Annotated in this window: 56 protein-coding genes, 2 tRNA genes, 3 rRNA genes and 1 pseudogene (1 of these 62 cut by a window edge); 42 read left to right on the forward strand and 20 right to left on the reverse strand. The window is 35.1% G+C overall.

Going from position 1 to position 57671, the window contains the following annotated elements; genetic code table 11:
- The 17 genes from JMUB898_RS04350 to rrf form a co-directional block, all read left to right on the forward strand.
- Positions 1–1040 carry the 3' portion of a PH domain-containing protein gene (locus tag JMUB898_RS04350; RefSeq protein WP_044466353.1) on the forward strand. 460 nt of this gene lie to the left of the window's left edge, so only the last 1040 of its 1500 coding nucleotides appear in the window; its start codon lies off the left edge, out of view; its stop codon occupies positions 1038–1040.
- A complete protein-coding gene (locus tag JMUB898_RS04355) occupies positions 1027–1569 on the forward strand; it encodes a PH domain-containing protein (RefSeq protein ID WP_044466352.1) in 543 nt (180 codons plus the stop codon). Before JMUB898_RS04350 ends, JMUB898_RS04355 begins: the two co-directional genes overlap by 14 nt.
- Positions 1570–1583: 14 nt before the next feature.
- Positions 1584–1940 carry a holo-ACP synthase gene (acpS, locus tag JMUB898_RS04360; protein WP_044466351.1) on the forward strand — a complete coding sequence of 119 codons (357 nt, stop codon included), beginning with the start codon at positions 1584–1586 and terminating at the stop codon, positions 1938–1940.
- Positions 1941–2017: 77 nt separating this feature from the next.
- Positions 2018–3166: an alanine racemase gene (alr, locus tag JMUB898_RS04365; RefSeq protein ID WP_002445529.1), complete on the forward strand. Its 1149-nt coding sequence runs from the start codon at positions 2018–2020 to the stop codon at positions 3164–3166.
- An 87-nt stretch (positions 3167–3253) separates the two neighbouring features.
- On the forward strand, positions 3254–3424 hold the full coding sequence (mazE, locus tag JMUB898_RS04370) for a type II toxin-antitoxin system antitoxin MazE (RefSeq protein ID WP_037541853.1): 171 nt from the start codon (positions 3254–3256) through the stop codon (positions 3422–3424).
- Positions 3421–3783 carry a type II toxin-antitoxin system PemK/MazF family toxin gene (locus JMUB898_RS04375; RefSeq protein ID WP_002445525.1) on the forward strand — a complete coding sequence of 121 codons (363 nt, stop codon included), beginning with the start codon at positions 3421–3423 and terminating at the stop codon, positions 3781–3783. Before mazE ends, JMUB898_RS04375 begins: the two co-directional genes overlap by 4 nt.
- Before the next feature lie 371 nt (positions 3784–4154).
- Complete coding sequence (locus JMUB898_RS04380; RefSeq protein WP_044466350.1) at positions 4155–5156, forward strand: SpoIIE family protein phosphatase; 1002 nt, start codon at positions 4155–4157, stop codon at positions 5154–5156.
- A gap of 102 nt (positions 5157–5258) precedes the next feature.
- On the forward strand, positions 5259–5585 hold the full coding sequence (locus tag JMUB898_RS04385; RefSeq protein WP_037541852.1) for an anti-sigma factor antagonist: 327 nt from the start codon (positions 5259–5261) through the stop codon (positions 5583–5585).
- Position 5586: 1 nt separating this feature from the next.
- Positions 5587–6066, forward strand: a complete 480-nt coding sequence (rsbW, locus tag JMUB898_RS04390; protein ID WP_002445522.1) for an anti-sigma B factor RsbW — start codon at positions 5587–5589, stop codon at positions 6064–6066.
- Positions 6041–6811: an RNA polymerase sigma factor SigB gene (gene sigB / locus JMUB898_RS04395; protein WP_002445521.1), complete on the forward strand. Its 771-nt coding sequence runs from the start codon at positions 6041–6043 to the stop codon at positions 6809–6811. Before rsbW ends, sigB begins: the two co-directional genes overlap by 26 nt.
- Positions 6812–6971: 160 nt before the next feature.
- A complete protein-coding gene (locus tag JMUB898_RS04400) occupies positions 6972–9122 on the forward strand; it encodes a Tex family protein (RefSeq protein WP_126501918.1) in 2151 nt (716 codons plus the stop codon).
- Positions 9115–9573 (forward strand): SprT family protein, encoded by a 459-nt coding sequence (locus JMUB898_RS04405; protein WP_044466348.1) that lies wholly within the window; start codon positions 9115–9117, stop codon positions 9571–9573. The genes JMUB898_RS04400 and JMUB898_RS04405 overlap by 8 nt, the downstream gene beginning before the upstream one ends.
- Positions 9574–10037: 464 nt before the next feature.
- A tRNA-Leu gene (locus tag JMUB898_RS04410) sits at positions 10038–10124 on the forward strand.
- A 24-nt stretch (positions 10125–10148) separates the two neighbouring features.
- A tRNA-Gly gene (locus JMUB898_RS04415) sits at positions 10149–10222 on the forward strand.
- Positions 10223–10340: 118 nt separating this feature from the next.
- Positions 10341–11891: ribosomal RNA gene (locus tag JMUB898_RS04420) — 16S ribosomal RNA — on the forward strand.
- A 266-nt stretch (positions 11892–12157) separates the two neighbouring features.
- Positions 12158–15079: ribosomal RNA gene (locus JMUB898_RS04425) — 23S ribosomal RNA — on the forward strand.
- Positions 15080–15148: 69 nt separating this feature from the next.
- Positions 15149–15263, forward strand: a 5S ribosomal RNA gene (gene rrf / locus JMUB898_RS04430).
- Together the 16S, 23S and 5S rRNA genes with 2 tRNA genes alongside form the textbook arrangement of a ribosomal RNA operon.
- A 487-nt stretch (positions 15264–15750) precedes the next feature.
- On the opposite strand, the gene ilvA is transcribed toward rrf, so the two are convergent.
- From ilvA to ilvD, 9 genes are all read right to left on the reverse strand, one after another.
- On the reverse strand, positions 15751–17019 hold the full coding sequence (ilvA, locus tag JMUB898_RS04435; protein ID WP_095323442.1) for a threonine ammonia-lyase IlvA: 1269 nt from the start codon (positions 17017–17019) through the stop codon (positions 15751–15753).
- 15 nt (positions 17020–17034) lie between these two features.
- Entirely contained in the window at positions 17035–17604 is a 570-nt protein-coding gene (gene leuD / locus JMUB898_RS04440; RefSeq protein ID WP_044466889.1) for a 3-isopropylmalate dehydratase small subunit, read from the reverse strand.
- Entirely contained in the window at positions 17605–18975 is a 1371-nt protein-coding gene (gene leuC, locus JMUB898_RS04445; protein WP_044466888.1) for a 3-isopropylmalate dehydratase large subunit, read from the reverse strand.
- Positions 18976–18992: 17 nt separating this feature from the next.
- Positions 18993–20036, reverse strand: coding sequence for a 3-isopropylmalate dehydrogenase (leuB, locus tag JMUB898_RS04450; protein WP_044466887.1), 1044 nt, complete (start codon positions 20034–20036; stop codon positions 18993–18995).
- Complete coding sequence (locus JMUB898_RS04455) at positions 20036–21568, reverse strand: 2-isopropylmalate synthase (RefSeq protein WP_044466886.1); 1533 nt, start codon at positions 21566–21568, stop codon at positions 20036–20038. Before JMUB898_RS04455 ends, leuB begins: the two co-directional genes overlap by 1 nt.
- 26 nt (positions 21569–21594) lie before the next feature.
- Positions 21595–22599: a ketol-acid reductoisomerase gene (ilvC, locus tag JMUB898_RS04460; protein WP_002445299.1), complete on the reverse strand. Its 1005-nt coding sequence runs from the start codon at positions 22597–22599 to the stop codon at positions 21595–21597.
- A 126-nt stretch (positions 22600–22725) separates the two neighbouring features.
- Positions 22726–22959, reverse strand: coding sequence for an ACT domain-containing protein (locus tag JMUB898_RS04465; RefSeq protein WP_044466885.1), 234 nt, complete (start codon positions 22957–22959; stop codon positions 22726–22728).
- On the reverse strand, positions 22959–24746 hold the full coding sequence (gene ilvB, locus JMUB898_RS04470) for a biosynthetic-type acetolactate synthase large subunit (protein ID WP_044466884.1): 1788 nt from the start codon (positions 24744–24746) through the stop codon (positions 22959–22961). The genes JMUB898_RS04465 and ilvB overlap by 1 nt, the downstream gene beginning before the upstream one ends.
- Positions 24747–24762: 16 nt before the next feature.
- Positions 24763–26451 (reverse strand): dihydroxy-acid dehydratase, encoded by a 1689-nt coding sequence (ilvD, locus tag JMUB898_RS04475; RefSeq protein ID WP_126514785.1) that lies wholly within the window; start codon positions 26449–26451, stop codon positions 24763–24765.
- Positions 26452–27163: 712 nt separating this feature from the next.
- On the opposite strand from ilvD, the gene tsaE reads away from it, so the two are divergent.
- The 4 genes from tsaE to tsaD are packed head-to-tail and all read left to right on the forward strand — an operon-like array spanning position 27164 to position 29724.
- Complete coding sequence (tsaE, locus tag JMUB898_RS04480) at positions 27164–27625, forward strand: tRNA (adenosine(37)-N6)-threonylcarbamoyltransferase complex ATPase subunit type 1 TsaE (RefSeq protein WP_170080828.1); 462 nt, start codon at positions 27164–27166, stop codon at positions 27623–27625.
- On the forward strand, positions 27606–28268 hold the full coding sequence (gene tsaB, locus JMUB898_RS04485; RefSeq protein ID WP_044466882.1) for a tRNA (adenosine(37)-N6)-threonylcarbamoyltransferase complex dimerization subunit type 1 TsaB: 663 nt from the start codon (positions 27606–27608) through the stop codon (positions 28266–28268). Before tsaE ends, tsaB begins: the two co-directional genes overlap by 20 nt.
- The gene (gene rimI / locus JMUB898_RS04490; RefSeq protein ID WP_044466881.1) at positions 28241–28702 is read left to right on the forward strand and encodes a ribosomal protein S18-alanine N-acetyltransferase; all 462 of its coding nucleotides are present in this window, start codon (positions 28241–28243) and stop codon (positions 28700–28702) included. Before tsaB ends, rimI begins: the two co-directional genes overlap by 28 nt.
- Entirely contained in the window at positions 28699–29724 is a 1026-nt protein-coding gene (gene tsaD / locus JMUB898_RS04495; RefSeq protein WP_044466880.1) for a tRNA (adenosine(37)-N6)-threonylcarbamoyltransferase complex transferase subunit TsaD, read from the forward strand. The genes rimI and tsaD overlap by 4 nt, the downstream gene beginning before the upstream one ends.
- 98 nt (positions 29725–29822) lie before the next feature.
- Here the strand turns inward: tsaD and JMUB898_RS04500 are convergent, their stop codons facing one another.
- Both JMUB898_RS04500 and JMUB898_RS04505 read right to left on the reverse strand, forming a co-directional pair.
- Positions 29823–31439 (reverse strand): MutS-related protein, encoded by a 1617-nt coding sequence (locus tag JMUB898_RS04500; protein WP_044466879.1) that lies wholly within the window; start codon positions 31437–31439, stop codon positions 29823–29825.
- Between the two features lie 341 nt (positions 31440–31780).
- Positions 31781–33712: an ABC-F family ATP-binding cassette domain-containing protein gene (locus JMUB898_RS04505; protein WP_044466878.1), complete on the reverse strand. Its 1932-nt coding sequence runs from the start codon at positions 33710–33712 to the stop codon at positions 31781–31783.
- 358 nt (positions 33713–34070) lie between these two features.
- Here JMUB898_RS04505 and JMUB898_RS04510 point away from each other — a divergent pair, with 358 nt between their 5' ends.
- The 7 genes and pseudogenes from JMUB898_RS04510 to JMUB898_RS04535 all read left to right on the forward strand — a co-directional run bounded on the left by JMUB898_RS04510 (position 34071) and on the right by JMUB898_RS04535 (position 39923).
- Positions 34071–34712 (forward strand): redox-sensing transcriptional repressor Rex, encoded by a 642-nt coding sequence (locus JMUB898_RS04510; protein WP_044466877.1) that lies wholly within the window; start codon positions 34071–34073, stop codon positions 34710–34712.
- Positions 34713–34801: 89 nt separating this feature from the next.
- Positions 34802–35089, forward strand: a complete 288-nt coding sequence (locus JMUB898_RS04515; RefSeq protein WP_044466876.1) for a hypothetical protein — start codon at positions 34802–34804, stop codon at positions 35087–35089.
- 273 nt (positions 35090–35362) lie between these two features.
- A complete protein-coding gene (locus tag JMUB898_RS04520) occupies positions 35363–36457 on the forward strand; it encodes a YeeE/YedE family protein (protein ID WP_044466875.1) in 1095 nt (364 codons plus the stop codon).
- Between the two features lie 12 nt (positions 36458–36469).
- Entirely contained in the window at positions 36470–36694 is a 225-nt protein-coding gene (locus tag JMUB898_RS04525; RefSeq protein ID WP_002445323.1) for a sulfurtransferase TusA family protein, read from the forward strand.
- A gap of 178 nt (positions 36695–36872) precedes the next feature.
- The gene (locus JMUB898_RS04530; RefSeq protein ID WP_044466874.1) at positions 36873–38123 is read left to right on the forward strand and encodes an ammonium transporter; all 1251 of its coding nucleotides are present in this window, start codon (positions 36873–36875) and stop codon (positions 38121–38123) included.
- Between the two features lie 130 nt (positions 38124–38253).
- Positions 38254–38349: pseudogene (locus JMUB898_RS12855) on the forward strand (LacI family DNA-binding transcriptional regulator); the annotation flags it as partial.
- A gap of 98 nt (positions 38350–38447) precedes the next feature.
- Positions 38448–39923, forward strand: coding sequence for a sucrose-6-phosphate hydrolase (locus tag JMUB898_RS04535; RefSeq protein ID WP_044466873.1), 1476 nt, complete (start codon positions 38448–38450; stop codon positions 39921–39923).
- A 72-nt stretch (positions 39924–39995) separates the two neighbouring features.
- Here the strand turns inward: JMUB898_RS04535 and agrA are convergent, their stop codons facing one another.
- The 4 genes from agrA to JMUB898_RS04555 are packed head-to-tail and all read right to left on the reverse strand — an operon-like array spanning position 39996 to position 42769.
- Positions 39996–40712: a quorum-sensing response regulator AgrA gene (agrA, locus tag JMUB898_RS04540; RefSeq protein ID WP_002445329.1), complete on the reverse strand. Its 717-nt coding sequence runs from the start codon at positions 40710–40712 to the stop codon at positions 39996–39998.
- A 14-nt stretch (positions 40713–40726) separates the two neighbouring features.
- Positions 40727–42022: a quorum-sensing sensor histidine kinase AgrC gene (gene agrC, locus JMUB898_RS04545; protein WP_049402089.1), complete on the reverse strand. Its 1296-nt coding sequence runs from the start codon at positions 42020–42022 to the stop codon at positions 40727–40729.
- 34 nt (positions 42023–42056) lie between these two features.
- Positions 42057–42200, reverse strand: coding sequence for a cyclic lactone autoinducer peptide AgrD (agrD, locus tag JMUB898_RS04550; protein ID WP_121909995.1), 144 nt, complete (start codon positions 42198–42200; stop codon positions 42057–42059).
- Between the two features lie 2 nt (positions 42201–42202).
- Positions 42203–42769, reverse strand: coding sequence for an accessory gene regulator AgrB (locus tag JMUB898_RS04555; protein ID WP_044466871.1), 567 nt, complete (start codon positions 42767–42769; stop codon positions 42203–42205).
- 317 nt (positions 42770–43086) lie between these two features.
- Here JMUB898_RS04555 and JMUB898_RS04560 point away from each other — a divergent pair, with 317 nt between their 5' ends.
- A complete protein-coding gene (locus tag JMUB898_RS04560; protein ID WP_080981464.1) occupies positions 43087–43164 on the forward strand; it encodes a delta-lysin family phenol-soluble modulin in 78 nt (25 codons plus the stop codon).
- Between the two features lie 370 nt (positions 43165–43534).
- On the opposite strand, the gene JMUB898_RS04565 is transcribed toward JMUB898_RS04560, so the two are convergent.
- Together JMUB898_RS04565 and JMUB898_RS04570 are read right to left on the reverse strand one after the other, a co-directional pair.
- Positions 43535–44320, reverse strand: a complete 786-nt coding sequence (locus tag JMUB898_RS04565; protein WP_044466870.1) for a carbon-nitrogen family hydrolase — start codon at positions 44318–44320, stop codon at positions 43535–43537.
- A gap of 101 nt (positions 44321–44421) precedes the next feature.
- Entirely contained in the window at positions 44422–45048 is a 627-nt protein-coding gene (locus JMUB898_RS04570; RefSeq protein WP_044466869.1) for a nitroreductase family protein, read from the reverse strand.
- Positions 45049–45237: 189 nt separating this feature from the next.
- On the opposite strand from JMUB898_RS04570, the gene JMUB898_RS04575 reads away from it, so the two are divergent.
- Positions 45238–46806 (forward strand): SdrH family protein, encoded by a 1569-nt coding sequence (locus JMUB898_RS04575; RefSeq protein WP_126501919.1) that lies wholly within the window; start codon positions 45238–45240, stop codon positions 46804–46806.
- Between the two features lie 56 nt (positions 46807–46862).
- Here the strand turns inward: JMUB898_RS04575 and mroQ are convergent, their stop codons facing one another.
- Positions 46863–47606 carry an intramembrane glutamic endopeptidase MroQ gene (gene mroQ / locus JMUB898_RS04580; RefSeq protein ID WP_044466867.1) on the reverse strand — a complete coding sequence of 248 codons (744 nt, stop codon included), beginning with the start codon at positions 47604–47606 and terminating at the stop codon, positions 46863–46865.
- Positions 47607–47784: 178 nt separating this feature from the next.
- On the opposite strand from mroQ, the gene groES reads away from it, so the two are divergent.
- Both groES and groL read left to right on the forward strand, forming a co-directional pair.
- Positions 47785–48069 carry a co-chaperone GroES gene (gene groES, locus JMUB898_RS04585; protein WP_044466866.1) on the forward strand — a complete coding sequence of 95 codons (285 nt, stop codon included), beginning with the start codon at positions 47785–47787 and terminating at the stop codon, positions 48067–48069.
- A 69-nt stretch (positions 48070–48138) separates the two neighbouring features.
- Positions 48139–49758 (forward strand): chaperonin GroEL, encoded by a 1620-nt coding sequence (groL, locus tag JMUB898_RS04590; protein ID WP_002445341.1) that lies wholly within the window; start codon positions 48139–48141, stop codon positions 49756–49758.
- 68 nt (positions 49759–49826) lie between these two features.
- Here the strand turns inward: groL and JMUB898_RS04595 are convergent, their stop codons facing one another.
- Both JMUB898_RS04595 and JMUB898_RS04600 read right to left on the reverse strand, forming a co-directional pair.
- The gene (locus JMUB898_RS04595; RefSeq protein WP_126501920.1) at positions 49827–51002 is read right to left on the reverse strand and encodes a tyrosine-type recombinase/integrase; all 1176 of its coding nucleotides are present in this window, start codon (positions 51000–51002) and stop codon (positions 49827–49829) included.
- A gap of 8 nt (positions 51003–51010) precedes the next feature.
- A complete protein-coding gene (locus JMUB898_RS04600; RefSeq protein WP_172594633.1) occupies positions 51011–51595 on the reverse strand; it encodes a helix-turn-helix domain-containing protein in 585 nt (194 codons plus the stop codon).
- A 96-nt stretch (positions 51596–51691) separates the two neighbouring features.
- Between JMUB898_RS04600 and JMUB898_RS04605 the strand changes: the two genes are divergently transcribed.
- The 10 genes from JMUB898_RS04605 to JMUB898_RS04650 all read left to right on the forward strand — a co-directional run bounded on the left by JMUB898_RS04605 (position 51692) and on the right by JMUB898_RS04650 (position 57542).
- Complete coding sequence (locus JMUB898_RS04605; protein WP_046026412.1) at positions 51692–51910, forward strand: helix-turn-helix transcriptional regulator; 219 nt, start codon at positions 51692–51694, stop codon at positions 51908–51910.
- 3 nt (positions 51911–51913) lie between these two features.
- On the forward strand, positions 51914–52228 hold the full coding sequence (locus tag JMUB898_RS04610; RefSeq protein WP_126501922.1) for a helix-turn-helix domain-containing protein: 315 nt from the start codon (positions 51914–51916) through the stop codon (positions 52226–52228).
- A 12-nt stretch (positions 52229–52240) separates the two neighbouring features.
- Positions 52241–52441: a pathogenicity island protein gene (locus JMUB898_RS04615; protein WP_126501923.1), complete on the forward strand. Its 201-nt coding sequence runs from the start codon at positions 52241–52243 to the stop codon at positions 52439–52441.
- A gap of 3 nt (positions 52442–52444) precedes the next feature.
- On the forward strand, positions 52445–52849 hold the full coding sequence (locus tag JMUB898_RS04620) for a pathogenicity island protein (RefSeq protein ID WP_126501924.1): 405 nt from the start codon (positions 52445–52447) through the stop codon (positions 52847–52849).
- 4 nt (positions 52850–52853) lie between these two features.
- Positions 52854–53060, forward strand: coding sequence for a hypothetical protein (locus tag JMUB898_RS04625; RefSeq protein WP_053036593.1), 207 nt, complete (start codon positions 52854–52856; stop codon positions 53058–53060).
- Between the two features lie 14 nt (positions 53061–53074).
- Complete coding sequence (gene tscT, locus JMUB898_RS04630; protein WP_126501925.1) at positions 53075–53383, forward strand: type II toxin-antitoxin system toxin TscT; 309 nt, start codon at positions 53075–53077, stop codon at positions 53381–53383.
- Between the two features lie 92 nt (positions 53384–53475).
- On the forward strand, positions 53476–54348 hold the full coding sequence (locus tag JMUB898_RS04635) for a primase alpha helix C-terminal domain-containing protein (protein WP_126501926.1): 873 nt from the start codon (positions 53476–53478) through the stop codon (positions 54346–54348).
- Between the two features lie 36 nt (positions 54349–54384).
- Positions 54385–56064 carry a DUF927 domain-containing protein gene (locus JMUB898_RS04640; RefSeq protein ID WP_232019013.1) on the forward strand — a complete coding sequence of 560 codons (1680 nt, stop codon included), beginning with the start codon at positions 54385–54387 and terminating at the stop codon, positions 56062–56064.
- A 310-nt stretch (positions 56065–56374) separates the two neighbouring features.
- Complete coding sequence (locus JMUB898_RS04645; RefSeq protein WP_044466923.1) at positions 56375–56893, forward strand: GNAT family N-acetyltransferase; 519 nt, start codon at positions 56375–56377, stop codon at positions 56891–56893.
- Between the two features lie 4 nt (positions 56894–56897).
- Positions 56898–57542 (forward strand): pathogenicity island protein, encoded by a 645-nt coding sequence (locus JMUB898_RS04650; RefSeq protein ID WP_126501928.1) that lies wholly within the window; start codon positions 56898–56900, stop codon positions 57540–57542.
- The last annotated feature ends 129 nt before the right edge of the window (positions 57543–57671 follow it).

Below are 57671 nucleotides of genomic sequence, written 5' to 3' on the forward strand. Positions count from 1 at the left end.
AAGAAGTGGCGAGTGAAAATAATGCAGGTGATAATGAAACAACGCCTCAAAATCTACCTTCTCAATCTATATTTAAAATGCCATTCAAACAATTATTATTGATGGCTATGACGAGTGGTGCAATTGGGATTGCTCTATTTACAATTTCGCCGATTGTAGGGAGCTTCTCGAGTATTATTCCGTGGGAAAAGCTAGGAGATGAACTATCATACATTTTTAAAACGATCTATCTCTTAGTGACTGCCATTGTAGTTTTCGTATTAATAGCCAGTTATATTATTGGAACATGTCTGGCATTCATTAAATATTATGGGTACAAAGTCACACAACAAGGCCATCAACTAAAAATTCAATATGGTTTATTTACAAAAAAGAATATAACTGTACCTACTGATCGCCTTCAAGGTGTACTAGAACATCAATCTTATATTAGGAAGTTGTTTGGTTACACATCCATTCATTTTTATATCACAAGTGATATTGATGCCACTTCTGGTGAACCGAGTGATGATAATGGACGCATCATGATTCTTCCTTTTATTAAGCGTTCTCAAGCGTATGAGATCATTCGGTCATTAGTGCCCGAGATGCAATTTAACACTGCGCATGCTGGCATGCCTATGAGAGGATTTCACCGTCATTTTCTTATACCGACTATAATCCTAGTTATAGCTGGAATAGTTGGATGGTATTTCTGGTCAGCATGGTCATTCGTCATTATGGCAGTACTAATTATTTTATTTGTCATTGCAGCAATACTATACGTTTGTTTCGGTGGCTATAATTTGGAAAATGATGAACTCGTGATACAAAAAGCATCATTACTCAATATTAAAAGATATTACTTTAAACTTAATAAAGTAATTGGTTTAGAGATTAAACAGCATCCACTATTAGAAAGAAGCCATCTAGCAAATTTTGAGTTTATTATAGCTAAAGGTGACTTAAATCAATATATTGGACTAAAATTTAATGATGTATCTAACGTGAATCAACTGAAGAAATGGTACATGAGAGGTGATACTCATGAAAGCATATAAATATATGAATGAAAAAGGATTAAAAGTGATGAGGATAAGTGCTTCAATATGGGCACTTGTCATTACTGTTGTGTTATTAATATTCATTGGCTTAAATATGTTTAAACTACATTGGGTAGGTAACGTTTCAGTTATTATAGGCGCACTAGTTATTATTATCTTTTTCTTGTTGATGTTTTTACTTATTATGCCTCTTTATAGGTATAAAAACTTCAGATATTTCATAGGTGAAGACGAAGTACATGTGAGAAGAGGCGTCATTTTTATTGATACCAACATTATTCCATACTTCCGAATCCAAAATATCGATATAAATGAGGGATTCATTATGAGAAAATATCAACTCGCGACATTGACATTATCAACAGCTGGCGGAAATTCTGAAATTGAACTCATTGATAGAGATGAAGCTCAAAAATTAAAAACACTCATTAAGCAATGTAAAGAAAGCGATGCTCATTTATCCACTTCAATAGATAATGAAGAAAAGGTAAACGGTATGGCTAAATCTATAGATGAAAATGAATAAAGAGGCGAAGCGGAATGATATATGGAATAGGCATAGATTTAATAGAAATCGAACGTATTGAAAAAGTGCTTCACAAACAAAGTAAAATCATTGAACGAGTTCTGACTCCAGATGAAAAAGCTAAATTTGAGAATTTTACTCATGAGAAGCGTAAAATAGAATTTTTAGCAGGTCGTTTTGCAGTAAAAGAAGCATTTAGTAAAGCGTTAGGTACGGGATTAGGCCAATCTGTAACTTTTCAAGATATTAACTGTTACAACAATCGATTAGGTCAACCATGTATTGATTATCCAGGCTTTAAAGTGCATGTGAGCATCACTCACACAGCTCATTATGCCATGAGCCAAGTCATATTAGAAAAAGAAGAATAAATCTGCTGAACTCTTAAAAGTTAAATAAAATTATATTAATGAAGTAATAAGTATGTCGTTTCAAGGAGGGCATTCATATGACAGAAAAGTTCTATAGACCAACCTATTTAAATGTTAATTTAGATGCGATATTAGCAAATTATCAAATTTTTGATCAATTACATCACAATAAAACTGTAATATCTGTGATCAAGGCAAATAGTTATGGTTTAGGCAGTGTAAGAATCGCGCAACACCTAATGGAACACGGTGCCTCATTTTTTGCAGTGGCAACATTAGATGAAGCAATAGAATTACGAATGCACGGTATTAAAGCTAAAATTTTAATATTAGGCGTCATTCGAACTGAAGATATAAGTAAAGCGATTCAACATCGCGTCGCGCTTACTGTTCCATCTAAGGCGTGGTTGAAAGAAGCGATTAAAAATATTCCTGAAGATAACGAGAAAAAGTTATGGTTACATGCAAAACTAGATACAGGTATGGGTCGCTTGGGTATGAAAGATGTCGAAGAATATCGTGAAGTTGTGGACCTGATAGATAAAAGAGAACACCTTGTTTTCGAAGGTGTTTATACGCATTTTGCGAGCGCAGATGAACCAGGAGATTCAATGAATGAACAATTTGAATTCTTCAAAACCGTCGTAAATCAAGTTGAAAAACCGACCTACATTCATACACAAAATTCTGCCGCATCGTTATTAATGGATGGACAATTCTGCAATGCCATACGATTAGGTATATCTTTATATGGATACTATCCTTCACAATACGTTAAAGATCATGTCAAAGTACACTTGCGTCCGAGTGCACAACTTGTATCTGAAATCGTACAAGTCAAGACTCTCAAAGCTGGTGAAACGGTAAGTTATGGTCGAACATTTAAAGCAACAGAAGAAATGAGAATTGCAATTCTACCAATTGGCTATGCTGATGGCTACTTAAGAGCAATGCAGGGAGCTTATGTTAATGTGAATGGTCACCAATGTGAAGTGGTTGGTCGCGTATGTATGGACCAAACCATTTTAAGAGTTCCTGAAGATGTGAAGGTAGGGGACAAAGTCATATTGATGGACAACCATATTGATTCGCCACAATCTGCTGAAGCTTTAGCTGAAAAGCAACAAACGATCAATTATGAAGTATTGTGCAACATCTCCAGACGTTTACCTAGAATTTACCATCACAGTGATGAATATGAGGTTACTAATGAATTATTAAAATAGTATAGTCACTGTACTTAAAATTTGTTATTATTAAGTTAAATTAAAGGTTAAATAACAACTTTTTGGAATCAGATGGAGGTTCTTCACATGTTATCTTTTAATCAAAATAGAAGTCACAGTCTTGAACAATCCTTAAAAGAAGGTTATGCACAAATGGCTGATCTAAACCTCTCCCTAGCGACGGAAGCTTTCCCGATTGAGTGTGAAGCTTGCGATTGTAATGAAACATATCTTACTTCTAACTCAAAGAATGAATGATTAGAAGAGGAGATGTTTATTTAGCGGATTTATCACCAGTGCAAGGGTCTGAACAAGGGGGAGTAAGACCTGTCGTTATTATTCAAAACGATACTGGTAATAAATATAGTCCTACAGTCATTGTGGCTGCTATTACAGGTAGGATTAATAAAGCGAAAATACCAACCCATGTAGAAATTGAAAAGAAAAAGTACAAGTTAGATAAAGATTCCGTTATCCTACTTGAACAAATTAGAACACTTGATAAAAAACGATTAAAAGAAAAATTGACCTATTTATCTGAAAGTAAGATGAAAGAGGTCGACAACGCCCTAGACATTAGTCTAGGCTTACATAACTTTGATCATCCAAAATCATAATGTTTTATATGTAGTAAACATAAATAAAATAATGAATTAGAAGACAATAACTTTATAATAATTATAACTCTTAATCAAACAGGTAACTTTAGACCGATTGCTTTCATTAAGATTTTTTGCAAATCTATACTAGTGCTACCTCTCATTAGTTTAATAGCATATAATTATAGTTATTAAGTAATTGCATTTATTATAAAAGAATGTCTTGAGTTTTTTCGGCTTTAGGTATTCCACTCCTAAAGTCTTTTTTAGCTAGTTAAGAATTGAGGTTTATCAGTGATTTGCTGTTCATTTTAAAAAATAAATAAAATTCCAAAAACGATAGATAGTAAACGAATGGAATGTGAAATGGAAGTAAGGAGGCACGTGTCGTGGAAGAATTTAAAAAAAGTTATAAAGCGCTTGTAAAAGAAAGTTTAACTACTGATAATCGGGCTCAACTTATAAAAAAGTGCGAAGCATTTACGGATGAAGTAATTAAAAAGGATGTATTGCCAGAAGATATTGTGGAAATTCATCAATCTTATATTAGCCAATTAGAATTAAATGAGGAAGAAATTTTGGGAACATTAGATGTTCTTCAAGAGGTTGTTAAAGGCTTTGGTTATAGTTATAGAGATTATCAAAGGTTAGTAAGTAAAATGCAAGTCCACGATAAGGAAATAGATTTGGCCTCTCGACTTCAACAAACGATGTTAAAGACAGATATACCTCAATTCGATAGTATACAAATAGGTGTGATTTCTGTAGCTGCACAAAAAGTAAGCGGCGACTATTTCAACTTAATCGATCATAAAGATGGTACGATGAGCTTTGCAGTGGCTGATGTCATTGGTAAAGGGATTCCTGCAGCATTAGCCATGAGTATGATCAAATTCGGCATGGATTCATATGGTCATTCACAGTTGCCGAGCGATGGTTTGAAACGATTAAATCGTGTTGTCGAAAAAAACGTTAACCAAAATATGTTTGTAACGATGTTTTATGGATTATATGAAGAGATGAACCATCTTCTTTATTGTAGTTCAGCCGGTCATGAACCTGGTTATGTTTACCGTGCTGAAACAGAGGAATTTGAGGAAATTGACGTAAGAGGACGTGTCCTTGGTGTCAGTCAGAAGACACGTTATAACCAACAAGAAATTCCTATTTACTTAGAAGATTTGATTATTATTTTTACTGATGGTGTAACGGAAGCACGTGATAATACAGGAGAATTTATTGATAAAGATAAGTTGTTAAATTTAATTCGAAAAAATAAACACATGCATCCTCAAGATATCGTTCAAATTATTTATGAATCAATTTTAAAAGTTCAAAACCCTAGTAGAAAAGACGATATGACAATTTTAATTATAAAAAGAGTAAATTAAATTGACTAAATTAGATTAAAGTTTAATGTCTAAGGGTATACATAATTTTGAACAGGAACGTAAAAAAATGAACTAGATATGAAAAGACTAGGAGTGTATCAAATGAATCTTAATATAGAAACTATAACTCATGATGACTATTATGAAGTTAAAGTTGGTGGAGAATTAGATGTTTATACAGTACCAGAATTAGAAGAAGTTTTAGTACCAATGCGACAAGAAGGAACACATGATATTCACGTTAACTTAGCTAACGTGAGTTACATGGATTCTACTGGATTAGGTTTATTTGTAGGAACTTTAAAAGCATTAAACCAAAATGATAAAGATTTATATATCTTAGGTGTTTCAGATCGAATTAATAGATTGTTTGATATTACCGGTTTGAAAGATTTAATGCATGTTAATGAAGGAACGGAGGTAGAGTAACATGCAATCAAGACAAGATTATATCGAAATGCGGTTACCAGCCTCTGCAGAATACGTAAGTTTAATACGTTTAACATTATCTGGCGTATTTTCAAGAGCGGGTGCCTCTTATGACGATATTGAAGATTCTAAAATCGCTGTAAGTGAAGCTGTAACGAACGCTGTTAAACATGCTTATAAAGAAAATCCTGAAACCGGTATGATAAATTTATGTTTTGAGATATTTGATGATAAAATAAAAATAGTTATTTCCGATCAAGGGGAAAGTTTTGATTATGAAACAACTAAATCAAAACTAGGTCCATATGATGATAACGAGAACATTGATTTCTTAAGAGAAGGCGGATTGGGATTATTCCTTATTGAGTCATTAATGGACGAAGTAACTGTTTATAAAGAATCTGGTGTGACAATCAGTATGATTAAGTATATTAAAAAAGAGCAGGTGCGAAATAATGGCGAAAGAGTCGAAATCAGCTAATGATGTATCACCTGAACAAATTAACCAATGGATTAAAGAACACCAAGAAAATGAAAATAGCCAAGCTCAAGATAAATTAGTAACGCATTATCGCAAACTAATAGAATCTTTAGCATATAAATATTCGAAAGGGCAATCACATCATGAAGATTTAGTTCAAGTGGGTATGGTTGGATTAATAGGTGCCATCAATAGATTTGATTTGTCATTTGATCGAAAATTTGAAGCATTTCTAGTGCCAACCGTGATTGGTGAAATAAAAAGGTATTTACGAGATAAAACATGGAGTGTTCACGTACCTAGACGCATTAAAGAGATTGGTCCTAGAATTAAAAAGGTAAGCGATGAACTAACAAATGAACTTGAACGTTCACCATCTATCAATGAAATAGCGGAACGTCTTGAAGTCACAGACGAAGAAGTTTTAGAAGCAATGGAGATGGGACAAAGTTATAATGCGCTAAGTGTGGATCATTCTATTGAAGCGGATAAGGATGGATCAACAGTAACGCTATTAGATATTATGGGGCAACAAGATGATAATTATGATTTAACTGAAAAACGCATGATTTTAGAACGCATTTTGCCTATTTTATCTGATAGAGAAAGACAAATTATACAATGTACATTTATAGAGGGATTAAGTCAGAAAGAAACTGGTGAAAGAATTGGACTTAGTCAAATGCATGTCTCACGCTTGCAACGTACTGCAATTAAAAAGTTGCAAGAAGCAGCTAAACAATAAATATTTAAAGAAGTTCATTGATAACAATCATGAGCTTCTTTTTGTTTGTCATCATTTTGGTGATTAAAAGTGGGCATAGTTTGTTAACGTAAATCGAGAATGTATTTATAGAACTATGTTAAAATAGGGAAGTAATTTTATAGAAAAGCGTGGTAGAAGAATGGACAAAAATTTAATTCAAACAATCGTAGAGAAATATAATTTTTCAGAAAAACAAATAAAATCAGTGCTTGAACTATTAGAAGATAATAATACTGTTCCATTTATCGCAAGATATCGTAAAGAAGCTACTGGCGGCCTAGATGAAGTTGAAATTAAACAAATTGACGATGAATATCGTTACATGGAGAATCTTCAAAAGAGAAAAGAAGAAGTTATACATAGTATTGAACAACAAGGAATGCTCACTGACGAACTTAAGAGCGACATCCTTAAACAAACGAAATTGCAAAGAGTTGAAGATTTATATCGACCATACAAACAGAAAAAGAAAACGCGTGCAACTGAAGCTAAAAGAAAAGGACTTGAACCTTTAGCGCAGTGGTTAGTTCAAGGAAAATTAGATAAAAAAATTGAAGACAAAGCAGAAGAATTTCTCAATGAAGAAATATCTAATATTGAAGAAGCACTGGAAGGCGCTCAAGATATTATCGCTGAACATATTTCAGATAACCCTAAATATCGTTCTAGAATATTAAAAGAAGTGTATCATCAAGGGCAAATTACTACTTTTAAAAAGAAAAATGCTGAAGATGAAAAAGAAATCTTCGCTATGTATTATGATTATTCAGAACCTGTGAAACGTGTAGCTAATCATAGAATTTTAGCTATGAATCGTGGTGAAAAGGAAAAAGTATTATCCGTTAAAATAGAATTTGATACCACAAGAATTCAAAAAGATATTGAAAGACAAGTTATTAAAGCGAACAATGAAGGTGCGATATACATTGAAGCGGCTATAAAAGATAGTCTTAAACGTTTAATTATGCCTTCAATAGAAAGAGAAATACGTGGTGATTTAACTCAGAAAGCTGAAACACATGCAATTGATGTCTTTAGTGAGAATCTTAGAAACTTATTATTACAACCACCTATGAAAGGTAAACAAATTCTTGGTGTAGATCCAGCCTTTAGAACAGGCTGTAAACTTGCAGTGATTAATCCATTTGGAACATTTATTGCGAAGAGTGTCATCTATCCACACCCACCTAAATCTAAGACTGAAGCTGCTGAAAAAGAATTGGTCAATATGATTAAAGATTATCAAATTGAATTATTAGCTATAGGAAATGGAACAGCGAGTCGAGAAACAGAGCAATTTGTTGCAAATGTAATTAAAAAGTATAGCTTAGACGCTCAATTTATCATAGTTAATGAAGCGGGAGCATCAGTTTACTCAGCTTCAGAAATTGCTAGACAGGAGTTTCCTAATTTTCAAGTAGAAGAAAGAAGTGCAGTTTCAATAGGCAGAAGAGTTCAAGACCCACTAAGTGAATTGGTTAAAATAGATCCTAAATCAATCGGTGTTGGTCAATATCAACACGATGTAAACCAAAAAGAATTAAGTAATGCATTAACATTCGTTGTAGAGACTGCTGTAAACCAGGTCGGAGTGGATGTTAATACTGCTTCTAAATCTTTACTTCAATATGTATCGGGATTATCTTCTACAATTGCACAAAACATTATTGATTACAGAGAAGAAAATGGCCCAATTAAACACAATAAAGAAATTAGCAAAATTAAAAGATTAGGTGCCAAAACATTTGAACAATGTATCGGATTTTTACGTATTGTCGATGGTGAAGAACCATTAGATAACACAGCAATTCATCCTGAAAGTTATAAAGTGACATATGAAGTGTTAGAACAATTAGGACTAGGGGCTAAAGATATTGGTACAACGCATCTCAAATCTACTTTAACTAACGTTAATGTGAAAGAACTTGCAACACAATTAAATGTAGGGGAACCAACATTAGAAGATATTATTCAATCCTTAATTGCACCAAACAGAGATCCTAGGGATGAATTTGAAACACCAATTCTGAAATCTGATGTATTATCTATTGAAGATTTACATCAAGGTATGAAGTTGAGTGGTACAGTGAGAAATGTTGTTGACTTTGGCGCATTTGTCGATATAGGTGTGAAACAAGATGGGTTAGTTCACGTTTCTAAGTTATCTAAGAAGTTTGTTAAGAATCCTATGGAGATTGTAAGTGTAGGCGATATTGTAGACGTTTGGATTCTTGATATTGATGAAAATAAAGGAAAAGTATCGCTAACAATGATTGACCCAAATGAATAATATTGAATTACAACGCTTAACCGAACAATTAGCTATTGATTATTTTGGAGTAGAATTTAAACATAAAGCATACTTTAATCATAGACTTAGAACTACTGGTGGTAGGTATTTATTGCGGTCTCATCATATAGAGATTAACCCTAAGCAGTTAGAAAATTTTGGAGAACAGGCAATTATAGATATCATTAAACATGAACTGTGTCACTATTTTCTTCATCTTGCAGGTAGAGGTTATCAGCATCGTGATCGAGATTTCAAAGTTTTAAGCAGTAAGGTAGGTGCACCTAGATTTTGTACACCTACTGAAACGTACCAAAGTCGTGCTAATTACAAGTATCAATGTGCGAATTGTTTGGAGAATTATTTACGTATTAGAAAAGTGAACACCCATAAAATGAGATGCGGTCATTGTGGAGGCAAACTTAATTTAGTAGAAGTATATAAGCATTAATGTTGAAGAGCGTTTTGGAGTGAGACAGAAATGTCATTTAGGAAAATTATTTTCGTTGTCTTATACCCAACGTGCATTATTTGCAGAAATTTTTTTAGTTGGAGCGTTGCCGGTAGGGAAGTCTCGGATAGAAACAAAATTGATATAAGCACGTTTTCAATTTAGACGTACATTGCCAATATGTTAAGTGAAGCAGGGATAATTATTTTAGTCTCTGCTTCATTTTTTTATGAAAAATAATATGGAATTTTGATGTTTCAATAAGATGAAAATTTTTGCTCAAATATATTGACATTTAATGTTGTGTGATATATTATAGATATCGTTGTCTTAACAAGAGAAACAAGTTTTAAAAGCTAATTAACATTATTAATCTTAAGTTAAATTATTGTTGACAAAATGTAATGAAAGATTTAAAATATTTATTGTTCTCGATAATTAAAGTTTAATTATGCGTTTTGCCAGCGGTCGTGGCGGAATGGCAGACGCGCTAGGTTGAGGGCCTAGTGGGAGTTAATCCCGTGGAGGTTCAAGTCCTCTCGGCCGCACCAATTTCATATAATTCTATTCTACATGCGGGTGTAGTTTAATGGCAAAACCTCAGCCTTCCAAGCTGATGTTGTGGGTTCGATTCCCATCACCCGCTCCATTCTAACTTAAATGAACATTGAAAACTGAATGACAATATGTCAACGTTAATTCCAAACAAACAGTAACGAGAGTTACAAACTATTTAGTATTTATGAGCTAATCAAACATCATAATTTTTTATGGAGAGTTTGATCCTGGCTCAGGATGAACGCTGGCGGCGTGCCTAATACATGCAAGTCGAGCGAACAGACGAGGAGCTTGCTCCTCTGACGTTAGCGGCGGACGGGTGAGTAACACGTGGATAACCTACCTATAAGACTGGGATAACTTCGGGAAACCGGAGCTAATACCGGATAACATGTTGAACCGCATGGTTCAACAGTGAAAGACGGTCTTGCTGTCACTTATAGATGGATCCGCGCCGCATTAGCTAGTTGGTAAGGTAACGGCTTACCAAGGCAACGATGCGTAGCCGACCTGAGAGGGTGATCGGCCACACTGGAACTGAGACACGGTCCAGACTCCTACGGGAGGCAGCAGTAGGGAATCTTCCGCAATGGGCGAAAGCCTGACGGAGCAACGCCGCGTGAGTGATGAAGGTCTTCGGATCGTAAAACTCTGTTATTAGGGAAGAACAAATGTGTAAGTAACTATGCACGTCTTGACGGTACCTAATCAGAAAGCCACGGCTAACTACGTGCCAGCAGCCGCGGTAATACGTAGGTGGCAAGCGTTATCCGGAATTATTGGGCGTAAAGCGCGCGTAGGCGGTTTTTTAAGTCTGATGTGAAAGCCCACGGCTCAACCGTGGAGGGTCATTGGAAACTGGAAAACTTGAGTGCAGAAGAGGAAAGTGGAATTCCATGTGTAGCGGTGAAATGCGCAGAGATATGGAGGAACACCAGTGGCGAAGGCGACTTTCTGGTCTGTAACTGACGCTGATGTGCGAAAGCGTGGGGATCAAACAGGATTAGATACCCTGGTAGTCCACGCCGTAAACGATGAGTGCTAAGTGTTAGGGGGTTTCCGCCCCTTAGTGCTGCAGCTAACGCATTAAGCACTCCGCCTGGGGAGTACGACCGCAAGGTTGAAACTCAAAGGAATTGACGGGGACCCGCACAAGCGGTGGAGCATGTGGTTTAATTCGAAGCAACGCGAAGAACCTTACCAAATCTTGACATCCTCTGACCCCTCTAGAGATAGAGTTTTCCCCTTCGGGGGACAGAGTGACAGGTGGTGCATGGTTGTCGTCAGCTCGTGTCGTGAGATGTTGGGTTAAGTCCCGCAACGAGCGCAACCCTTAAGCTTAGTTGCCATCATTAAGTTGGGCACTCTAAGTTGACTGCCGGTGACAAACCGGAGGAAGGTGGGGATGACGTCAAATCATCATGCCCCTTATGATTTGGGCTACACACGTGCTACAATGGACAATACAAAGGGTGGCGAAACCGCGAGGTCAAGCAAATCCCATAAAGTTGTTCTCAGTTCGGATTGTAGTCTGCAACTCGACTACATGAAGCTGGAATCGCTAGTAATCGTGGATCAGCATGCCACGGTGAATACGTTCCCGGGTCTTGTACACACCGCCCGTCACACCACGAGAGTTTGTAACACCCGAAGCCGGTGGAGTAACCTTTTGGAGCTAGCCGTCGAAGGTGGGACAAATGATTGGGGTGAAGTCGTAACAAGGTAGCCGTATCGGAAGGTGCGGCTGGATCACCTCCTTTCTAAGGATATATTCGGAACATCTTCTACGAAGATGAAAAGGAATAACGTGACATATTGTATTCAGTTTTGAATGTTTATTAACATTCAAACAAAATTATTTAAAGAATTGACTAAATAATTCATATTGTACATTGAAAACTAGATAAGTAAGTAAATTAGATTTTACCAAGCAAAACCGAGTGAATAGAGTTTTAAATAAGCTTGAATTCATAAAATAATCGCTAGTGTTCGAAAGAACACTCACAGATTAATAACATATCTTAAAGATTAAGTTATTAAGGGCGCACGGTGGATGCCTTGGCACTAGAAGCCGAAGAAGGACGTTACTAACGACGATATGCTTTGGGTAGCTGTAAGTAAGCGTTGATCCAGAGATTTCCGAATGGGGGAACCCAACATGAGTGATGTCATGTTATCGACATGTGAATTCATAGCATGTCAGAAGGCAGACCCGGAGAACTGAAACATCTTAGTACCCGGAGGAAGAGAAAGAAAAATCGATTCCCTGAGTAGCGGCGAGCGAAACGGGAAGAGCCCAAACCAACAAGCTTGCTTGTTGGGGTTGTAGGACACTCTATACGGAGTTACAAAAGAACATGTTAGACGAATCATCTGGAAAGATGAATCAAAGAAGGTAAAAATCCTGTAGTCGAAAACATATTCTCTCTTGAGTGGATCCTGAGTACGACGGAGCACGTGAAATTCCGTCGGAATCTAGGAGGACCATCTCCTAAGGCTAAATACTCTCTAGTGACCGATAGTGAACCAGTACCGTGAGGGAAAGGTGAAAAGTACCCCGGAAGGGGAGTGAAAGAGAACTTGAAACCGTGTGCTTACAAGTAGTCAGAGCCCGTTAATGGGTGATGGCGTGCCTTTTGTAGAATGAACCGGCGAGTTACGATCTGATGCAAGGTTAAGCAGCAAATGTGGAGCCGTAGCGAAAGCGAGTCTGAATAGGGCGTTGAGTATTTGGTCGTAGACCCGAAACCAGGTGATCTACCCTTGGTCAGGTTGAAGTTCAGGTAACACTGAATGGAGGACCGAACCGACTTACGTTGAAAAGTGAGCGGATGAACTGAGGGTAGCGGAGAAATTCCAATCGAACTTGGAGATAGCTGGTTCTCTCCGAAATAGCTTTAGGGCTAGCCTCAAGTGATGATTATTGGAGGTAGAGCACTGTTTGGACGAGGGGCCCCTCTCGGGTTACCGAATTCAGACAAACTCCGAATGCCAATCAATTTAACTTGGGAGTCAGAACATGGGTGATAAGGTCCGTGTTCGAAAGGGAAACAGCCCAGACCACCAGCTAAGGTCCCAAAATATATGTTAAGTGGAAAAGGATGTGGCGTTGCCCAGACAACTAGGATGTTGGCTTAGAAGCAGCCATCATTTAAAGAGTGCGTAATAGCTCACTAGTCGAGTGACACTGCGCCGAAAATGTACCGGGGCTAAACATATTACCGAAGCTGTGGATTGTCCGTAGGACAATGGTAGGAGAGCGTTCTAAGGGCGTTGAAGCATGATCGCAAGGACATGTGGAGCGCTTAGAAGTGAGAATGCCGGTGTGAGTAGCGAAAGACGGGTGAGAATCCCGTCCACCGATTGACTAAGGTTTCCAGAGGAAGGCTCGTCCGCTCTGGGTTAGTCGGGTCCTAAGCTGAGGCCGACAGGCGTAGGCGATGGATAACAGGTTGATATTCCTGTACCACCTAGTATCGTTTTAATCGATGGGGGGACGCAGTAGGATAGGCGAAGCGTGCTGTTGGAGTGCACGTCCAAGCAGTAAGGCTGAGTGTTAGGCAAATCCGGCACTCGTAAGGCTGAGCTGTGATGGGGAGAGGAAATTGTTTCCTCGAGTCGTTGATTTCACACTGCCGAGAAAAGCCTCTAGATAGATAACAGGTGCCCGTACCGCAAACCGACACAGGTAGTCAAGATGAGAATTCTAAGGTGAGCGAGCGAACTCTCGTTAAGGAACTCGGCAAAATGACCCCGTAACTTCGGGAGAAGGGGTGCTCTTTAGGGTTCACGCCCAGAAGAGCCGCAGTGAATAGGCCCAAGCGACTGTTTATCAAAAACACAGGTCTCTGCTAAACCGTAAGGTGATGTATAGGGGCTGACGCCTGCCCGGTGCTGGAAGGTTAAGAGGAGTGGTTAGCTTCTGCGAAGCTACGAATCGAAGCCCCAGTAAACGGCGGCCGTAACTATAACGGTCCTAAGGTAGCGAAATTCCTTGTCGGGTAAGTTCCGACCCGCACGAAAGGCGTAACGATTTGGGCACTGTCTCAACGAGAGACTCGGTGAAATCATAGTACCTGTGAAGATGCAGGTTACCCGCGACAGGACGGAAAGACCCCGTGGAGCTTTACTGTAGCCTGATATTGAAATTCGGCACAGCTTGTACAGGATAGGTAGGAGCCATTGAAACGTGAGCGCTAGCTTACGTGGAGGCGTTGGTGGGATACTACCCTAGCTGTGTTGGCTTTCTAACCCGCACCACTTATCGTGGTGGGAGACAGTGTCAGGCGGGCAGTTTGACTGGGGCGGTCGCCTCCTAAAAGGTAACGGAGGCGCTCAAAGGTTCCCTCAGAATGGTTGGAAATCATTCACAGAGTGTAAAGGCATAAGGGAGCTTGACTGCGAGACCTACAAGTCGAGCAGGGTCGAAAGACGGACTTAGTGATCCGGTGGTTCCGCATGGAAGGGCCATCGCTCAACGGATAAAAGCTACCCCGGGGATAACAGGCTTATCTCCCCCAAGAGTTCACATCGACGGGGAGGTTTGGCACCTCGATGTCGGCTCATCGCATCCTGGGGCTGTAGTCGGTCCCAAGGGTTGGGCTGTTCGCCCATTAAAGCGGTACGCGAGCTGGGTTCAGAACGTCGTGAGACAGTTCGGTCCCTATCCGTCGTGGGCGTAGGAAATTTGAGAGGAGCTGTCCTTAGTACGAGAGGACCGGGATGGACATACCTCTGGTGTACCAGTTGTCGTGCCAACGGCATAGCTGGGTAGCTATGTATGGACGGGATAAGTGCTGAAAGCATCTAAGCATGAAGCCCCCCTCAAGATGAGATTTCCCAACTTCGGTTATAAGATCCCTCGAAGATGACGAGGTTAATAGGTTCGAGGTGGAAGCGTGGCGACACGTGGAGCTGACGAATACTAATCGATCGAAGACTTAATCAATTTTAAAATGTTTTGCGTCGCAAAATCATTACTTACTATCTAGTTTTGAATGTACAATTCATTCACTTGTCTGGTGACAATGGCAAGGAGGTCACACCTGTTCCCATGCCGAACACAGAAGTTAAGCTCCTTAGCGCCGATGGTAGTCGGACTTACGTTCCGCTAGAGTAGGACGTTGCCAGGCAAGTCAGAGACCGAAAAGTCTCTTTTTTTATGCCTAAAAATCAATCGGCGCCCCGAAGGTACGTAGTCTATTAGCTATGGAGAAAGATTGATTCTCTGCGAAGAGAAAGCGATTGAAGCTGATGAATTAAGGAAAGAGCGCAACGAGTTTAGTCGAGCTAAATGAGTCAGCGAGGGACGCGAATGAAGAAAGATGCGAACGTTTGACTCAAGCAGAGGAAGCACCTTAGCGCCAGATGGTAGCCCGGCTTACGTCCTAAAGAAAAATAAGGGTGTTAATCCTTAATTTTTCTTACTTAATGGCATAAAGCCATTAAGAACCACTGAAATAATTGCCAGGCAAGTCAGAGACCGAAAGGTCTCTTTTTTTATATCCAATAGTAAAATTATAATTACACAATTCATTTCAAATAAAAAACTCGAAAATGATTACCTGCACGTCACAGAATCATTTTCGAGCAACATTAATTAAAGCATATATTATTAGCTTAAATAAGTAAGGAATATAGCATTTTATTTTCATTAATATAGATATTGGAAGGATCAAAATGGTTCACACGTTCTTTTAATTGAATAAGGTCACTATGATGCTTAAGTTGAATACCAATAATGACTGTACCCGTAGTTTGAGATGTTTTCTTTAGATATTCAAATTTAGTAATATCATCTTGTGAACCTAACACGTCATTTACAAACTCTCTTAAAGCACCAGGTCTTTGAGGGAAGTTTAATATAAAATAGTGTTTCATTTCTTCAAATAAAAGTGAGCGTTCTTCTATTTCTTTCATACGATTGATATCGTTATTACCACCACTTACGACACAAACGACTGTTTTACCTTTAATCTGTGTTCTATAATTTTCAAGGGCAGCTACACTTAGTGCACCTGCAGGTTCAGCTACAATAGCTTGCTTAGAATACATATCTAAGATAGTAGAACATACAGCGCCTTCATCTACTTGAACGTAATCGTCTACGTTATCTTTAGCAATTTCAAATGTAATATCTCCAACTCTTGCAACTGACGCACCATCTACAAACTTATCTATATGATCTAAAGTAACGACACGTTGATTCACAACGACTGATTCATACATACTACTAGCACCAGCAGGTTCCACTCCAATAATTTGAGTATGTGGGGAGTACGCTTTAAAATATGTGCTAATACCTGAAATTAGGCCTCCACCGCCAATAGCAGCGAATAAATAATCGAATTTCACGCCATCTTCTTTAGATTGTTCAATGATTTCTTTCGCAAGTGTACCTTGGCCAGAAATTGTATAAACATTGTTAAATGGATCAATGAAGTTCATTTCGTGTTCTTTAGTATAAGTGAGCGCTTCCTCTAAACAATGATCAAACGTATCACCAGTTAATACAACTTCGACATTGTCACTACCAAAAAATTGTACTTGGTTGATTTTTTGAAGTGGTGTGGTTACCGGCATGAAAATAACGGCTTTTAAATTTAATTTTTTAGCAGTGTAAGCCACACCTTGTGCATGATTACCTGCACTTGCGCATGTAATGCCTTTATTTTTAGCCTCATCAGATAATACTGAAATTGCATTGTAGGCACCTCTTAACTTGAACGAACGTACCCATTGAAGGTCTTCTCTCTTTAAATAAACCTTGCAATCATACTTTTGGGAAAGGTAGTGATCAAGTTGTAATGGTGTTTCTTTGGCGATATCTTTAAGACGTAAAAAGGCTTCATCGATATCTTGAGTTGAAACGGTCGTTTTTACTGTCATAATATTCCACACCCTTTAAAATGTTTTTTCATATTTTTCTATTAAATCTTCATATTGTAAAGTAATGGCAATATCATCAAGTCCATTTACTAATTTATTCTTCCATGTTTCATCTATTTTAAAGTTAAAAGTTTGTTCAGGAGATGAAACAGTTTGAGTAGGTAAATCAATGGTTACCTCTTCGAATTGAGCTAAATGTTCACGAGCTTCCTTTTCAAGAGCAATAGGTAACATTGCATTCTTAGTACAGTTCATATAAAAAATATCACTAAAACTGCCAGCAATAATAATATTAAAGCCGTAATCTTTTAATGCCCATGCAGCATGTTCACGACTAGAGCCACATCCGAAATTATCTCCTGTAATTAAAATAGATGCCCCTTTGTATTGTGGCTTATTAGGATTAAATTCTGGATTATCTGAGCCATCAGGTAAATAACGCCACTCATCAAAAGCAAATGGGCCAAAGCCTGTCTTTGAGATTCGTTTTAGGTGGACTTTAGGGATTATTTGATCTGTATCAATATTGTCATAGAAAAGGGGGACAACCTTACCTGTATATGTTGATATAGGTTGAATATCCATTTATACGACCACCTTTCTTACATCTACAAATCTTCCATTAATAGCTGCAGCAGCTGCCATTGCAGGGGAGACAAGATGTGTTCGTGCACCTTTACCTTGGCGTCCTTCAAAGTTTCGATTACTTGTTGAAGCACAGTGAACACCTTCAGGAACTTGGTCAGGATTCATCCCTAAACACATTGAACATCCAGGCTCTCTCCATTCAAATCCAGCTTCTTTAAAAATAACATCGAGACCGAGAGCTTCAGCTTCTTTCTTAACTGTTCTTGAACCAGGAACAACGATAGCAGTGATATTAGGATGAACTTTATTTCCTTTAACGATACGACTTGCTTCTAATAAATCAGATAATCTTGCATTGGTACATGATCCAAGAAAAACATATCCTAATTCAATATCTTCGGCTTTTTGACCAGGTTTGAGGCCCATATAATGATATGCGCGTTCATCGTTTGAATCTTTGATTTCAGGAAATGGACTACTGAAATTGACACCCATTTCAGGATTTGTTCCCCAAGTTACTTGAGGTTCAAGGTTAGAAACATCTAATTCAATGACTTTATCAAAATATGCATCCTCATCTGAATAAAGCGTTCTCCACCAATCAATAGATTGATTAAAGTTACTTGCATAAGGACGTCCTTTAACATATTCAAATGTAATTTCATCTGGTTGCATCATTCCATACTTTGCTCCGGCTTCAATAGCCATATTACAGATTGTCATACGTGCTTCCATAGACAAACTTTTTATTGTTTCTCCTGTAAATTCAAGGGCATATCCAGTACCAAAATCTACACCATATTGGTTAATTAAATAGAGTATAATATCTTTAGCATAAACACCTGTAGGTAATTGGCCATTAATATCTATCTTTAAATTTTTAGGTTTTGTTTGCCATAAAGTTTGAGTTGCAAAGACATGCTCAACTTCACTAGTACCAATACCGAACGCAATTGCACCAAATGCACCATGTGTAGCTGTATGTGAGTCACCGCATACAATTGTTTTACCTGGTTGTGTCAATCCAGTTTCCGGTCCAACCATATGAACAATACCTTGCTCATCAGATCCCATATCAAAGATGTGTACCCCAAAATCTTTAGCATTTTTCTGTAATGTCGTAATTTGTTTATTAGCAATCTCGTCTTTAATATTGAAAATATCAATAGTAGGAACGTTATGGTCTAATGTAGCGAAGGTAAGATCTGGTCTTCTAAGTTTTCGATTTTGAATTCTGAGTCCCTCAAATGCTTGAGGAGAAGTAACTTCATGTATGAGATGCAAATCTATATATAATAATTGAGGTTCACCTTCGTTTCCGTGTAGAACATGTTTATTCCATACTTTATCGAATAGTGTTAGTCCCATCATACTTCTCCTCCCTTTTATGAATATTGATTCTTTAGTAGTTTAAATATTTCTGAAGTTTTGTATTGACCACCTAAATCAGCAGTCGTTTTACCAGATTTAATTAAAGCAAAGACATGGTCTTCAAGTTCTTTGGCAGCTTTAGGTTGGTTCAAACTTTCCCTTAAACAAAGTGCTAATGACAGAATCATGCCAAATGGATTTGCAATGTCTTGATTTGCAATATCTGGCGCAGATCCATGGATGGGTTCATACAAGCGAGTTCCTTGATTACTGAAACTTGCTGAAGGTGATAATCCAAGAGAACCAGGAATCACTGATGCTTCGTCACTTAGAATATCCCCAAATAAATTTTCGGTGACGATGACATCAAATTGCGTAGGTCGAGTGATTAAATGCATACTGCAGGCATCTACTAAAAGATGATTGACTTCTACATCTGGGTAATCTGCTTTAACTTCTTCAACAGTTTGACGCCATAGTTTACTAGAAGATAAAACATTCTCTTTGTCTACAGAAGTTAATTTTTTTCTTCTATTTTGTGCTAAGTCGAAAGCGACTCTTACAATTCTTTCAATTTCCTCACGCGTATAAGTTAAAGAGTCTAAAGCAGAAGTAGCATCATAGTGACTCGGTTCACCAAAATAAATACCACTAGTTAACTCTCTAACAATAACTAAATCAGTTCCTTTGACACGTTCCTCTTTTAAAGGAGAAAGGTGACTTGTCCCCTCAGTGACAATGGTAGGACGGATATTTGCGTATAAATTTAATGATTTTCTTAATTTCAGTAACCCATGCTCTGGTCGATTGTTTGGATTAGTCCATTTCGGACCGCCTATAGCACCTAATAAGATTGCATCAGCATTTTTACATGCTTCTAATGTTTTATCAGATAGGGGAGTGCCATAGTTGTCTATGGCCGCCCCTCCAAAATGATGTTCTTCAAGTTGATATTCAAAATCATATTGTTCACTAATTAACTTGAGAAGTTCTAAAGTACCATTTAAGATTTCTGGACCAATCCCATCTCCCGGAAGTGCAACGATGTGATAACGCATTATTGAATACCTTCCTTTTCTTGATTTTCAGATACATATTTAGCATGGGCTTCAATATAAGCTTTGCATGATGCTTGTAAAATATCGTGATCGAAACCAATACCATTGACAGATTTTCCTTCGATAATTAAGCTCACATGTACTTCAGCTTGCGCATCTGTACCTTCTGTAACGGAGTCAATTCTATAATCAATGAGCTCTGTTTGACGTTTGAAAATGCGATCAACAGCATTATAAATGGCAACAATTGAACCAGTACCAATACTTGAATCTTGATAAGTTTGTCCGTTGTTATCTTTAATAACTACAACAGCACTTTGTAATCCTTTGGATACATATTGAAGTTGTAAATTCTCAAGTTGATAGATTGCATTTTGTTCATGTTCAGAACCTTGAATAATTGCGTGGATGTCACGATCTGATACTGCTTTCTTCTTATCAGCAACTTCTTTAAATTGCTTGAATAGCGCAATTTGATCTTCAGGACTAATGTCGTATCCTAGTACTTTTAATTTTTCTGCAAAAGCGTGTTTACCAGAAAGTTTACCAAGTGGTAATTCAGTAGTACTGACACCGACTAATTGAGGTGTCATGATTTCATACGTTTCACGATGTTTCAGTACACCATCTTGGTGAATACCAGATTCATGACTAAACGCATTTTGTCCTACGATGGCTTTGTTTCTAGGTACTCGTATGCCCGCATAACGTGAAATAAGATCAGATGTTTTTTTCGTTTCACCGAGTTTAATTTGAGATTCTATACCATAATGATCACGTCTGACATATAGTGCTAGCGCTACCTCTTCGAGTGCAGCATTTCCTGCACGCTCACCGATACCATTGACTGTGCCTTCAATACGTCTTGCACCACCTTCAATAGCTGCTAAACTATTTGAAATCGCCATTCCTAAATCATCATGACAATGTGCACTAAATACGATTGGATTATCTGAATGAATGGATTCAGTTAATGTTTTAAAAATTTGACCATATTCAGTAGGATAGCTAAATCCTACTGTGTCTGGGATATTGATGATTGTTGCACCAGCATCCACAGCAGTTTGAACACAATCAATTAAGAACGGAATTTCAGTTCTCGTCGCATCTTCAGGAGAGAATTGTACGACTTCGAAATATTGCTTAGCATATGATACATGTTCTTTGATAGATTCTAATACTTCCGCTTGAGTCATTTTTAATTTATGTTCTAAATGGATAGGTGAGGTAGCTATAAAGACATGAACTTGAGGTTTAGCTGCTAACTTTGTAGCTTCATATACTGCATCTATATCTGCTTTTTTACATCTAGCTAATCCACAAACAGCAGTTGTAGTTAATGCCTTTGCAATCGATTCAACAGATTTGAAACTACCTGTACTTGAAGCGGGGAATCCAGCTTCAATCACATCTACACCCCATTTTTCTAATTGCTTTGCAATTTTTAATCTTTCATCAAATGTAAAGTTGACACCTGGCGTTTGTTCTCCATCTCTAAGTGTTGTATCAAAAATTTGAATATGGTCTTCCATTTTAAAACACCTCTTGAATTTAATAATTATTTTTCAATGCTTTTAGATTTAATAAATGGCATCATTTCACGAAGCTCACGACCCACCGCTTCAATTTCATGACCATGTTGTTGTTCACGTAATTGATAGAATTCTTTAAAGCCATTTTCATTATCTTTAACAAAACGATTAGCAAAGTTACCGTTTTGGATATCTTCTAATACAGTTTTCATGTTGTTTTTAACTTCTGGAGTGATGACACGTGGTCCAGATACATAATCACCAAATTCGGCAGTATTTGAAATAGAATAGCGAACGTTTTCCATACCGCCTTCATACATTAAATCAACGATTAATTTCATTTCATGTAATACTTCGAAGTAAGCTAATTCTTTTTGATAACCAGCTTCTACTAAAGTTTCAAAACCACTTTGAATTAATTTATGGATACCACCACAAAGTACAGCTTGTTCACCGAATAAATCAGTTTCAGTTTCTTCTTTAAATGTTGTTTCAATAACACCAGCACGTGTAGCACCAATACCTTTGGCATAGCTTAAAGCGATATCACGTGCATTTCCAGTAGCATCTTGTTGAACACCAAATAATGAAGGTACTGCACTGCCTTCAACGAATGTACGTCTTACAAGGTGGCCAGGTCCTTTTGGAGCTACTAAAAATACATCTACATCAGCAGGAGGTTGAATAACACCAAAGTGAATGTTAAAACCGTGGGCGAAAGCTAGGGCATTACCTGCTTCTAAGTTAGGTGCGATTTCATTTTTGTATACGTTACCTTGGATTTCATCTGGTAATAAAACCATAACGACATCTGCTTGTTTTGTAGCTTCACTTACAGGATACACATCGAAACCATCTTTTTTAGCTTTATCGTATGAGTGTCCAGGACGGATACCGATGATGACATCATAGCCACTATCTTTTAAGTTTTGCGCGTGGGCATGTCCTTGTGAGCCATATCCGATTACTGCAATTTTTTTACCTTGTAATGCGTCTTTAGTTACAGATCCATCATAATAAACTTTTGTCATAGTAAATTCCTCCAATTACTTCATATAAATTCAAAATTTTCAAAATATTTATATTGTAAAAATGAGTAAGATGTTAGTTGTGTTTAAATATTCAACTTTTTACAACACTAGCGCATCAAATCATTTTTATATACTTGTAACACTTAATACATTAATTTGTTGTTCTAATTTCTTTAAAAGAATATTGAAAGCAGTGTCATCGTCAATATTGACCTTAAGTTCCATATTGGAAATACCATCTTGTTCTGAGCGTTTAACATGTAATTCATCAATGTTACATTGTAATCTGACAAATGCGCTTGTAATGCGATTTAATGTGCTGACTTGATCAGCGACAACGAATTGAATTGTGCGTTGCATTATAATCCCTCCATCTCATTATTCGCTTTACCGCTTGGTACCATTGGAGTAACAGGTTCAACAGGGGAGATACGCACTTCAATCAATGCTGGTCCTTCATGAGCAAACGCTGCGTCAATTTGTGACTCGAGCTTATCCGGTGTATCAATTAAATATCCATTGATGCCATATGCTTCAGCCATTTTCATAAAATCGGGTTGATCATTAAATACGGAATGTGAGAAACGTTGATTAAAGAATTTATCTTGCCATTGTTTAACCATACCTAGAGTGCCGTTATTAATTAAAACGATTTTTACATTTAAATGATATTCAGGTAATAACGCCATCTCTTGATTAGTCATTTGGAAACCGCCGTCACCAACAAAGCAAACCACTGTTTTATCTGGTTCAGCGAGTTGTGCACCAATGGCTGAAGGTATGCCAAATCCCATTGTTCCTAAACCACCGCTAGTGACCCATTGTCCATGATTTTTAAATGGATAGAATTGTGCTGCCCACATTTGATGTTGTCCTACGTCTGTAGTAACGATGGCCTCTCCGTGAGTAATCTTTCCAATATATTCAATGGCTATTTGAGGTTTACTGAACGTAGAATCGTCGTTGTCATATTTAAATGGATGTTTCTGCTTATTGGCTTTACAGTATTGAATCCATTGTTCATGTGGGGCTGTTGAGACATTTTCAGAGAATAAAGCTTCTAAGACGCGTTTACAATCAGCGACAATACCTAAATCAGTATCAATGACCTTATTGATTTCAGAAGGGTCAATATCCACGTGCACAATCTTAGCATTAGGTGCGAATGCATCAGGTTTACTAGCAAGACGGTCATCAAATCTACTACCTAAATTAATGAGTAAGTCACATTCTGTAAGAGCCATATTACTTGCGTATGAGCCGTGCATACCACCCATACCTAGGAATAGGGGATGTTCGTACGGAATAGCTCCTAAACCTAAAAGTGTCGTGACGGTTGGAATTTGGTGTTTAGTGACAAATTCTGTTAATAGTTGATTAGATTTAGAATGATTAATACCTGCACCGGCGAGAATGACAGGTCTTTCTGCTTCTTTAATATAAGAAACTAATGTTTGAATATCTTCAGCTTCTGGCTCGCTCTTTACATCATATCCTGGCAAATTGATTTCATTGGATAGTCCTACGTTAGTTGATAAAATACCCATATCTTTTGGGAAATCGATCACTACTGGACCTTTTCTTCCTGAATTGGCCACATGAAAGGCTTCATGTACGATTCTAGGTATATCTTCAACATTTTTGACTTGATAATTTTGCTTAGTAATCGGGGTAGTCATCGAAAGTAAATCAGCTTCTTGGAATGCATCTTTACCAATTCCAGGTGTCGCAACTTGACCAGTAAAGACTACTAAAGGTAACGAGTCACTATGAGCATCAGTGATACCTGTAATAGCATTCGTAGCTCCAGGACCACTGGTTACTACAACAACACCCGTCTTACCTGAAACACGTGCATATCCTTCAGCAGCATGCGTCGCACCTTGCTCGTGTCTAGCTAAAATATGTTTAATTTGACCATCATAGAATGTATCATACAGCGGTAACACTGCACCGCCTGGATAACCGAAAATGAAATCCACATCTTCGTGTTGTAATGCTTCGACCAAAAGTTTAGAACCACTTCGCATTTGATTCACTGTTTGCGATTTTAAATATTCAGGTTCTGTAGATTTAGCAACTTTTAAAGTATCAGTTGCATCTGTGTCTAATGTAGTAAATGAGGGACTTTCTTTTTGATTAGACATTTTTATCATCTCCAATTTAAATAAGGTTTTCTGGGACTTGCATAATTCCGCCTGTGTTAGCACTTGTAACTAACGCAGTATATCTTGCAAGGTAACCTGTTTTAACTTTAGCTTTAAACGGTTTGAGTTCTTCACGACGACGATAGAGTTCTTCTTGTGGTTGATCGACATCTAACTTTCTATTTATTAAATCTATCGTAATTTCGTCTCCATCTTTGATTAAGCCGATTGGGCCTCCAGAAGCGGCTTCTGGCGAAATATGTCCAAATGCAATACCTCTCGTTGCACCAGAAAATCTACCATCAGTAATAAGCGCCACATCTTTACCTAATCCTCTTCCAACAATTGATGAAGTAGGGGCTAACATTTCTGGCATACCAGGGCCGCCTTTAGGACCTTCGTATCTAATGACAACCACATGGCCTGCACGGACAGTATGATTATCAATAGCTTCAACGGCTTCATCATGTGAATTAAAACAAATTGCTTTACCTTTAAATACTTTAATTGAAGGATCTACACCGCCTACTTTAATCACTGCACCTTTAGGCGCTATATTGCCAAAGAGAATTGAAAGGCCACCTTGATGATCGTATGGTTGATCTAAAGGATGAATGACATCGAAATTTTTAATTTCTTTACCTTCATTGTTCTCTCTTAATGTTTTACCAGTTACTGTTAATCGATCAGGATGTAATGTACCATCTTTCTTCATTAATTCATTGATAATGGCTGGTACACCACCAGCTTGGTGTACATCATGCATAGAATATGATGAGCTAGGCGCAATTTTTGATAAGTAAGGTGTTTTTTTAGCAATTTCATTAATACGTTCTAAGTCATAATCCACACCAGCTTCATTGGCGATTGCTAAAGTATGTAACACTGTATTTGTTGAACCACCCATAGCCATATCTAATGCGAAGGCATCATCAATCGCTTCACGTGTCACGATGTCTCTTGGTTTGATATCGTTTTTAATATTTTCAACTAAACGAAAGGCTGCTTGACGAATCATTTCACGGCGTTGGTCACTCACTGCTAAAGCTGTACCGTTATATGGAAGGGCAAGTCCTAAAACTTCCATTAAACAATTCATTGAATTTGCGGTGAACATCCCTGCACAGGAACCACAAGTAGGACATGCATTCTGCTCCATATCTAGAAATTCTTCTTTAGAAATTGAACCTTCTTTAAATGCACCAACCGCCTCAAACATTGATGATAAAGTGAGGGCCTTACCTTGAGCAGATAATCCTGCTTTCATAGGGCCGCCTGAACAAAAGATTGCAGGTACATTTGTACGAACAGCTGCTAGAATCATGCCAGGCGTTATTTTGTCGCAATTTGGAATATAAAATACGCCATCGAACCAGTGGGCATTAATCACAGTTTCGGCTGCATCTGCAATAATTTCTCTAGAAGGTAACGAGTACCTCATTCCGATGTGTCCCATCGCGATACCGTCATCTACACCAATCGTGTTAAATTCGAATGGGATAGCACCTGCTTCACGAATTGCTTCTTTAGCGATATCAGCAAGTTCTCTAAGATGAACATGTCCTGGCACAATATCTATGTAGGAATTACAAATTGCCACAAAAGGTTTATTCATATCTGTAGGTTGATGAAGTGCGCCCGTAGCGTGTAAAAGACTTCTTGCTGGAGCTTGGTGATCTCCTTTTTTGATCATGTCGCTTCGCATTTTTGATTCCCCCGTATTTGTATTAAGAAAATAAAAAAACGTCCCAATGATTATTGGGACGTTTGTAAGTCCCATTCAACTAGAAATAGGACTTAAACATTTAGTAGGTCATACTAACTAAAGTTCGAGTCCTTACGAGTATAATAAAATGATAATAGCATTTGTAGTTGTCGGTTGATTGAGCGTAGTATGATAAGTCATTTTATTATACTCCTTTCGATGAATGGTTAATTATTCTTAATAGTTTGAATTGTTTTAAAATTTGATAAACCCAATTTACTACATGAGGTGAATCGTGTCAATAATAATTTAGAATTTTCTAACAATTTATTTTTGATTACGACTTAGAATTTTCACAAAGAAATTTATAATAAAATTTGTTACAATAAATGAGTTAACAAGGACGTATTAATAATAAATGAGAGAAACAAAATTAAAGATAAAAGATTACAAAATATGAACTAAACGAACAAATAAAATTAATAAGTCAGACTGTTGGAAAATTATTCCTAATTGAGTATTCACATTTACTTAGCTGAGTATTGATAGCGACACGCCTGCAGGAATAGCATGCGTCTTGAGACTACAGGCTCAAGCCATGCCCGTGGCAAGGGAGCTAAAGCAATACGAAGTATTATTACAATAGATTGATCTTAAGAAGGGGTGTCTACAGTCTGATAAAAACATATCATTAAAAATAGGAGAATGAATGTTGATTACGATACACAATTTGGATGAGATGAAACAATTTGCTGAACTTCTAGTTAAAAATGTAAAAGCTGGAGATATCATTTTATTAAATGGAGACTTAGGTGCAGGCAAAACGACATTAACTCAATTTATTGGGAAAGCACTAGGTGTTAAACGAACAATTAATTCACCAACGTTTAATATTATAAAATCGTATAAAGGTGATGAATTAAAGTTACACCATATGGATTGTTATCGCTTAGAAGACCAAGAAGAAGACTTAGGCTTTGAAGAATATTTTGAAGATCAAGCAATTACTGTTATAGAGTGGAGTCAATTTATCAAAGATTTACTGCCACCACAACATCTTATCATTAATATTAAAGTCAAAAATGAAAATGAACGTGTGTTAACAATTGAATCTCATGGAGACCATTACGACATGATGAAGGAGGTGTTGGTAAATGAATTATCTACTCATTGATACATCTAATCAGCCCCTATCAGTAGCATTAATGCAGGATAATCAAGTCATCGCAGAGAAGACGACCAACATTAAACAAAATCATTCAGTTCAATTGATGCCTGAAATTCAAAAATTATTTGAACAATCTCAGATTGATAAACAAGATATTACGGATATTGTTGTGGCAGAAGGGCCAGGTTCTTATACAGGTTTAAGAATTGGAGTAACTGTAGCTAAAACACTTGCTTATGCGTTACAAACACGATTATATGGTGTGTCTTCATTAAAAGCACTTGCTGCTACTGTTAAAGATGATGATAGGTTATTGGTTCCTATTTTCGATGCACGTAGAGAAGCAGTGTATACAGGTGTTTATCAGAATGTTGATGGAAAGCTTGAAACGGTCATTGAAGATGGCTATTTACCAATAAGTGAACTTAAAGATAAACTTCACGCATTGAATCAAGATTATGTATATGTAGGATTCAATATTGAAAACATTGCGCACCTATTAGATAGTGAAGTTATTGAGAATTTACCAAGTGCAGCAGTCATGAAATCGCTCATTCAAGAACCTGAAGATATTCATACATTTGCACCTAAATATCATAAATTATCAGAGGCGGAACGAAATTGGTTAAACCAACAGAAGAACAATTAAATATTAGGAAAATGAGCGTAGAAGATGTACCTCAAGTCTTTGATATAGAACGGGAAAGTTTCAATGACAGTTCATGGACAATTGATGCGTTTTATCATGAGATTGAACAAAATCAATTTGCGAATTATTTCGTGATTGAATATGACGATAAGATTATTGGTTACCTAGGTTTATGGATTGTGATTGATCAAGCACAAATTACTACTGTTGCGATTAAAGAGCAATTTAGAGGATATGGACTAGGGCAGTTATTATTAAAATATGTTAAAAACTATGCTAGCCATACGTGTGAAGTGATGAGCTTAGAAGTGCGTTTAGATAACGAAGTCGCACAACATGTTTATAAAAATTTAGGTTTTCAATATGGAGGAAAAAGAAAAAATTATTACGGTGAAGGTGAGGATGCGTTAGTGATGTGGGTGAACTTAAAATGACTCAACAAACATTAATTCTAGCAATAGAAACAAGCTGCGATGAAACTAGTGTAAGTGTGATTAAGAATGGTACTGAAATACTTTCTAATACAGTACTGAGCCAAATTGATAGTCATAAACGATTCGGTGGCGTCGTTCCTGAAGTTGCAAGTCGACACCATGTTGAAGGCATGACAGCGACAATTGAAGAATCGCTAACAACAGCCAATATGACTATGGAAGACATTGACGCGGTTGCTGTAACGCAAGGTCCAGGCTTAATCGGGGCATTACTGATAGGAATTAACGCAGCGAAAGCGCTCGCGTTTGCTTATGATAAGCCTATTATTCCTGTACACCATATCGCTGGACACATTTATGCCAATCATTTAGAACAGCCACTTACATTTCCTTTAATGGCGCTTATCGTTTCTGGCGGACATACAGAATTAGTTTATATGAAAGATCATTTAAACTTTGAAGTTATAGGTGAAACAAGAGATGATGCGGTCGGTGAAGCATACGATAAGGTAGCGCGTACAATCGATTTACCTTATCCAGGCGGTCCACAAATCGATCAACTAGCTGCCAAAGGTAAGGATGCTTATAACTTTCCTAGGGTTTGGTTGGAAAAGGACAGCTATGACTTTAGCTTTAGCGGACTTAAAAGTGCTGTTATTAATAAATTGCATAATCTACGCCAAAAAAATGAAGAAATCGTAGCCGAAAATGTTGCGACGAGTTTTCAAAACAGTGTAGTTGAAGTTTTAACGTATAAAGCGATGCATGCATGTCAATCATATGGTGTTCAACGTCTTATCGTTGCTGGAGGAGTTGCAAGTAATAAAGGATTAAGAGCCTCACTTAAAACTGCATGTGAGAATGAGGGGATTACGCTTACGATTCCTAGTCCATCTTTATGTACAGATAATGCGGCTATGATAGGTTCAGCTGGACATTATTTATATCAAGCAGGCTTACGTGGCGATTTAGCGCTTAACGGTGAAAATAATATCGATATCGAAGATTTTTCGATTGAATAAGTAAATGAGAAAGCTCCATTCAACGTATAACATGAAACTACAGTCATACGTTGAATGGAGCTTTTAATATAGATAGAAAGTTTATTAGGAAAATGTAGTTATTCCTTAACTTGTTCTTTAGCGCGTTCATAAATAGCATTAGGAAATTGTGTGATTCTAAGTAATTCAATGGCATTACGCGTATTGGCTTTGCCGGGTTTAATTTTATAATCAAAGTAAATTTCATTATTGTTAATAGATTCATTGAAGTGATAATTGTGATAATCCCTTTCCAATAATGACGATAATTCAATGTCATGTGTCGCAGCTACAACTTGATAGTTAGGTAATGCATTCAAATAGCTGAGTACAGATTCTGAAGCAGCAATACGCTCTGTCGTATTTGTACCTTTAAAAATTTCATCTATGAAACAGTAAATTGTACCTTGTGTATCAATATTAAATAGGCGTCTGATGGACTTCAATTCAGCCATAAAGTAACTATCGCCTGACAATACGTCATCAGCATTGGCCATAGAAGTGTAAACATAGCCAGGTTTGCATTTAAACGTATCGGCTGTTGCAGTTCGAAGGGATTGCGACATAATGATATTTAACGCTACGGCTTTCATAAATGTTGATTTTCCTGAAGCATTGGAACCAGTGAGCAGTATGTGATTGTCGAGATTTAAATCATTAGGTACCGCTACATCTTCGTCAATTAATGGATGTATTAAATTTTGAAAATGCACACCACCAACTGACTCATCTATATCTGGCTCACAGTAATAAGATAATGTACGTCTATACATGGCAAGAGAATAGTGATTATCAAGCGTACTTATATAGTCATAACATTTCGTAACTTCATCCTGATGTTTAAAATAACTATGTTGAATAAGATGAAACAGTACGTAATCAATCATAAAGATTAATTTTACAAAGAGAATTGAACTGGTTACAAAATCAGGTGATTCTATCTTAGCTAGAAATCCACTAAACCTACGAGACGTCTTAAAATGATTAAAATTAACATCTAGTTCAGGTGTGCCCTCTAATTTACTCAATGCAAGACATTGCTTGATGACATTCGCAGTATAGAAGATCGACTTTAAGTCTTGATCATAGGTCTTCTTAAGATTCATCGATAACGTTACATTTAAGATTAAAGCACCGATGAATAAAAACAGACCTGACCCAGGTGATAAAAACATTATCGGCAAAGTAACGATAGGTAATAATGGACAAAACATTAATAAATTATTTCGAGAAATAGGACTTAATTGGTCTGGAAATAACGGATAAACATTTTTTCCTATTTTAGAAAGTATGTAAGATACATTTAAACGGAATGATTTATCATCATTGTAGCGTTGTATGAGTGATTGATTTTCTATTTTAAACATACCTCTTAAAGTGGCATATAATTTCATTTCTCCTATAGCAGTAAAATTAAAGTTGATTTTATGAAATAATGCGCTCAAATTTAAATCGGACCAAGTTTTATCATCGATAAGTGGATGTTTCTTTTCAAATTCGTCTTTATACGTTTGATATTGAGCGTCAAATCGTGAGTTAGGACGTATAAACGATTCTAATTTTGATTTATTATCCCAAAGTGTATTTATTTTAGTGATAAGTTTGCGTCTTTCTATTATAGATACAACTATATTTACGATTGCGACAAGTAAAATAAATATGAGAATGATGAGTGCTAAAGTTAAGTTGTTAGTCATAGAATTCTCCCTTATGTATTTATATTTAAATTATTCCATAAATAAATTTTAGACTCAAACCTTCTTACTGAAATGAAAATGTCAATAGGGAACGTGCGTACTTATCAACAAAATGTGCGTAACTTGTGGATAAACACTGTTAAAAAGTGTGGATATAGGGGTGAATAACTCGAATAATTTTGAGCAAAAGTGTGAATTTACCTGTGGATAACTAGGATAACTCTGTGGATAGCCATCATATCCACGATAAACGGTGTGAATAATATTTGTGTAATAACATACTAAAAGACACTAAAAAGTAAGAAATTCTACTTCTCAGTGCCTTCGATGATATTAGTGATTTATAATTTTTCTTGTAATTCTTCCCATTCAAACATCACTTGTTCTAATTTTTGTTCGGTTTCATTTTTTTCTTCAGCTAATTCAGCAGCTTTAATAGGATCATTAAATACTTCCGGTTGCGTCAATTGTTCTTCAATATAAGAAATATGTGTTTCAAACGCTTCAATTTTAGCTTCGCATTGTTCAATTTGACGTTCTATTTTTCTTTGATCTCGTTTTTGTTGCTTTTGGTTCATATATGATGAAGGCTTTGTTGTGCTATCATTCTTCACATTTTCAGCATCATTTTTTAATTCTTTTTGAGCCTTTAATGCTGCAGCTTCTTCAGTTTTTTCAATGTAATATTGATAATCACCGAGATACATTTGTCCACCTTGATAATTGAGGTCAAATACTTTATTTGCAAGTTGATTAATAAAATATCGATCATGTGAGACGAAGATTATAGTTCCTTCAAAATGTTTTAATGCTTGTTCTAACATTTCTTTAGAATCGATATCTAAGTGGTTGGTCGGTTCGTCGAGAATTAAGACATTATCTCTTTGTAGCATTAATAAAGCTAACTGCAAACGTGCTTTTTCGCCGCCGGATAAGTCATTAATAATTTTCTTCACATCTTCTTGAACAAATAAGAAGCGACCTAGAACAGCTCGTACATCTTTTTCATTCATCGTAGGATATTGATCCCATACATAATCTAAAATTGTTTTATTCGATTTAAATTCTGCTTGTTTCTGATCATAATAACCAATTTGAAGATTTGCACCAAAGGTGATGCTACCGCCAAGATTGTCTTGTTTTTGGGCAATTGTTTTAATTAGCGTAGTCTTTCCAACACCATTAGGACCAATCACAGCTATATGATCGCCTTTAGAAACTTCAATATTAATGGGTTCAGTAATAGGAGCGTCATAACCAATTTTTAAATTTTTGATGTGCATGACATCATTTCCGGTATTTCTTTCAAAACCAAATTGTATATTCGCACTTCTTGCATCAATCATTGGTTTATCTATGCGTTCCATTTTTTCTAATGTTTTGCGACGACTCTTTGCCATACCACTGGTAGATGCGCGGGTAATATTTTTCTCTACGAATGTTTCTAAACGCTTAATTTCTTCTTGTTGTTTTTCGTATTCTTGCATACGCTTTTCATAATATTGATCGCGTTGTTCAATAAATTGTTCATAATTACCTACATAACGTTTCACATCTCCAAGTGCGACGTCATAAATTTGAGTGACGATTTTATCTAAGAAATATCTATCATGACTGATAATTACGATGGCGCCTTTAAAATATTTTAAGTAGTCCTCTAACCATTTTGTAGTTTCTAAATCTAAATGGTTTGTTGGTTCATCAAGTAAGAGTAGGTCAGGCTCGTTTAACAACATTTGTGCAAGCGAGAGGCGTGTTTTTTGACCACCACTAAAATCATTAATAGGTTTATCAAAATCATTCTCAGTAAAGTTTAAGCCATGAAGTACGGTTTTAATTTTACTTTCATATTGATAACCTTCCAGTTGTTCAAAACGATTCGTAAGCGATTCATAACGTTCCATATGTTCTTTATATGTTTCTGATTCGTATTCATGTGTATGTTGTGCAAGCCAATCAGTTTCTTCCTTAATTAGACTTTCCATATTTTTGATATGTTCAAATGGTTTTGACATCTCTTCGAAAACGGTAGCCGTTGAATTAAGTGTCATTTGTTGGGTAAGATAACCTAATTTTAAATTCTTTATCTTAGAAATGTGACCACTATCATAACTTTCAACGCCAGCGATAATCTTCATAAGTGTAGACTTTCCAGCACCATTTCTACCTACAACACCGATTCTCTCACCAGTTTTAACTTCAAAGTCTACATCAGTAAATATATCTTCACCATCGAACGATTTAGAGATGTCATTAAGTTGTAAAAGTATCATTCGATTCTCACCTTTCTAATTCAATTAAATAGTTATAGACTATACATAAACAATAAGATTTCAAATTTTTTAATTTTGTGCGAATTTTTAATTGTTAAACTTTATTATTCTCCAAAATAAAATTCGCTTGCCAAAAGAGACCTTATGATTAAGCTTATAATTAACTCAATTATCTTTATTTTACAGCATTCCCGCATCACATGAAACTGGGATATTTATTTTTAAAAATCAATAATGTATAATATTTAAGTATTCATTGTAGGCAATTATTTGTATATTTAAACGCCTTACAACTTGCACGTTAAAATGTTTGAATACATAAATATATTTCATTCAAACTTTAAGGGGGACCTATGATATGCCAGAACACACTAAAATTCCTCGTGCTACATTAAAGCGTTTACCTTTGTACTATAGATTTGTAAGTACATTAAAATCTAAGGGTATTGACCGTGTGAATTCCAAAGCAATAAGTGAAGCTTTACAAATAGATTCAGCAACAATACGTCGTGATTTTTCATATTTTGGTGAATTGGGTAAAAAGGGTTATGGTTATAACGTTGATAGTATGCTTGAGTTTTTTAAATCAGAGATTAGTGAAAGTGACGAAATCAAAATTGCGATTGTAGGCGTAGGTAACTTAGGCCGTGCATTACTTACGTATAATTTCTCAATCCATGATGAAATGACAATTACTGAAGCGTTTGATATTAAAGAAGATGTAATTGGAGAACAAGTTGGTAAAGTTGTAGTTAAACATAATAATGAGATTCAATCTAGATTAGCAGCTGAAGATATCGATGTCGTTATTTTAACTACGCCTGAAAATGTAGCACAACAAGTTACTGATCAGCTTGTAGAAGCGGGCGTCAAAGGGATACTTAACTTCACTCCAAGTCGAATCAAGACACCACAACATGTACAAGTTCATCACATCGATTTAGGTATTGAACTACAATCATTATTATTCTTTATGAAAAATTACAGTAATGGCAATTAATACATTGATAAGCATCCGTCAAAGGGTGCTTTTTTGTTATGAAAAAAATGATATAGTATACATAATCATATAAAGGGGTGCGCGCAAAAATGAGAGTTGAAGCAAATTGTAGTTATAAAGCACATATACCTCAAATGTTAACTGTTCCAGGAAAATTAATATTAGATGATCATACAATAATATTTAAAGCTTATGGCAAAGATCATACACCATTTGACTTGCAGTTTGATACCGACAAAGTTGTTCGATATAAGCAATCTAAAGGTTTGTTAGGTGGTAAGTTATTCATATATTACAATGACCATGAATGGTATAAGTTTAGACATTTTTCAAAAGAGGATTTAAAAGCAATCAATGCAGTATTGAAAATAAATTAATTTCTAAAAATATAGTAAAAACCATTGAAAATCCGAGAAAAATTAGTAATTCAAATTATATGCGTATGCTTCCCTAGGGTGCCGTCTCCGTCTGTAGTCTTCGACTGGCATTTCTCCCTCGGGATTTAGTGCATATATTTTTGAAGTTTGTTGAAAACAAAGTAATTTAATCTGTATGAGCTCTAATTTTAAAAGTCAAAAAATGATAAGTTTGCAAAATTTGAATATTTCCATTATAATACCTTATTATTTATATCGGAAATAGGTGATTAAATGACTTGGATGATAATTAGTGGACTCATCGTGGGTGTGTTACTAGGATTTGTAATGCAACGTACAAGATTCTGTCTCGCAGGCGGGTTCAGAGATATGTATGTTCAAAAAAGTAATAAAATGTTCTATGCCTTACTGGTAGCAATCACAGTTCAGAGTATAGGGCTACTCATATTGACAAGCTTTGGAGCTATTAAAGTGCCGACTCATACATTTCCTGTAGTTGGAACCATTATAGGTTCGTTTATCTTCGGCATAGGTATAGTACTCGCAGGTGGATGTGCCACTGGAACGTGGTATCGTGCTGGTGAAGGACTCATAGGTAGTTGGGTTGCCCTCATCTTATACGCAGTGACTTCTGCAATTACAAAAACGGGTGTATTACTTCCGTTGATGAATGTAATCAATCGACCTACAAATGTGAATGCGAGTGTAAGTCATTCAACAGGCATTCCGAACTGGGTACTTGTTTTAATTTTAACAGTGATTACAATCACTTTAGTTGTAAGAACTTTACGTAAACCTAAGGTAATGGTGCCTAAATTAAAACAAAAGCATACGGGTATTCGACATTATTTATTCGAAAGAAGATACCATCCATTTGTTGCAGGTATTGCTGTAGGTTTAATCGCACTACTTGCATGGCCTATGAGCGAATCAACAGGCCGCCCTTATGGACTTGGGATTACGACGCCATCTGCTAATTTAATAAACTATTTAGTCTCAGGTAATTCTAAATTTATCGATTGGGGCGTACTTTTAGTACTTGGTATCTTTGTAGGTTCTTATATCGCCGCAAGAGGTTCAAAAGAATTTAAATGGCGCCTTCCTGATAAAAAGACCATTCGTAATAGTGCCTTCGGTGGAATACTGATGGGGTTTGGTGCATCTGTAGCTGGTGGTTGTTCAATCGGTAATGGCCTTGTAGAAACTGCCACAATGAGTTGGCAAGGATGGATAGGCTTAGGATCAATGATTATTGGAGTATGGTTTATGAGTTACTTTATTTTCGTTAAACCTATGAAAAGGTTGCAACAAACGACAAATAATAAATCTCAAAATAATACAGTAAGTCAACGTACTCAAACGACATAAGGAGGTTATTCTATGGTACATGAATTAGGTACAGTAGGTATGGTATGTCCATTCCCACTTATAGAAGCACAAAAGAAAATGCAAGAATTAAATCAAGGCGATGAATTAAAAATAGACTTTGACTGTACGCAAGCTACTGAAGCTTTGCCTAATTGGGCGGCTGAAAATGGCTACCCAGTAACGAATTATGAACAATTAGATGATGCTTCATGGACAATCACTGTTCAGAAAGCTTAAATTATATATGAAGTGAGGCTAGCGGAATCGTGTGATTTCGCTAGCTTTTTTGTATCGTTTCAATACAATTATATCAGTTAGAATGTTAAATAAACTTACGCCACGTGTAATATTACCTTACCGATTTTTGCGCTTCCATCAATCACTCATTATGATGTTGATAAAGGAAGTGGTAAGAATGAATATGGATGATACAATTTTCCTATTTTTATGTACATTATTAGTTTGGTTAATGACTCCAGGTCTTAGTTTATTTTATGGAGGACTTGTCCAATCGAAGAATGCATTAAATACAGTTATGCAAAGTATGGCAGCAATTGTTATTGTCACATTCACATGGATGATTATTGGTTTTTCAATTAGTTTTGACCAAGGTAACGACTGGCTTGGTGGTTTTAAATTTCTAGGTTTAAATCACGTCGGTTTTGCAATTTCTAAAACTATTAGTCCACATGTCCCTCTCGCACTTTTCATGTTATTCCAAATGATGTTTTGTACTATCGCGGTTTCGATTTTATCAGGTTCTATAGCTGAAAAAATGAGATTTATCCCTTATCTTATTTTTGTTGGTTTATGGGTAGTATTTATTTATAGTCCAGTTGCACACTGGGTATGGGGTGGAGGCTGGATTAGTAAACTTGGTGCCATCGATTACGCTGGTGGAACAGTTGTACATATTACCTCAGGTGTGTCTGGTTTAATTTTAGGGATTATGATTGGGGTAGGAAAGAAACAAGAAAAGCATACGCCTCATAATTTACTCATTACGCTAATTGGAGGTATTTTAGTTTGGTTAGGTTGGTACGGATTCAATGTCGGCAGTGCGTTCACATTTGATCAAATCGCGATGGTATCGTTTGTCAATACTGTCATCGCTGCAAGTGCCGGTGCATTTGGCTGGTTGATTTTAGAATATGCTTTGAAAAAGACAACAAGTCTATTAGGCCTTTTATCTGGTGCACTTTCTGGGCTTGTAGCCATTACTCCAGCTGCAGGTTATGTCAATTATCTTAGTGCAGTCATTATCGCTGTAATTGGTGGTATCGGATGCTACGTTGTTATCAATTTAATTAAAGTGAAATTACAATATAACGATGCGCTAGACGCGTTTGGTATTCATGGCGTTGGTGGTGTGCTTGGTGCAGTACTTACAGGTGTCTTTCAGTCTCACAAGGTAAATGATGCCGTGGAAAATGGTCTCATATACACAGGCGATTTCAAAGTTATTTTAATACAATTAGCAGCAGCGCTTGCCACTGTGGTATTCAGTGCAATTGTTACATACATGATTGCTAGAATAATTAAGTCATTTACACCATTAGCAACGACTGAAGAAGAAGACAAAACTGGACTCGATGCAATTGTTCATGGTGAAAAAGCCTACTTCTATGGTGAATTAAATAAATTTAATCGTCGTATGAAATTCTAGTCCAACATATAGAAAGTGAATCTTACTCATTTATCATGTCGGTATCATTTGAACTATCACTTATTTAAAGAGGATATATATGTGATGAAATATGTTCGAGTTAATACATACATGATAGGTGAGTTTTCTTATGAAAAATATTTCCGATATCGCTAAGTGCGTAGATGTATTTAAACGTATCGTTTCCAGATTTTTGAATGTCGATTCATTTTCCATAAAATTCTCATGATTAAAACTAAAAATCTACATCTATATACGTAGCTCATATGTTAAAATATTAAAGTTAAGAAGAAAGCAAAATGAGTTGAGAGTAGGAGTGAAAACATGGCGGAATGGACACGTGAAGCACGTTATCAACGTATAGAAGATGTTGATACAGAGACGTTTATGGAACTAAAAAAACGAGTCGATGCTTCTCCATACAGACAGACATATCATATTCAGCCTGAAACAGGATTGCTAAATGATCCTAACGGCCTTATCTATTATGATGGGCGTTATTACATATCACATCAGTGGTTCCCATTAGGAGCAGTACATGGACTTAAATATTGGTTTAATTATACCAGTGATGATTTGGTACACTTTGAATCTCAAGGGCCTATACTAGAGCCGGATACGAAATATGACAGTCACGGTGTGTATAGCGGTAGTGCCTTCGAATATAATGGTCATCTCTATTATATGTATACTGGTAATCATCGCGACCATCATTGGAACCGTGTATCTAGTCAAATGATTGCCCGACTTAAAGAGGACGGTACTGTAGAGAAATTTCCTAAGCCGGTTATACATGGACAACCAGAGGGTTACACAAGTCATTTCAGAGATCCTAAAGTATTTGAAAAGGACGGTAAACTATATGCGATATTAGGCGCCCAAACCAATAATGAACAAGGTCGATTGGTCTTATATCGTAGTGAAGATGTTGTGAATTGGACATTCTTAGGTGAGATTCAAACAGATTTAAGTCAATTCGGATATATGTGGGAATGTCCAGATTATTTCGAGTTAGACGGTCATGATGTTATACTTTTCTGCCCACAAGGGGTTGAAGCGGAAGGTGAAAAGTATCGAAATATTTATCAATCAGGTTATATGATAGGGAATTTAGTTATTGAAAATATGACATTTGACCATCAAGCGTTTCAAGAATTAGATAGAGGATTTGATTTCTATGCACCGCAAACTTTTGTGGATAAACATGGAAAACGCATATTAATTGGTTGGATGGGACTACCAGACATTGATTATCCAACTGATTCTGAAGGATGGGCGCATTGTTTAACAATTCCTCGAGAACTCACAATAGAAAATGGTAAATTAAAGCAACGTCCACTCAAGGCGTTAGAAACTTTAAGAACGAATAAAGAAACTGCTTTGGGTTATGCAAATAAATTTAATCGCAAATTGCATCCTTATGAAGGAAAGCAATATGAAATGATTATTGATATTTTGGAAAATGATGCAACAGAAGTATATTTCGAATTAAGAAGTTCAAGAAATGAATCTACACTTATTATTTATAATCAACGTGAAAATACTATTACGCTTGATCGTTCTGATAGTGGTTTATTGCCAACAAATGTAGACGGGACAGCACGCACAACTAGGTTAGATACACCTCTCAATCAATTACACATCTTTGTCGATACTTCAAGTATTGAAATATTCTGTAATGATGGGGAACGCGTGTTAACTTCAAGAATTTTCCCAAGTGAAAATGCGACAGGTATCAAAGCATCCACAGAATCAGGACAAGTTTATTTACAATTTACGAAATACGAATTAAAGAAATAATTCGATATCAATGAAGAAACCCAGCTTTCACCTCAAATAGGGAGGAGAAAGCTGGGTTTCATTATGTGTGTATTAGATTTTTTTGACATTACGTACGGATGCGAAACAATTTTCGCCATTTTTGAAGTAAACCATACGCTCTTTTGAATCAATGGATTCAATATTATGTCGATTGACCACAAAACTATTGTGACATCTAAAGAAGCGATCATCGAGTTGCGCTAATTCTTTCAAATTACCATAAAACTCAATTTGGCGATTATCTAAATGCGCAATGAGTCGGTGCGACTTTGTAGATGATTCAAAGAACATAATATCATCATATTGAACATAAACTGAATTACTACCACGTTTTAATTCAATTGTTTCAACATTACTCTCTTTAGATAACAATTTAAGGCGTGTATGTGCCGTTTCAAGACAATCAATAATTCTTGTCTTTAACTCTGAAGGGTCATCTTTGAAAATAAAATCCATAGCAGCCACTTTATAAACGAAAGTTAAATAAGTGAGTTCACTATGACTTGTAACAAAGATAATATTACCTACAGGATCATGTTTACGGATTTCACTACCTAATTTGATGCCGTTCATATCAGCTTCTAATTGAATATCTAAAAAATAACAACCAATATCATTCATTTCTTTAGATTGTTCAAGAACCTCATAAGGATCATCAGTTGCGAGCGCTAACTCCATCGGTTTTTCTTCAATCATAATATAATTTTTGATAATTGATGCCATATTTTCTCTTTGTCTCGGATCGTCTTCGCAAACGAATATCTTCATCTGTTATCACATCCTTATGCTTCGTTCTTAGTATTTATGATTTCTACTTTTTGAACAAAATAACCATTTTCAATTACGGTATCTAATAAAACATTTTCGTTTTCATCAGTCAGTTCTTTAAGCGTAGATAAACCTAAACCTCTGTTATCACCTTTCGTAGAAAAGCCTTCTTCAAATAATTCATGAATTTTAGGGGTATTATCGCTACATTTATTCATCACAATGAATGTAACAGATTCTTCGTTATCAATAAAGGCAATTCGAATAAGTGGATCTTCAAGTGCCTCTGATGCCTCAATGGCATTATCAATAATAATACCTGTAATACGACTAAGTTCGATTGTATTCATGTCGATTTTATCTATTTCGTCAGGCACTTCTATACTGATTGGGATCTTTTTCTCTTGAGCCTGGAGAATTTTAGTCGTAATTAACCCTTTAATTTCTCTAACTTTCAATTTTTCTATTCCATTCAATTTAATTGAACGCGTCTTCATATTATCTTTTAATGGAACGATTTGTTCATTGAAATATCTCTTAAGCCCTGGCATATCATCTTCATGAATAAACTCAGATAGAGTAGAGAGAATGTTCACATAATCATGACGGAACTTACGCATTTCATTATTAATGCTCTCGATTCGCAAAGTATATTCATAATATGTTTCAATTTCCTCAAGATTTCGCTTATATTTCATTTCACGAAGTACAGTATAAGAAATAATGATTAAAATTATAAGTATTATTAAAACAATACCTACATAAAGGTATGTATAAAGTCTAAAAGTTTGAAAATCTAAGTCTTCGTTTCTAGTGAAAATAAATAATATGAAAAAAGTAATAACTAAGAAAATGGAAATGGTTGAAATATATAACTTATTTGAGTATAAGTATGATTTCTTAATAAGATTAATTAAAAATTTAGTTGCATATGATAATAGTATACCAAAACCGACAAAGCTAACTATGTATATAATGAACTTATATTCAATTTTATCAGAAAACTTTTCGGAGAATGTAATTAGTAAAACAGTTATAAAATTACATAAATATAATATAATATTCGAACCAAATATAGCTAAAATAGAAAAAAATTTCATTTTTCTGTAGAAAAATATTATAGAAAGTATAATTACAAGAATGAGAGTGTCGGTACCAATAAAAGTATACACTATATTAGAAGGGATTATAATTCCAATCATGAAAATATAATCCCTTATATTATATTTTACTCCCATTAATACTTTCACAACATAAAACATAAGTGCTAATTGAAAACTCGCTGTAATCCAATTATTTAATGAATCCATTTGCTACACACTTTCTATGAAAACTTATAACTAATTATTTTTGGTATGTTTCAAATAATTCTTTAGGTACTTCAGGTTCATCAAAATAAGTATTACATGTTCTGTAACCAGCTAAAAAACCAATTTTTTCAAAAATAAAACTAATAACTTTAAATAATAAATCGAAAATTTGCATCATTTTCATACATCCTCCTTAGTAAAAAAAATAGGTAATAGGGTCAGCGATTCTAAAAACATCCCCCAAACCACAAGTTGTACTAGTGGTCTTTTAATAAAAATACATACAATCAATAATAAAATACTTACCATAATAGAAGTTAGCCATTTTCGTTTAATAAGGTGTTTTGGTATTGGCTGTTTTCTAGTTGCAGCAGGAGCAAATTTAATAACAATGAATAAACTTATTAATCCTACTCCTATTAATACAAAATTACTTATATGAAAAAGAGTTAAAAACCAAGGCACTATTAAAAAAAATAATAGATTTTGTATGTGACACAATAGAGATGATTTAGCATGTGCACCATGTGCATTACTTCTAACTAGAAAATAACTTATGTGAGTTAAAAGGGTATAAATAAATGTGTGGAAAATCAGCGCTAACCCATAAACAACTATAGTTTTTTCAATATTCGAAACTACTACTTGCATACCTAAACGAACTTTTAAAAATTGTATACGATCTAAATTGTTCTTACGTTGTAGGTAGTTAGCAAATTGGTCAATTTTTTTATCAATTATTTTCACTTGCCTGCTACTCTCCTCATATATCATTATACAATTTTGTGCAATTCATTTTAAGAAATATGCCTAACTGTTATATAAATATACCTAAGTGTTATTTTTAATTCCTAAGTGATATTTTAACATAAAAAAATTTACAGTTACGTATGTTTTTTGGCGAGTTAAGAAATATTTGTTTCATTATGTATAATGCATGTTTTAATAGACTCATATCACAGAGATGTGATGGAAAGATAGTTGAAAAATTTGCTTAATCTTAACTGAATGATTTTTCCCTAATCATTCAAATCCATTATTTAGTCGGAAGGAGTGAAGTTGACATGGCATCAGATATCATTTCTACAATCAGTGATTTAATCAAATGGATCATTGATACAGTTAAAAAATTCAAAAAATAAGTTTTGAATTTTTCATTGTAACTTTGTTTTCTTCGTATAGTATGACTAAGAAATGGATTGTTAAGCCATCCCAACTTAACAATCCAGAATTCTTGAATAGCAAGTGAGCAACATTTGCTATAAAGCTGTAGTTTCCTTGGACTCAGTGTTACGTATTATTCTTAGCTACCTTTAATTAGGTAATTATTTCTAGCATGTAAGCTATCGTAAACAACATTCAATTTATCATTAATAAAACAGATAAATTCACTAAAATTTTTTCATAATTAATAACATCCCCAAAAAATAGATTGAAAAAATAACTGTAAAAACATTCCCTTAATAATAAGTTATCAAAGCCGTGAGTCCCTCCCAAGCTCACGGCTTATTTTTATTTGTATAAATGAGGTTTTAAATTCTTGAAGACAGGAATAGACTCCCGTTGTTTATCCACTAACTCTAGATCTATAGTAGTTGTAAGTATACCTTCGTCACTTCCCAATTCTTGTATGATTTCTCCATTAGGGTTAATTACTGTGGAGTAACCTGCATATTCAGTATTCCCATCATTGCCACAACCATTTGCCGCTACAACGTACATATCATTTTCAATTGCTCTTGCTTTGAGGAGTGAAAGCCAATGATTAAGTCTAGCACTTGGCCACTGAGCTACATAGAATGCGATTTTAGCACCGCTTTTAGCAGGATATCTTAATAATTCTGGAAATCTTAAGTCATAACAGATAATTTGAGTTGCTAGTGTTCCGTCTGATAATTTGAAAGGCTCAGGCACGATATTTCCATCTGAAAGAAATTCAGGTTCTCTTAACATAGGTACGAGATGTACTTTATCATATTCATTAATTAATTCGCCGTCTTTATTGATTGAAAATGCCGTATTGTATACATTTTCATTTTTAATATTAGAAACAGATCCAGCGACAATATCTACATTAAATTCCTTAGCAAGTTGAGATATAAATGGAAAACTTCTTTTTAAACTGATGTCGGCTTTATCTTCAAGTTCTTCTAACGCATAACCGTTATTCCACATTTCAGGTAAAACAACGACATTAGTATCATCATCTATGTATTCATTAAACCAATTTGTGATTTTAGTTTCATTTTCTTCCGTATTACCGTAAGCCACGTGAAATTGAAAAAGTTGAATTTTCATATTCTTCACTCCTCATTTGAGTTTATCTATAAGATACTAAAGTTATCTATTAAACGCAAAAAGGCGCCTGTAGTTGATTTACACAGACGCTAACTCATAGATTATTTTTTTACGATAAAACGATCTTCGATAGGTTTAATTTCTTTTTCTTTAGCTTCTTCACGTACATCACCGAAAGGCATTTGTGCAATTAATTTCCAAGTTTTAGGAATATCGAATTCACTTGCAGTTGCTTCATCCACGATTGGATTGTAATGTTGTAAAGAAGCGCCAATACCTTGTGTAGCCAATGCAGTCCATATAGCATATTGATGCATGGCATTTGCTTGATTAGACCAGATTTCAAAATTCTCATAGAAATTAGGCATTTTATCTTGTAAAGCGTTAATCACACTTTGATCTTCATAATAAAGAATTGTACCGTGTGAATGTTTAAAATTATCAATTTTTTGTCGAGTTGGTTCGAAATCTCTATCTTGTCCCATTGTTTCTTTCAGTATTGACTTTGTTGTTTCCCAAAACTTTTCATTTTTATCATTTAAAAGTAAAACGATTCTCGTAGATTGTGAATTGAATGCTGAAGGTACGTGTTTAACAGCATGTGAAATGATTTCTTCAAGTTCTTCATCACTTATAGAAATCGATTTTTCTAAATTATAAATCGTTCTTCTACTTTCAATTGCTTCACTAAATGTTGGTTCTTTTTCATTTTTATTTAAAAATCCCATTTTAAAATACTCCTTTGTTTATGATGTATATTCACTATAATAATTATACTTTTCAAAGTAAACAAATAATTACTATGAAGTTTCAACTATATTAATATTCATTTTCAAAAGACTTATTTAAATGCAAAAGTCTTTTATTTTATATATACTAAGGATGATAAGAAAAAGAAAAGGGGAGGTGATTGGGTGATGAAAAATATTAAATTAAAGCATTCGTTTGTATTAACAGGCTTTGCCTTTATGCTAAGTACGTCTATGCTAGATCATCAAGCTCACGCAGCTGAAAATGAAATCGCAAACCATGCAAATTCTAATACGGAATTGAATCATACTGACTCTGTCAATTCATCTTCTAATGATGATACACTAAAACCTCAAAACAATATAAATGACGTTTCTACTTCTGAAAATGAAAGTGCAGATAATTCTGATGCAAATACAACGAGTGAGGTAAATTCAGATTTGGATTCTGACAGCGATTCAAATTCAGATAGCGATGCAGATTCTGATCATAATTCTGATAGTGATTCAGACAGTCATTCAGACTCAGATCAAGGTTCGGATTCCGATAGTGACTCAGACTCTGATCACAATTCAGACTCAGATTCAGACAGTGACTCCGATTCTGATCAAGGTTCCGATTCCGGTAGTGATTCCGATTCAGATAGTGACTCAGGCTCCGATTCAGACCACAGTTCGGACTCAGATCACGGTTCAGACTCAGATAGCGATTCGGGTTCTGACCATGGTTCAGACTCAGATCAAGGTTCGGATTCCGACAGCGATTCCGATTCAGATAGCGGCTCCGACTCCAATCACGGTTCAGATCATGACCACTCATCAGATAGTGGCGGGCATCATCCAGGTGGTGGTGATTCAGGATCTCATGGAAATAATAACCATGGTTCAAACGGTTCGGATGGTAACAACAATAATGGTCATTCCAATCATGGTTCATCAGGTAACTCACATGGGTCTCACCAGAATAATCCAAATCAACCACCTAAATCTGATAACAATAATGGAGGAACGGATAGTCCAGGGAATGGAAACTATGGAAGCCATAATAGTAATAATGATAGTGGCCCTCCATATAAAAGAAACCCGAACACAAACAATAGTTCAGACTATCCACAATCGAATCATCAATCGCAGCACTATGATCGTAATCAATTTATTTGGAATAGATCAGGTTCAGCCGTAAATCACAATCATTATAATACTAGTAATGAAAAAACTGACGACAACTCTATTCTGAACCGTTTTAAAAATTTAGCGAGTGGTGCGTATAAATACAATCCATTTTTAATTAACCAAGTGAGAAACTTAAACACTGAAAATGGGGAAATTACTGATAGTGATATTTACAGTTTATTTAGAAAACAAAATTTTAGTGGGAATGAGTATTTAAATTCTTTACAAAAAGGGTCTAACTATTTTAGATTCCAATATTTTAATCCATTAAATGCTAGTAAATATTATGAAAATCTAGATGAGCAAGTTTTAGCACTTATCACTGGCGAAATCGGTTCAATGCCAGATTTGAAAAAACCTACTGATAAAGAGGATTCAAATCATAGTGCCTTTAAAAATCACAGCGAAGATCAAATCACAACCAATGATGAAGAACAAACGGATGACTATAAAAATAAGAAGAAATTTAATCGCACCCTCATTACACTAAGTAGTGTGATTGTTGTCATATTTGCAGGTGTAGTAGGTATGTTCTTATATAATAGAAAGAACAATCAACAATAACAAAGAAAGCATCTAATCATGTACGTTCCGCAACATTATACATGATTAGATGCTCTTTATTTTATAATAAAATGTAGAATAAAGTTTGCTTGTTCTTGAGCTTTCTTCAACGCATCGCCACCAAACACTTGCATCAGTACCACTGTACCATTTTGCAACATATGAATACCGATTGGAACAGCAATCCGCTTAGTATATACATAAGCAATTGAAAATATCATACCCATACCAAAGTACATAGGAATGAATTTAAAATCGTTATGAGCTAAAGCAAAAATAAGCGAGCTGACTATCGAAGCAATGAGAAAGCTTACGACACGAGGCCCTTTAATAGCATTATATATTTCTCCGAAAAATACCTTTCTGAAGACAAATTCTTCCAATATTGGTCCTACAATAGAAATTAAAATAATGAATACAGGCATTTGTTTTGCGATTACCATTAAACGTTCTGTATTTGGACTCTTTTGAGGGCTACCATTAATTGCAAAGAAAATTAAACCCACAATCACTTGGTAGATCATAACGATACAGAAACCGAGCAATGCCCATGGCACAATATATCTTTTAGGTTCTTTTTTACTAGCTTCTAGTGTAGTAGGATTCTTTACCTTTAAATTGATTAAAATAATAATAACAGCAGCTAGAATAAATAAAGAAACTTGAGTATAAATCATAAATTGAGTGCTTTCTATTTTTGACATGTGACCGAGCCAATTGCTTCTAAGAATGAAACCAGGTAGCATTTGAGCCAAGCCATATATGAGCACCGTTAATAAAGATACCCAAAATCTTCTCATAACTTACCTCCATCTATATTTAAGTATAGTTTATTTTATCGTAAATAATTGTGATGTACAAAATTTAATCGGCTACCTTTTCACTTGAAAAGTTGACCAACTTTGATTAATATAAAAATTAGGTTAGCACTCTAATATTCTAAGTGCTAAATCACATGCGAATAAAGGAGGAACAATCATGCTTAAACCATTAGGAAATCGTGTGATTATTGAAAAGAAAGAGCAAGAACAAACAACTAAAAGTGGTATCGTGTTAACAGATAGCGCTAAAGAAAAATCAAATGAAGGTGTAATCATCGCAGTAGGTCAAGGACGTTTACTAGACAATGGTTCACGAGTTGCTCCTGAAGTAAGTGAAGGTGACACTGTCGTTTTCCAACAATACGCAGGTACAGAAGTTAAACGCGGTGACAATACTTACTTAGTTTTAAATGAAGAAGATATTTTAGCAGTAATTCAATAATTTTAAAAATAAATTTATAAACACTAAACGACAATCAAAGAATTTCTAAAAATGGAGGTATTATAAAATATGGCAAAAGATCTTAAATTCTCAGAAGACGCGCGTCAAGCGATGCTAAGAGGTGTAGATAAATTAGCAAACGCTGTAAAAGTGACGATTGGTCCTAAAGGACGCAATGTAGTATTAGATAAAGAATATACAACACCATTAATTACAAACGATGGGGTTACAATTGCTAAAGAAATTGAATTAGAAGACCCTTATGAAAATATGGGCGCAAAATTAGTGCAAGAAGTTGCTAATAAAACGAACGAAATCGCTGGTGACGGTACAACTACTGCGACTGTTTTAGCACAATCTATGATTCAAGAAGGCTTGAAAAACGTGACAAGCGGTGCCAATCCAGTTGGTTTAAGACAAGGTATCGACAAAGCAGTTAAAGTTGCTGTTGAAGCACTTCATGATATTTCTCAAAAAGTTGAAAATAAAAATGAAATTGCTCAAGTAGGTGCTATCTCAGCTGCAGATGAAGAAATCGGTCAATATATCTCAGAGGCAATGGATAAAGTAGGTAATGACGGAGTTATTACAATTGAAGAATCAAATGGCTTCAATACTGAATTAGAAGTTGTTGAAGGTATGCAATTTGACCGTGGTTACCAATCTCCATATATGGTTACAGATTCAGACAAAATGATTGCTGAATTAGAAAGACCTTACATTCTAGTAACTGATAAGAAAATTTCATCATTCCAAGATATTCTTCCTTTATTAGAACAAGTCGTTCAATCAAGTCGTCCGATTTTAATTGTGGCTGATGAGGTTGAAGGTGACGCATTAACTAATATTGTCTTAAACCGTATGCGTGGCACATTCACAGCAGTTGCAGTTAAAGCACCTGGTTTTGGTGACCGTCGTAAAGCAATGTTAGAAGATTTAGCTATTTTAACAGGTGCACAAGTGATTACTGATGATTTAGGCTTAGAATTAAAAGATGCGACAATCGATATGTTAGGTTCAGCTAACAAAGTTGAAGTAACTAAAGATAATACAACTGTCGTTGATGGCGATGGTGACGAAAATAATATCGACGCACGAGTAAGTCAAATCAAAGCTCAAATTGAAGAAACTGATTCAGACTTCGATAGAGAGAAATTACAAGAGCGTTTAGCTAAATTAGCCGGTGGTGTTGCAGTCATTAAAGTAGGTGCTGCAAGTGAAACTGAACTTAAAGAACGTAAATTACGTATTGAAGATGCGCTTAACTCTACTCGAGCTGCAGTTGAAGAAGGTATTGTTGCCGGTGGTGGTACTGCCTTAGTTAATATCTATAAAAAGGTAAGCGAAATCGAAGCAGAAGGCGACGTTGAAACAGGCGTAAATATCGTACTTAAAGCGCTACAAGCTCCTGTACGTCAAATTGCTGAAAATGCTGGCTTAGAAGGCTCAATTATTGTAGAACGCTTGAAAAACGCAGACCCTGGTGTAGGCTTCAACGCTGCTACAAATGAATGGGTAAATATGCTAGAAGAAGGTATTGTAGACCCTACGAAAGTTACACGTTCAGCATTACAACACGCTGCAAGTGTTGCTGCAATGTTCTTAACAACTGAAGCGGTAGTCGCTACAATCCCTGAAAAAGACAATAACGATCAAGCAGGTATGGGCGGCATGCCAGGTATGATGTAAAACGACCAATAAACGTTGGTTTAAAGGCGTTTGGTGATTTCATGTGACATAATAATGACATAAAAATCTTAAAATAATTCTTTACTGACGTTTTCCATGAGTTGACTAAACTTGTGGGAAGCGTCTTTTTTGTATGAGTTGGTAATCTTTGCGTAGATGTTCATTGTGGTATTTATATCTTTGTGGCGTAATCTTTCTTGTATTTCCTTAATATGTACGCCTGCCTCTATAAGTAGGGCGCAATGTGTATGACGAAATGAATGAGTGCTTATTTGCTTATTCGTTATGTCAGTCATTTTAAGTATGGCTTTTATCCATAATTGCAGCTTTTTAATCACAAGTGGATAACCGTTCACATCAGTAAATACGAAATTATTATCTATATAAAACTCATTTTTCCATGTATCCTGTACGTTCACTTTATAATCTTTGAGTAATTGAATCACATGGGGATCTACTGAGATTTTACCTATTGAGCTTTCAGTTTTCGGTGTAAGTATCTGATAGTGCTTTTTATTATTATTCGGATTGTAATAAGTCTTAGTAATGCTAATCGTGTTGTTCTCAAAATCTATATCAGACCATTTTAACGCTAACAATTCGCCTGCACGCATACCTGTATAAGCTAGTGCGGTAAATACTTCAAAGCTATTCTGTGGTGAATGGTGATACTTAGCAACCTCCAGGAATTGAAACAATTCATCTTTTTCAAGAAACTTTTTGTGTATCTCAATATCTTCTAATTCTTCCACACTTACTTTCTTTTTAGGTCGTTTAATACCCTCACTAGGCAATACTTTTATTAATCGCATATCATACGCATACTTAAATATCATATTTGTAGATGCGACAATACTATCAACATAATTCTTGCTATACTGTGCGCTCATATCGTCCACAAAGCGTTGATAATCATGTTTCTTGATAGTTTGTATTGGTTTAGTATTAAAACGCTCTATGGCGTGCTGTATGGCTTTCTCACGCACTCTGACACTACTCACTTTCACATCATTAGCATACTGTTTAATCCAATCATCAGCTATTTGTTTAAACGTGCTGGAAGAAGGGGCGATATAGTCACCATTTCTCAATTGACGCTCAATCATTTCAGCTTGATGTTTAGCGTCTGATTTACGTTTAAATCCAGTCTTAGATATGTATTCATATTTGCCAGTTTCTGCATTTTTTCCTAGCGATATACGATAACGCCAGTTATTTTTAGCGATTTGGTCATAGCTTGCCATTTAATCACCTACTTAATATCAAGGTATTGTCTAAGAAAACTATCAAATTCATTTTTAAGATTAAAATATGTTTCTTTATTATTAGAATTCTTACTTTCTACTAATTGATCAAATAACATACCTATAAAACTTAACTTATCAATATTTTTACCTTCAACTAATGTGATAGAATTACTATTTTTTTCTAATATGAAATAGTTATAAATATGTTCTAGAAAAAATACTTCGTTACCATTAAGTTTATTAGAAATTAAACTTATATAATTATTTTTAACGTCTATTTCTTTATTTCTTTCGGCTTCTTCAAATCTCTGTTCTAATTTTTTAATTTCGTCTTTTTTAATATTTTCAGGTATATCAGATAAAGAATCAAATAAACCTGCTAAGCTAATTAAATTTAAAAAATTATAATCATAATAATTTGCTATTTTATGAATCACTTCAATAGTAGGCTTTCGTTCTTTGCCACTTCTTGGGTCGAATCCTTTTTCTAAACTATCTAAATAAGTGTGACTTATACCAATATTCCTAGATGCTTCCCTAATTGATTTGTCGCCTCTTAATTCTTTTAATTTCTTTCCAAAGTCATTCACAGAAATCACTCCTTAAATAAATTCTTGATTTTATTGTAAATCATAGTTGACACAAATTTCAATATAGATTATTATATTAAACAGGAGGTGTTATTCATGGTTAACAACGTTAAAAGAATACGGAAAAATAAAAAAATCACCATTACTGAATTAAGTAGAAAAAGTGGGATAAGTAGAACAACTATATACAAATTAGAATCTCAAAAATCAAATCCTAGCTTGGAAACTATTCAAAAAATATCTTCTGGTTTAGATGAAAAACCAGAAAAAATTTTTAACCTTAATGTTATTCAAGAATTACAAAAGGAGGCTTAACCAATGTTCAACATTAATATTGATGAAAATGAAGCACGCGCTTTATTAGAGAAAGCTATTAATGAACGTGTAGATGAACTAGCAAGACAAAAGTTCTTTATGACCTACAAAGAATTAGCTGAATACCTAAATTTAAGTAAACCAACAATTGAGGAGCTACTTATTAATAACGGGCTCAAGTATTACATGGTAGGCAGCACATACCGATTTAAGAAATCAGATGTTGATGAATTTATGGAGAAAATCACATCACATATGGATATACACACCAATGATTTAAAACAAATTAATGTTAAGAAATTGCTTAGCACAATTTAGGAGGATAGAGATATGAAACAACAAGTAGTAATTACAAAAAGCGTCGTTGGTTGGTTTAATGTGAAGGACGTTGAAGGGAATTTGCTTTTAAATATTGCACCTGATGTATTTAAGAAACATTTTCCTGAAATTAGTCCTAACATCTCAATTGCATGTATGGAACTAGATATTAATAGAATCGTCGAGCTTAAAGATAAGAAAGTGAGTGTGTAGGCAATGGAACAAGAACAAAAAGATCGATTATCAAAAGTGGTTCAAATATTGGAAAAAGTATTATATGAAAAGAATAAAAATATATTCTTATCAGCGAAAGATAAATTTCATTCAATTACAGATTACCGTTATGACGATACAGTATTTTATGAACAAATTTTGAAGTTGGTTCATAAAGAGTTGTTTAACATTCTTGCTGAATTAGATTTTGAAGATGAGGCTTTTTCTATTCTTGATGAAGTAACAATGACATTGAGCAATGTTATGAATGAAGACAAAGAAATTTACTACTATTCTGTTTTAGATAGTACAGGCGAACATAAACATACAACCGATCGTGAAGGCCATGTAATTGGCATTTTAGAGTGGGCTATAGATTATATAGTCGGAAATGTTGAAGTGGAGTGAAACAATGGCTGCTAAATTAGATGTGAATAAACAAAATATCATGCGAGCTATCAACTGGATTATTAAAAATGAAGAAGAAATTATATTTGAAAGTCAAAGTCAGTTAAGTTTCTTCAGTCGTGAAGATTTGGAGAAAATAGACTACTGCAAGCGTACTTTAGAAAGTTTAATTGAAGCTAAAGAAATTTATAATAAGCAAAAAATTAGTTAAGGAGTTAAGCAATAATGGATTGGGACTTAAGAAATTTATTCGATGATTTGGAAGTAGTACAAGAAAAAATTAATGATGTCGTAACATCTTTTGTTTGGTTTGATGATGAGTATTTCACACATGAACCTAATCATATGTTAACTAAAAAAGAAATATATACGCATGGCTGGAAATATCACGAGCATCGTATCAAAAACACACAAATCATTGATTTAATGCTTATGTATATGAAAGATTTTGATGACATTATGAAGAAAATCCGTGAAATAGAAAAAGCGTCATCTGATATGAATAGTTTGGCGACTAAATCAGATAACGCATAATATACAAAATTAATAAAAAACAAGAGCAATAAGAAAATACTCCATTTGTATTATAACATCTTTGCTCTGTTGTTTCATTAGAGGTGAAGAAATTGAACAAAATCAAATTAGAATACGATACCCAAGTATCAGTTATTTGGTATAACAACCTAGATTCTCGTTCCTTTAAAAATTTCTCGCAACCCAAATGGAGTGAATTAGTTAATAGGTTATCAATTCCACAAAATAATATAAATAAATATGCTCGTGGTGTTGCTGTATATGGTGATATAAAAGATGGCACGGATGAATATGGAAACGAATATAAGAAATACCGTAACAATGACAACGTGATTTATCGTGATGTCCTTGTGTTGGACTACGATGATATACACAAGTTGAAATCACTGCACGATGCAATTACAGACACTTTAAAAGGTGTTGCGTGGTTTTGGCATACTACGTTTAATCATCAAACAGAAAGCCCTAGAATACGCTTGTATGTGCCATTAAATGAGCGTGTCAATGCAGATGATTACCGTAAGTACACAAAAGTGTTAGTAAGCAAGATAGGTCATAGGGTAGATGAGGGGAGCTTTCAACCTAGCAGAGCTATGGCGTTACCTGTATATCAGCAAGATAAATATCCATTCTTACACCAATATAATGACGCCCCAATTTTGAGGACTGAAAAATTAAAAGAATGGTCGAATGAAGTAAAAGTTCATGAAGATAAACCAATAACCGTTACTTATAACAAACGTGACAGTGCGTATTGGCGTGATATTGCTTTTGGAGTAGGTGAAGGTGAACGCAACCAAACATTAGCTTCTTTAACAGGGTACTTATTACGTCGGTATGTGGACGCTAACCTAGTTTATGGATTAGTAAGTGCATGGGCGATGACCTGCAGGCCACCAATTGAACAAAAGGAAGTTAATCGTACATTCAAAAGCATTTTGAAGAAAGATAGTAAGAATAAGTAAGGAGGTTTTTATTTGGAAGAGGTAACTAACGAAGATGTGTTTGAACTTATTGAGGAAACCAGTGCGAATAAACCATTTAAACAAGAAGTTATCCCTAAAGGGTATGAAATTGAACATCACCAGTATGGTGTAGCGCTTTATCAAGTCATTCCGAGTAAAAAAGACGGGGAGCCAGATAAACGAGTATTTATAACCAATACTATACCTCATATTACTGAACGATTTGAGGATATAGAAAGTAATAAAGTATATTTTAATATGTTTTTTTATGATAATAAAGCACCAGTGAATTTGGGTGTAAGTGCTGAAGAAATAGCTGACAGTCGCCAATTGTTAAAGTTGGTTAATCATAAAGTTGATGTGACTTCAACCACTGCGACAAGATTAGTTAATTACATTAATGCGTCAAAACGATATAATCCACCGTTGAACGTTAGAGTAGCAACTCGATTAGGACATGTAAAAGATCATTTTATTTATCCTTATCAAGAACAGACGAAAAACAGTGATATTAAGTTATTTAACAATGATAAAGGTTTTCAAAAGCTAGTCAATTCTTTTAAATCTAAAGGCACAATTGAAGATTATTCAAAAAAGGTATTTGTAAAAATTAAAGATTTACCTATGGTTATGGTGATGTTATATGCCTCATTAGGTTCAGTATTGTTGCGTGAATTTGGATTACAGCCTTTTATCGTAGAAATATCAGGTAGTACCTCAACAGGTAAGACATTCACATTAAATTTAGTTTCTAGCGTGTGGGGTACAAGTGATCTTATTACTACATGGGGTTTTACGAAGAACAGTATTGAAGCTATGGCGTCATTTTTAAACTCATTTCCAATGTTTAAAGATGATACACGTAATACAAATCCCAAGTTTGTTACTAATGCAACTTACAATTTCTCCAGTGGTGAAAGTAAATCAAGAAGTAATATCAATTTAACACTTAACGCTAAAAAAGAATGGCGAAATATAATGCTTTCTACTGGTGAGGCATCTATTTCAAATATGGCAGATGAAAAGGCTGGTGTATCTGCTCGTGTTATAACGTTACAAGATCAACCATATCCAGATAACTTTGATTTCACCACATTAGATAAAGCATTTAGAGAAAACTACGGTACGTTAGGCATAGCATTCATTAAGCAATATGAATCTAAACAAGAGACATACAAAAACGCATTTGAGAGCTATCAACGATATTTTAATCAAAAAGGTAATAATGAAATCATGCAACGTTTAGGGCATGCATTCGCATTACTACAGGTTACTGGCGAAATTCTAAATGATATTGAGGGATTTGAACACGATCATTTTAAAATTATTGAACAAGCCTATGACAGTATGGTTAGAAATAATAAGACGATTGATAAACCTAAGCAATTGCTAGAGGAATTACTGCAATATTTAGATGCGAATAGAAATAATATTGCTGGTGATGGTTATAGTTCGGTTAAAAACGGTGATATTAAAGCTATATATAAACGTGATTATATATGTGTTTTAGGTCAAACTGTACACGAAAAATTAGGACATGAAATGCAGACAATTACAGGCCAATGGGATAAAAAAGGCTATTTAATAACTAGTAAAGACAGAATACAAAAAGAAGTTAGGTTTAATTCTCAAAAAAACAGAGGGTATGCCATTAAAAATGAGATTGTAAAAGAATTAGGGTTTGATTTTTCTAATTCACATAATCCGTATAATTAAAAAGTCCCCGAAGTCTCCAAGTAGTCCCCATTAAAAAATATAATTGGGGACTGGATAAAAGTTATTGTATCAACACTTTAAACAAGTTAGTCCCCAAAGTCCCCGAATAATTAATAGTGTATTAAATGAATAATTGAAAATAAAGTAAGAGTAATTAAATATATAACCACTATTGTTTATAAAAGTGGTGACTATGGGGACTATTTCTAATAAACCGAGTTATATCAAGGGTTAAAGCAGTCCCCAATAAATAAATATAGTGGGTACTCGTTGGGTACTAGTCCCCACTTATAAAACATGGAGGTAAAAAATGACAACAATTACTGAACAAGGGTATGAACAATTTAAAATGTTAAGCAATAATATGATGTTTAGAAAACATGTAAAAGATGGTCAAGATGAAATTACTAAAATTTTAATGAGTTTATTAATGTATGCACCTTCTACAGAGCATAAAACTATGTTTAGCAGGGTGCTACTGCTTCGAGATAAATACTATTTATATATTAGTGGTGGATCACTACATTTATTTACTAGAGATTTTAAAAGTGCGATTTCGTTTAATGTTAAACAACCTAATCCAAAACATATTGATTACTTTACTGATGATTGGATCGTTGAAATAGATAATTTAAATTCTCTTAAAAAAGGTTATGGCAATCAGTTAATGAATGAAGTTTTAGAAATAACTTCTGTTATGAAAGTTGATGTTTGTTTATGGACTGAAACGACTTCTAATACGAGATATTTTGAAAAGTATGGTTTCGAAAGCATAGGTAAACGTGGAAGAGCGAAAGAAAATTTGATGATTAAGAGAAAAGAGGTATAGAAACATGAATATAGAGATTATAGCAAATGAATTTGAAACAAGAACAGGTACGCTACTAAGGTATTATACAGCCTTATTAGAAAGTAGTAGAAAAACACCGTTCGGATTTAAAATATATAATGATCCGTTTAATATGGTATATCTTGTAGTAAAAGGTAAATTATACGGACAAGTATATATTCAAGATTGTAATGTGAGACAATCGTTTGAATTAGCGTCTCCTAAGCACACTGAGGGGCTTATAAGAAGTATCGAAGGTCATTATACTGGTTATGATTTACATGATGGCACACATGACACTATAAGTGATATGATGGCTAGTTTCATGTTTGATAATGATTATTTCATGTATGGACTGGAAACTTTTGCAGAAAGTAACAATAGCGATATGTTCGATTATATGAGTAGAGATTTCAATATAGCTGAACTGGAGGACGTTCAATCTAGTAATGCAGATGTGATAGGTAATATGGAGACATTGTATCAGTTAGCTACTGGAATTAATGAACCAGCACCAGAGTTAGTTGAGGGCTTGAAAATCATTACTGAGTTTATCCAGAATGAGAAGGCTAATAGAAAAGACTACTTAACGTTAGAACTTAAATTAAAAGGTTTGAAGAACTCTTATTACAATGGAGTGAAAGCATAATTTTACAGGTCATGCGCTATATCGGTGCATGGCTTTTTTATGTAAATCGTAATTGTTAAGATTTGTTAGTTATAGAAAGATTGAATTAGGTCGAATAAGAACATTTGTTCTATAATAGAAAGTCTGTGA

The sequence above is a fragment of the Staphylococcus caprae genome (assembly GCF_003966625.1).
In the GTDB taxonomy this organism is placed as follows: Bacteria; Bacillota; Bacilli; order Staphylococcales; family Staphylococcaceae; genus Staphylococcus; species Staphylococcus caprae.

Excerpts from the sequence above, each read along its gene's own strand:
- leuD (WP_044466889.1), bottom strand. The coding sequence starts at position 17,604 with ATGGATATTCAACCTATATCAACATATACAGGTAAGGTTGTCCCCCTT.
- ilvA (WP_095323442.1), bottom strand. The coding sequence starts at position 17,019 with ATGACAGTAAAAACGACCGTTTCAACTCAAGATATCGATGAAGCCTTT.
- JMUB898_RS04650 (WP_126501928.1), top strand. The coding sequence starts at position 56,898 with ATGAATATAGAGATTATAGCAAATGAATTTGAAACAAGAACAGGTACG.
- JMUB898_RS04625 (WP_053036593.1), top strand. The coding sequence starts at position 52,854 with ATGGCTGCTAAATTAGATGTGAATAAACAAAATATCATGCGAGCTATC.
- JMUB898_RS04595 (WP_126501920.1), bottom strand. The coding sequence starts at position 51,002 with ATGGCAAGCTATGACCAAATCGCTAAAAATAACTGGCGTTATCGTATA.
- JMUB898_RS04570 (WP_044466869.1), bottom strand. The coding sequence starts at position 45,048 with ATGGGATTTTTAAATAAAAATGAAAAAGAACCAACATTTAGTGAAGCA.
- groL (WP_002445341.1), top strand. The coding sequence starts at position 48,139 with ATGGCAAAAGATCTTAAATTCTCAGAAGACGCGCGTCAAGCGATGCTA.
- JMUB898_RS04535 (WP_044466873.1), top strand. The coding sequence starts at position 38,448 with ATGGCGGAATGGACACGTGAAGCACGTTATCAACGTATAGAAGATGTT.
- JMUB898_RS04520 (WP_044466875.1), top strand. The coding sequence starts at position 35,363 with ATGACTTGGATGATAATTAGTGGACTCATCGTGGGTGTGTTACTAGGA.
- alr (WP_002445529.1), top strand. The coding sequence starts at position 2,018 with ATGACAGAAAAGTTCTATAGACCAACCTATTTAAATGTTAATTTAGAT.
- JMUB898_RS04405 (WP_044466348.1), top strand. The coding sequence starts at position 9,115 with ATGAATAATATTGAATTACAACGCTTAACCGAACAATTAGCTATTGAT.
- JMUB898_RS04510 (WP_044466877.1), top strand. The coding sequence starts at position 34,071 with ATGCCAGAACACACTAAAATTCCTCGTGCTACATTAAAGCGTTTACCT.
- agrC (WP_049402089.1), bottom strand. The coding sequence starts at position 42,022 with ATGGATTCATTAAATAATTGGATTACAGCGAGTTTTCAATTAGCACTT.
- agrD (WP_121909995.1), bottom strand. The coding sequence starts at position 42,200 with ATGATGCAAATTTTCGATTTATTATTTAAAGTTATTAGTTTTATTTTT.
- JMUB898_RS04605 (WP_046026412.1), top strand. The coding sequence starts at position 51,692 with ATGGTTAACAACGTTAAAAGAATACGGAAAAATAAAAAAATCACCATT.
- JMUB898_RS04525 (WP_002445323.1), top strand. The coding sequence starts at position 36,470 with ATGGTACATGAATTAGGTACAGTAGGTATGGTATGTCCATTCCCACTT.
- acpS (WP_044466351.1), top strand. The coding sequence starts at position 1,584 with ATGATATATGGAATAGGCATAGATTTAATAGAAATCGAACGTATTGAA.
- groES (WP_044466866.1), top strand. The coding sequence starts at position 47,785 with ATGCTTAAACCATTAGGAAATCGTGTGATTATTGAAAAGAAAGAGCAA.
- leuC (WP_044466888.1), bottom strand. The coding sequence starts at position 18,975 with ATGGGACTAACACTATTCGATAAAGTATGGAATAAACATGTTCTACAC.
- JMUB898_RS04500 (WP_044466879.1), bottom strand. The coding sequence starts at position 31,439 with ATGACTAACAACTTAACTTTAGCACTCATCATTCTCATATTTATTTTA.
- JMUB898_RS04515 (WP_044466876.1), top strand. The coding sequence starts at position 34,802 with ATGAGAGTTGAAGCAAATTGTAGTTATAAAGCACATATACCTCAAATG.
- JMUB898_RS04565 (WP_044466870.1), bottom strand. The coding sequence starts at position 44,320 with ATGAAAATTCAACTTTTTCAATTTCACGTGGCTTACGGTAATACGGAA.
- agrA (WP_002445329.1), bottom strand. The coding sequence starts at position 40,712 with ATGAAGATATTCGTTTGCGAAGACGATCCGAGACAAAGAGAAAATATG.
- mazE (WP_037541853.1), top strand. The coding sequence starts at position 3,254 with ATGTTATCTTTTAATCAAAATAGAAGTCACAGTCTTGAACAATCCTTA.
- JMUB898_RS04400 (WP_126501918.1), top strand. The coding sequence starts at position 6,972 with ATGGACAAAAATTTAATTCAAACAATCGTAGAGAAATATAATTTTTCA.
- ilvB (WP_044466884.1), bottom strand. The coding sequence starts at position 24,746 with ATGTCTAATCAAAAAGAAAGTCCCTCATTTACTACATTAGACACAGAT.
- tsaD (WP_044466880.1), top strand. The coding sequence starts at position 28,699 with ATGACTCAACAAACATTAATTCTAGCAATAGAAACAAGCTGCGATGAA.
- JMUB898_RS04465 (WP_044466885.1), bottom strand. The coding sequence starts at position 22,959 with ATGCAACGCACAATTCAATTCGTTGTCGCTGATCAAGTCAGCACATTA.
- JMUB898_RS04615 (WP_126501923.1), top strand. The coding sequence starts at position 52,241 with ATGAAACAACAAGTAGTAATTACAAAAAGCGTCGTTGGTTGGTTTAAT.
- sigB (WP_002445521.1), top strand. The coding sequence starts at position 6,041 with ATGGCGAAAGAGTCGAAATCAGCTAATGATGTATCACCTGAACAAATT.
- tscT (WP_126501925.1), top strand. The coding sequence starts at position 53,075 with ATGGATTGGGACTTAAGAAATTTATTCGATGATTTGGAAGTAGTACAA.
- JMUB898_RS04575 (WP_126501919.1), top strand. The coding sequence starts at position 45,238 with ATGAAAAATATTAAATTAAAGCATTCGTTTGTATTAACAGGCTTTGCC.
- ilvC (WP_002445299.1), bottom strand. The coding sequence starts at position 22,599 with ATGACAAAAGTTTATTATGATGGATCTGTAACTAAAGACGCATTACAA.
- JMUB898_RS04455 (WP_044466886.1), bottom strand. The coding sequence starts at position 21,568 with ATGGAAGACCATATTCAAATTTTTGATACAACACTTAGAGATGGAGAA.
- JMUB898_RS04645 (WP_044466923.1), top strand. The coding sequence starts at position 56,375 with ATGACAACAATTACTGAACAAGGGTATGAACAATTTAAAATGTTAAGC.
- JMUB898_RS04355 (WP_044466352.1), top strand. The coding sequence starts at position 1,027 with ATGAAAGCATATAAATATATGAATGAAAAAGGATTAAAAGTGATGAGG.
- rsbW (WP_002445522.1), top strand. The coding sequence starts at position 5,587 with ATGCAATCAAGACAAGATTATATCGAAATGCGGTTACCAGCCTCTGCA.
- mroQ (WP_044466867.1), bottom strand. The coding sequence starts at position 47,606 with ATGAGAAGATTTTGGGTATCTTTATTAACGGTGCTCATATATGGCTTG.
- JMUB898_RS04375 (WP_002445525.1), top strand. The coding sequence starts at position 3,421 with ATGATTAGAAGAGGAGATGTTTATTTAGCGGATTTATCACCAGTGCAA.
- JMUB898_RS04560 (WP_080981464.1), top strand. The coding sequence starts at position 43,087 with ATGGCATCAGATATCATTTCTACAATCAGTGATTTAATCAAATGGATC.
- JMUB898_RS04505 (WP_044466878.1), bottom strand. The coding sequence starts at position 33,712 with ATGATACTTTTACAACTTAATGACATCTCTAAATCGTTCGATGGTGAA.
- ilvD (WP_126514785.1), bottom strand. The coding sequence starts at position 26,451 with ATGCGAAGCGACATGATCAAAAAAGGAGATCACCAAGCTCCAGCAAGA.
- leuB (WP_044466887.1), bottom strand. The coding sequence starts at position 20,036 with ATGCGTTATCACATCGTTGCACTTCCGGGAGATGGGATTGGTCCAGAA.
- JMUB898_RS04385 (WP_037541852.1), top strand. The coding sequence starts at position 5,259 with ATGAATCTTAATATAGAAACTATAACTCATGATGACTATTATGAAGTT.
- JMUB898_RS04620 (WP_126501924.1), top strand. The coding sequence starts at position 52,445 with ATGGAACAAGAACAAAAAGATCGATTATCAAAAGTGGTTCAAATATTG.
- JMUB898_RS04530 (WP_044466874.1), top strand. The coding sequence starts at position 36,873 with ATGAATATGGATGATACAATTTTCCTATTTTTATGTACATTATTAGTT.
- tsaB (WP_044466882.1), top strand. The coding sequence starts at position 27,606 with ATGAATTATCTACTCATTGATACATCTAATCAGCCCCTATCAGTAGCA.
- JMUB898_RS04610 (WP_126501922.1), top strand. The coding sequence starts at position 51,914 with ATGTTCAACATTAATATTGATGAAAATGAAGCACGCGCTTTATTAGAG.